The organism is Robiginitomaculum antarcticum DSM 21748, assembly GCF_000365025.1.
GTDB classification, from domain to species: Bacteria; Pseudomonadota; Alphaproteobacteria; order Caulobacterales; family Maricaulaceae; genus Robiginitomaculum; species Robiginitomaculum antarcticum.
Genome location: NZ_KB823011.1, coordinates 1,048,649 through 1,106,319 on the forward strand (window position 1 = coordinate 1,048,649; position 57,671 = coordinate 1,106,319).

Sequence of the window (57,671 nt, forward strand, 5' to 3'; positions counted from 1 at the left end):
GAGCTTGAACACGCACCGTCGCGCACATCAGCCACACTAATCTGCACGGCATATTTGTGCATTTCCGCTTCGACGCCGAGGATTTCCGCGCAAACAACCGTGTCTTGCACAAAGTTCTTAGGCACGCCGCCGCCGACCATTAACAGGCCCGTTGAGCCGGCTTTGATCTTCACATCAGTCAGCTCGCGGAAGTCTGCCACAGAATCGATAGACAGATAATTGCCCGGGTTTTCGACCTGATGTTTAACAAGGCCGAAACCGGCTGAGCAATCAGAGAATGCGGGTACAAAGATCGGCACATTATGGTCATAGCAGGTCTCGACAAGGCTGCCTTTTTTAACGGCATTGGTTTTCAGCCATTTGCCCATTTCCCAGATGAATTCACGCGATGAATAGGGACGGCGCTCCAGGCTGTCTGTGATGTCTTTAATGACATGATCACAGGACTGCAGCTCTTCTTCGTCAATATAGGTGTCGTAAATCCGGTCAATATAAAGACCGCGCAGGACGTTATCATCGACCTCACTATCGGCTTGATAATGCTTGTATCCAAGCGCTTCGAAGAAATCCATATCAACGATCGACGCGCCTGTTGAGACGATCGCGTCAACCATGCCGTATTTTACAAGGTCGCGGTAAACATGCATGCAGCCGCCGGCAGAGGTCGACCCCGCCAATGTCAGAATGACGGAGCACTCTTTATCATCAACGGCTTGTTTAAAAATGTCTGTCGCGCGCGCGAGGTCGCGTGAAGAAAATGACATTTTGCTCATCGCCTCTATAATCGGGCGGGCGTCAATTTTTGTGATATCGACATGCTCGACAGGATTGCTGAGCAGCTGGGCTTTGGTGTTTTTAGTCATGGTCATAAGTCCTGAAAATTAAAGAGTTTCGTCGGTAATGACGACGGTGTGGGTTGAATAAAACCCGTTAAATTGTGTGGCCAAAGTCTGGCCGTATGCGCCCAGGTTTTGAATTTCGATCCAGTCCCCTTCGCAGGCGTCTGACGGCAATGGGAACGGGCCGTTCATCGTGTCCGCACTATCGCATGTCGGGCCGAAAAAGCGAAACCCGGTTAGAAATTGCGACGGCGCAGGCGGGCGGCGGCGATGCAGCGTGACCGGAAACTTCCACGCAAATTGCCCTGCGTCAAACAATGATCCATATGTCCCGTCATTAAGATAGAGATCATGGCCTTTGCGCAGTTCAATGCGCGCGAGTGTAGCGCCGCCTTCGGCGCATAAAGCGCGGCCCGGCTCGCCAATAATCTCAACGGCGCCGAACTCGTTGGCGATGAGTGAGCTGCGGATTGCATCGAAATATTCGTCCATAGGGCGGACGGGCATATCTGGATAAGCGACAGGAAAGCCGCCGCCTATATCGACGCTGTCAATATCGACGCCGGACGCGTCTACGATAGTGCGGCCATAGCTGATCGCGCGGTCATAGGCGCCGGGCGACAAGCACTGCGAGCCGACATGAAAGCAAATGCCGAGGCTTTTTACGCGCGGGCGGGCGGATTTTAACAGCGCCACTGCAGCGTCAAACTCTGCGCCAAATTTCCCTGATAAAGGCATGACGGCTCCGCCGGACGGTAGCGACAAACGCAGGTGCAGGTTTAGGTCGCCCGCCTCGCCTGTGCAGTCATAGATCTTTTGCAGCTCGTCTTCATGGTCAAATGAAAAATCGCGAATGCCCAGACTGTAAGCGCGCGCGATTGTAGCGCGCGATTTGATCGGGTGCATCAGATACATTTTCGCACCCGGGAACAGACCGCTTACCAATTCCATCTCGCGAATAGAGGCAACGTCGAATGTATCAACGCCTTCTTCCCATAATATTTTTAGCATTTCGGGATGCGGGTTTGACTTAACTGCAAACAAAATTCGGCCCGGAAAGCGACCGACAAAACGGCGCGCAGCAGCTTTGATCTTCGATGGATAAAGCGCGTAAATATGGTCATCACCCGAATAGGCAGCAATCGCGTCTGCCGCTGTGGAAAATGCAGGCAGCGCGGGAGCTTCAGTATGGACAGGCGCAAAAGGCTGCAGTGCAGCCGGCATAAGATTTGAATTGAACATTATCGGACTTACAAGAAAAACGCTAATATGCGTAAAGCTCTGGAAAACCGGTTATCTCGGGAGCGCCGCAGCGCTATTAAACCGGAAGGCGAATTTCAGGCGGGACTTAAAGGGCCCGCTTCGCACTACTGAGTTCCGCCACAGCGACCAGATATTCTTGATGTTTAGACGACAGGAACATGTCTCCTACCTGCGCTTGCAGGGAGATAAGAGCGCTTTTGCGGCTATTATGCAGGGCTTTACCCATAGCAATAACTCTCAATTTCCAAACGTCGTCTGACGTAACAAAACCAAGACGTTACCGGCGGCTATTCGATGAAGAGTTAGCTTCATCATGGCTGACAGATTCCCCATGCAAAACCCTCAAATAAGGGCGTGTTCAGGGCTCGCTGTAGCTCGCTTTATCGTCGAAAATGGATATATTCATTGCCTGCAAAATCTGCAAGAGCTTTGTTGAAGAAAAATGCAGGTGAAACATCATATTTAGCATCCTACTGCGCTTTTAACTTCGCTATCTCGTCACGCAGTTTCGCGGCGTCTTCAAACTCCAGATTTTCTGCCGCCTCGAACATGCGTTTTTCCATATCGGCGAGGACAGCTAGCAGGTTCGGACCGGCATAAGCTGCCTGTTCGCTTTCAGCCACTTCACGCATGCCGCGTTTGGATTTTTTCTTTTGCCCCGACGGCGTATATGTATCGCGCTGCCGCTGGATTTCTTTGCCCGACTCGCTATCGCCGACAATATCCGCCACGCCGCGCGCAATGGTGGTTGGAGTGATTCCGTGCTCTAAATTATGAGCAACCTGACGCTCGCGGCGGCGGTCAGTCTCTTCAATGGCGCGCTCCATCGATCCGGTGACTTTATCGGCATAAAGCACGACTTTAGACTCAGAGTTTCGCGCCGCCCGGCCAATGGTTTGGATCAGCGAGGTTTCGCTCCGCAAAAACCCTTCTTTATCCGCGTCTAAAATACCAACAAAGGCGCATTCGGGAATATCCAAGCCTTCGCGCAAGAGGTTGATCCCGATCATGACATCGAACACGCCCATGCGCAGATCGCGGATCAGCTCAATCCGTTCCAGCGTGTCGACATCACTATGCATATAGCGCACCTTGATGCCTTGATCGTGCATATATTCGGTCAGGTCTTCCGACATTTTTTTGGTCAGGGTCGTCACGAGCGAACGGTAACCCGCCGCTGTCGTTTTGCGCACTTCGTCAATCACATCATCGACCTGCGACGCGCCGTCTTTGGCGACGGGGCGGATTTCGACCGGCGGATCAATCAGGCCCGTCGGGCGAATGACCTGCTCAACAAAAACGCCGCCCGTGCGCTCCATTTCCCAGTTCGATGGCGTGGCGGAAACATGCACGCTTTGCGGGCGCATCGCGTCCCATTCGCCGAAAGTCAGCGGGCGGTTATCCATCGCGCTGGGCAGGCGAAAACCATGCTCGGTCAGGGTAAATTTACGGCTGCGGTCGCCTTTGCTCATCGCGCCGATTTGCGGCACAGAGACATGGCTCTCATCGGTAAAGATTATCGCGTTTTCGGGCAAATATTCAAACAGTGTGGGCGGCGGCTCGCCGGGCGCGCGGCCCGTCAGATAGCGGCTGTAGTTTTCAATGCCGCTGCAAAATCCCTGCGCGGCCATCATTTCCAGATCAAATTCCGTGCGCTGGGCAATGCGCTGGGCTTCGAGCAAGCGGCCCTCAGACTCATATTGTTTAAGACGCAAGTCGAGCTCTTTTTTTATACTTTTAATGGCTTGATGAATGGTCGGGCGCGGCGTTACGTAATGGCTGTTGGCATAAATGCGGACAGACTTTAGATCGTCTTGCGTGCGCCCGGTCAGGGGATCAAATTCGACTAATGTGTCGACTTCGTCGCCAAAGAAATCAATACGCCATGCGCGATCATCATAATGTGCTGGAAAGATTTCAATCGTATCGCCACGCACGCGAAATGTGCCACGTGAAAAGGCCAGATCATTACGTTTATACTGAAGCTGGACAAGCTGCGCCATTAATCCACGCTGATCTATGCTTTGGCCACGGGCAATATCCACGGTCATGGCGGTATAGGTTTCAACCGAGCCGATACCGTAAATGCACGAGACCGAGGCGACGATGATCACATCATCGCGTTCCAAAATAGCGCGCGTAGCGGCGTGGCGCATACGGTCAATTTGCTCATTCACGCTGCTGTCTTTTTCGATGAATGTGTCTGTGCGCGGCACATAAGCTTCAGGCTGATAATAATCATAATAGCTGACGAAATATTCGACGGCATTGTCAGGGAAGAAACTTTTAAATTCGCCATAAAGCTGAGCCGCGAGCGTTTTATTGGGCGCAAGGATCAGCGCGGGGCGCTGCGTTTGCTCAATGACTTTGGCCATGGTGAATGTCTTGCCGGAGCCCGTAACGCCAAGCAAAACCTGATCGCGTTCGCCTTCATTGAGGCCCGCGACCAGTTCTTTAATGGCTGCGGGCTGATCGCCTTTGGGCGTAAACGGACTGACGAGGCGAAACGGCTTGCCGCCTTCCACTTTTTTCGGACGTTTGGGGCGGTGCGGCACCCATAGAGCGGGCGCTTCGGCAACAGACATTTCAACAGGTGTAGACATGGGTTGAAAATAGGGAACAAAAGCAGAATTGCAAGCTGTCTATTCGGCATCTATCTGCGAAATATAGGGCTATAATCTCCCAAATCCGAAGACGGCATAATCTAGCAGACGTACCACCACAGCTTTTATCTTCGTCACCACTAGGGTTGAACATCAGACCCAAGGCTCTGAAGGCCTTCACCATTTCGCGAGTCATGCCGCTTCGGCTATTAATCTTCATCATGTCTGCTATACAATATGCCATAAAGAAAGGACGCCGGCTTGCCAAAACCGCCTGAAATAACGACAATGCCTGTCAAGGTCTCAATCAAAGACCGGCGCAGTATGACGGTTTCACCAAAATCAATAAGTGCGGCCAAGCGTGATGCCCTATGGCTGGCGGCAATTGCGACCCACCGTGACGTCAAAGCGCTGACAGAGCTTTTCAAAATATACGGGCCCAAACTTAAGGGCTGGTTGATGGCGCGGGGCGCCGGCTCAGGAACAGCCGAGGATATCGTTCAGGATATTATGATCACATGTTGGACCCGGGCGCATATGTATGATCCGGCCAAAGCCAGCTTCGCAACCTGGGTATATCGCATGACCCGTAATCGCTGGATTGATCATCGCCGCAAGCATGGGCGCATGGATATTCGCGACCCTGAACTGATGAAGATCATCGCCGACGATGTTGTGCCTTCAGCCGAGTATAATTTTATCTTCAAACAGGACAGTACGGATTTGCAAGAGCGCATAGATACCCTGTCAGACGCGCAGTCCAGCGCGCTGCGTATGGCCTTTATGGAATATAAAACCCATCAGGAAATTTCTGATGAAATCGGCGTGCCGCTCGGTACGGTCAAAACACGTATTCGCAGCGCGATTGCCGCATTACGAAAACAGATGGACGCGCAACCGCTTACGTAAAAGCCGTCCTGAGGATGGCTTTTTAGCGCTTAGAATAATGGATTAACTACAGCTATCAGAAATCTGAACACCTGAAATATCCAATTCGACCGGTGCGGCGCTTCCAAACACGTCCGTGGTGCCATCGAAATTTAAATCAAATGATGTTTGGGTATGCTCAACAACAGCGCGGCCTGACAAATCGCCTTCAATGTCCGACATTTTACAAGAGACATCGGTTGCGATGCGGTTTGACGTTTCGGACATATTATCAAAGCTGCAGCTAAAATCATCGCCCATCATCTCTTCTAATTTTGCGTAACTCACCGTGCTCTCCTCTTCGGTCAGACATTCCACACTGACATCATCATTGACGGATTGACCCCCCATTTTGAGAGATGTCGTTATCTGATATTGGCCTGCCTCAAACGTCAGCGAGTCCTTCGCGGCGGCGAGCGACGACAGACCTAGTGCAGTGACCGCGGCGGCCATGATAGCATATTTCATGATTTTTCCTTTTGGTTCTCTAAATCATAGCGTGCCAAGCTGAATGCGAAATGAAAATTACCGCGTATTACCGAAGTCTAATGTTATAAGGTATAAGCACTTGCGGTCCGCATAATATGTATAGGATTTGACCATGTTAGAAACACTCCTGCTGATGCGGCATGCTAAATCGTCTTGGGAAAATAAGGGTTTGGTGGATCATGCGAGGCCGCTAAATTCACGCGGTCGCAAGTCTGCTGATATCGTCGGACGGACATTAACGGCGCGCGGATTCGCGCCCAATGAAATCTGGAGCAGTGATAGTGCTCGGACACTGGAGACGGCAAAGCGTCTCATCCGCATTATTCCCGGCGCGCAATCAATCCGCCATATACCGGATTTATACCACAGCAGCGCCGCAGACATCCGGAAGATTCTGAAGAATTACGGCGAGCCGGACTGCACCTCGCTTATGGTTTTGGCGCACAATCCCGGAATATCTGAATTTTTCGAAGACTTTTCGAGGCGCGCTCACCCTTTTCCAACCGCCTGTTGCGCCGTCTTCAAACGAAAAAATGACGGGGATTGGCTTAATCAAAACAACTGGTTGCTAACTGACATTCTCGTCGCGCGACAGCTCATGGAAGAATAGAGTGGCGCGACCGCCCAAAGATACAGCGCCCACACCCGGCGGTATAATAAAGGCGCTCTGGCGTATGACACTTGTGACCGTGTTTTACCCGCTAAGTCTGGGGCTGTTCTTTTATATCTGGTGGAAGGGCTATCACTGGGGATGGGGCGCGCTTATTGTGGCCGCGATTATTATATTTGACCCCATCTGGATCATTTTCGTGCGAAATCTCTTGGGATGGAAAAGCAAAAAACACTGATTTATCGGGTCACAGTGAGCGGCGCGGATGAGGCAAGCTTTTACACGCGCTTTACTATGGCCACTCGTTTTAAATGAAAATTACATCCAATCGGCGTATTTAAAGAGTGCTGAAGGTGCGCTTCATCTCTGCACTGCCCGTACACTGAACACCCAATGTGTTTAGCAAACTCGCTAGGCAGTTTGCCCTCGGTAAATTCATCCCGACCGGCGGCGACTGCCTAACTTTTTATCTATCGATCGTCAGAAACAAATCTTGCTTCCGTAATATGTAAAGCAGAAACATCGCGGCGGCAGTCGGCAGCGCCGCCATAAACAGGATATTAAATGGGGTGTTCGGAAATATCCCAAATTTATCGAAATAATCAGGCACCAGATAAGGCAAGGCCATCAATGTTCCAACGGCGTGAATCCCAAATATCAACCCATATGAAATTCGCTTTTTAAAGCCGAGTAAAAATGCGAGAAGCAGGAGAAGACCAAGCCCGCCAATAGCATAGGCCAAGGCGTCAGGCAGGTGATCCACATTGTAATATTTAGCGAACAATCCCTTGGTCAAATCAATATTAACAGCCTTACCTATCCACCACGGCGCTAGAAATAGAGCAATGAAAAGACGCGTTAAAAATAGGGGTAGTTTCAAATTCGGCATAATATCTCTCCTCATAAACTCGGCTATGAGGAGGTTTAATCCAAAGACAAAATCAAGATTTTGTGAAACCGGGCATTTAGCCTTTTTCCCCGCGAAGGCGCGCCGCGCTCGCCTTATGTCCCAGCAAGAGCAGTATCTCGTCCATGGCCGGGCCATTCTGACGCCCGGTTAAAGCTTTACGAAGCGGCATAAAAAGCCCGCGGCCTTTGCGCCCTGTTTTAGACTTTAGCTCCGACGTCCATATTCCCCATGTTTCATCGGTAATTTTTTCGGGCAGGCAATCTGCGGCCTCTTTGCAAAATTCCACATCCTCGTCATCAATTTGCCCCTGCATGGGCGCATAGAGCGTCTTCGCCCAACCGGCCACGTCGCGGAACTTTTCAATATTAGCGCGAACAAGTGTCCAGAACGCTTCGCCATGATCTGCGCCCATTTCCGCCAGGCGCGGCTTGGCGGATTTATACGGCAAGTCATGGAGGTAGCGTGCATTGACCAGAGCCAGCTCGGCTTCGTCAAACCGGGCCGGCGCGCGGCCGATTTTATCAAATGAAAACTCGTCAATCAGGATATCCAGCGACGGCTTCGCTTCAACCGGATCGGAGGTTCCGATTTTACCCAGCAGTGACAGCAATGCAGTCGGCTCCAGCCCTTGATCGCGTAATTGATCCATAGACAGGCTGCCCAACCGTTTGGACAGGCTTTTACCGTCCGCGCCGACGAGAAGTGGCGTGTGGGCAAATTGGGGAACAGGGCCGCCCAAAGCTTCAAAAATCTCAATCTGCGCGCCGCTATTGGTGACATGATCTTCGCCGCGAATGACATGGGTAATTTTGGCGTCAATATCGTCGACGACGCTCGGCAAGGTATATAAAAATGAGCCGTCATCACGAATCAAAATAGGATCAGAGATCGATCCGGTATCAATGCTTTGATCGCCGCGCACCAGATCGGTCCAGCTTGCGCTCTCACCGGAGAGTTTAAAACGCCAATGCGGCTTACGGCCCTGGCTTTCCAACGCGGCGCGGTCGTCATCGGACAAGCCTAATGCCGCGCGGTTATAGATGGGCGCCTGCCCCTGCGCGCGGCGTAATTTACGCTGTTTATCCAGCTCTTCCGGCGTCTCGAAACACGCATATAATAGACCCGCTTCGCGTAGCTTACCGGCAGCGGCTTCGTATTGTGAAAAGCGCGCGGATTGGTTGAACGTATCGTCCCAGTCAAGACCCAGCCATTTCAGATCCGTTTTAAGACCGTCTTCAAAGGCTTTTGTTGAGCGCTCCAGATCCGTATCATCAATACGCAGGACGAATTTACCGTCCTGGCCGCGCGCGAACAGAACGTTCATCAGCGCGGTGCGGACATTACCGACGTGAAGCTTGCCCGTGGGCGACGGCGCAAAACGGACGATGGGAGTAGAAGACGTCATAATCTAGCTTTCTAACGGGATATGATCCCGGTATTTATTTGTAATCGGATAACGGCGGTCTCGCCCGAAATTTTTATTGCCGATTTTCACGCCGGGCGGGGCCTGTCTACGCTTATATTCATTAATGTAGAGCAGGTTCTGAATACGCGAAACCAGTTTCGGGTCATGCCCGCGCGCAATGACAGTTTCTACCGCCTCTTCGCGCTCAATCAATCCCATCAGAATATCGTCCAGAACCTCGTAAGGCGGCAGGCTGTCACTGTCTTTTTGATCAGGGCGAAGCTCGGCGCTCGGCGGTTTGGTGATGATCCGCTGCGGGCAGGGTTTGTCTCCTCCCAGTAGGTCCTCGGGGTTAAGGGCATTGCGCCATTTTACCAGCCGGAAGACCTCGGTTTTATAGACGTCTTTGAGCGGATTATAGCCCCCGCACATATCCCCATAAAGGGTAGCGTATCCGACTGCCATTTCGCTTTTATTACCCGTTGTGACCAACATAGGGCCGAATTTATTCGACAAAGCCATAAGGGTCACAGCGCGGCTGCGCGACTGTATATTTTCTTCTGCCGTTCCGGGCTGCGTGCCGTCAAACATCGGGCCAAGCATGTCCATAAACCCGGTTACAGCGGGCGAAATCGGTATAATATCGTAGCGGCAGCCAATACGGCTCGCGCAGGCTTTGGCATCCTCCAAGCTATCCGAGCTGGTATAGTCATAAGGCAGCATCACGCACCAGACCCGGTCAGGGCCAAGGGCGTCGGCGGCAATACTCGCCACGGCCGCGCTATCAATGCCGCCGGACAGACCTAATATGATCTGTTTGAAGCCGTTTTTATTGACATAATCGCCCAGGCCCAGACACATGGCGCGCCAGTCGGCCTCGTCGCCGCTTAATTGTTTTTCCAGCTTGGCCGACGTGCACGTCCAGCCGCCTTTGCCTTTCTCCCAAGTTGCAATGTCATAATCTTCGACAAAGCTTTTCAGCGCTTGAACGACGCGTCCATCCGCTTCCATTGACCAAGATGAGCCGTCAAAGACCAGCTCGTCCTGCCCGCCGATTTGATTGACATAAATGAGCGGCAAACCTTCATTATGCACTTTGGCGCCCAGTGCTTGCGTGCGCTCAACGTGGGCGGTGCGCCTCCACGGCGATCCATTCGGCGATATTAATAATTCCGCGCCTTGGTCTTTCAAATGTGCGGCCACGCCGTCCTGCCAGAGATCTTCGCAGATCGGCAGGCCGATTTTTACACCTTTAAACTCGACAGGTTGCGGCAGCGGGCCGCGCGAAAACAGACGGGCTTCATCAAAGACGCCGTAATTGGGAAGGTGATGCTTAAACCGGGCATCCGTGATGGCGCCATCACGCATAAACAGCGCAGCATTATAAAGCCGCCCGCCGTCCAGCCATGGCAGGTTAAATACTGCCGCCGGGCCGCCATCTGTCAGCTTGGCGAAATCTTCTGCCAAAGCCCGGCAGTCTTCGACGGCAGCAGGCTTTAAAACCAAATCCTCGGCCGGATAGCCGATAATAAATTGCTCAGGCAGCACCAAAATATCTGCGCCGTCTGTTTTTGCGCGCGCATAGACGGCTGCCGCCTTATCGAAATTGGCCTGCAATGCGCCCACGGTGGGGTTGAGTTGCGCAGATGCGATTTTTAGCGTTGTTGTCATAAATTGTATTTAAGACTCTTATAAGGCGGGGCAAGCTTTCGCTGACTTTACTGCGCGTATTATTAGCTGCAATGATGAGTCTATCGGCTGTAATGCTCCGAAATCTGCTGAGAGACCAAAACCCCTTCATGTTTGGGGGACATGCCGCGCGGGCCGGCTTCGGTAAACTCACGGTCGGCGGAGTTTTTGACAATTACGATATTGGCCTTTGGATTGATATATATGGTCTGCCCATAAATGCCGTTGGCATAAAAATCACCATCGGCATTTTCGGGTACCCACCATTGATATCCATAGTCGAAAGGATCTGCGATGTCCGGCGACGGTGCGGATTTAGCCGTGCTGGCCGCGACCCAGTCCGCCGGAACAACCTGCTCTCCGTTCCATTTACCGCCGTCACGAAATAGCGCGCCGAACAGCGCATAATCGCGCGTCGTCATATTCAGCCCGCCAAGCACAAAGGCGACGCCGCCTTCATCCGTGATGTAATAGCCGCTATGGGACGCGCCGAGTTTAGACCATAGCCGCGTTTCAAAAAGCTCGTGAAAGGTTTCTCCCGTCGCGCTGCGCAAAACCATGCCCAGTATATGGGTATCAATAGAAACATAATGACGGGCCGTGCCGGGCGCGCGGTCCTGCACCTTTAAAGAACGCGAAAAGCCGTCCATGCTGTCGCCCCACGCTATGGCGCGGCCCATACGGTTAATATCGCTGTCCTGATCCATATAATCTTCGTTAAACCCGACGCCCGAGCTCATATTCAGAACATTAAGCAATGTCGCATCGCTGTATGCGCTATCAGCCATCTCCGGTATATAATCCGTGACCTTATCGTCCAGACTGCTGATCTCGCCGCGCTCCAGCGCTGTGCCGAATATAGCAGAGACAAAGCTCTTGCTCATGGACCAACTAATGCGGCGGTCATCAGCATGAGTGCCTTTATAATAGTCTTCGAACACAATATCATTGCCGCGAATAACCAAGAAGGCGGTTGTGTCTGTCTCCTCTAACCAGTCCGTCAGACGAACCTGCTCTCCGCCTAAAGTGACGAATTCTGGCAAGTCTTCGGGTGTCTTGCCCCAGACATGGGGATTCTCTGAGGCTGCGTAGCGCTGGACAGGAAAAACCTTATCCATATTGGAGAAATTGGCGACGATACGGTCATAATCAAACAGATGTTTAACGGCTAAAGCCCGCTTGACCTGCGGGCCTTTAATGACAGCCGCAGCAATCCCGATTATTAACAAAACGACTAATAAGCCTATGATAATGCGTTTCATGACACCTCCCCGTCTATCTCCAGCGCAGCCATCATGGCCAGTAGTCCATCCTCGCCTGTTACGGGCGGAGCGCTGTTTGTTTTTATCGCCGTGATAAAGGCGTCTGTTCCCGCGCCAAGACTGTCAGCGGCGCGCGGGTCATCACCGAAGCCGGCGTTAAATCCATATCCCGTTGTGTCTTCGAACGTCTTATTAACGAAATCAATCTTGAGCACGCCCGTGGGATAATGAATTTCCATCATCCGGTCACGGCCGTCTTCAACGCGGCTGGCTTCCAGCTCCGCTTTAGCGCCACCATCAAAGTATAAGCTGGCCTGCGCGGCGTCCGGCGTTTGTGACCGGACGGCGATGGATTGTCCGTCAATACGCTGCGCCGGGCCGCCCATAATCCAAAAGACCATATCCAGATCATGTGTCATCAGATCCAATGTCACGGACACATCCGTCCCGCGCGGAGAAAACGGGCCCATACGCTTAGCTTTAATGAAGACCGGTTTTTCTGTCGCTTTTTCAATTCCAATCGCTTGCATGACAAAACGTTCCTGATGCCCGATTTGCAAAATGACATTATGCGTCTTCGCAGCCTCGACAATGGCGCGGCCATCTTTTGCGTTCGTCGCAATCGGCTTTTCGATCAGAACATGTTTGCCGGATTTGATCGCACTGAGTGCGGCATCGGCATGAAAGCTGGCGGAACAGGCAATGATCAAACCATCAACTTGCGCAATGAGATTGGAGAGGCGCGTGAAAGGTTTACACCCGAATTGACTTGCGGAAGCCTTGCAGCGCGTCTGATCCGAATCGTAAATCCCGACCAATTCAGCGTCTCTGTGCGCCGCAACTTTGCCGGTATGATAGCCGCCAAAGACCCCCGCACCGACGATTCCAAGCCTGATTTTCTTTTCCTGTGTCACATATAGCCTTTCCGTTCCGACTCACCTTATAACGTGGCAGACGGTGATTTGGCGGTTAAATGACAAGTAATTTGTCCTTAATTTCTAAATAATCGTCCAAAAGGCCCATAAAATGGGAGTCGTTAACCTTTTGTTAACCAAATCAACGGCGCTCTAGGGTTAAGGTTTATGCAAATTCGCATAAACGGTTCTCAAGGAGATAACGATGAACAAAAAAGAACTTGTAGGCGCACTCGCCAGCAAATGTGACATGACGCAGGCTGCGGCCACTGAAACGCTAAATGCATTTTGCGATATTGTCGTCAGCGAGCTTAAAGACGGTAATGGCGTTGCCATCCCCGGCTTTGGTCAATTTATTGCCAAGCACCGTCCGTCGCGCGAAATGCGCAATCCGGCCACCGGAAAAATGATGATGAGCAAGGCGAAAACATCTGCCCAGTTCAAGCCGTCTATTGGCCTTAAAGACCTTTAGGGTTTCTAGTATTTTGAAAAGCCGTCCATTTTGGGCGGCTTTTTTTATGTTCGACGACTTAAGTCCCATCGTGCGTTTTATCAAATTAGATTATAACTTTGCACTACAGCTAGCTGGCCAGACGCGCGCTGTTAGCGACGCGGTAACTGCGCAATTGTTCACTGATTAGAAAAGCCAGCTCGAGCGCCTGATCGGCATTCAGCCGCGGATCGCAATGCGTATGATAGCGTGAGGAGAGATCCTCTTCGCGCACGGCAATCGCGCCGCCAATGCATTCGGTGACGTTCTGGCCGGTCATTTCAAAATGAACGCCGCCCGGCCATAGATTCTCGCTATGCAGTACATCCATAAAGCTTTTGACCTCACCCATGATGCGGTCAAACGGGCGGGTTTTATAGCCTGATGCCGTCTTTAGCGTATTGCCGTGCATCGGGTCACAGGACCAAACAACAGTTTTCCCCGCCCGCTCGATTGCGCGGGCCAGATTTGGCAGATGCTGTCCAACTTTATCATGGCCAAATCGGCAAATCAGGGTCAAGCGGCCTGCTTCATTAGCCGGGTTAAGCTTGTCACATAAGCGCAGAAGATCATCCGGCTCCATTGTCGGGCCGCATTTCATGGCGATCGGGTTTTCAATGCCGCTCATAAAATCAACATGGGCGCCGTCAAGCTGGCGCGTGCGATCGCCGATCCAGAGTAAATGAGCAGAGGTATCATACCACCGTCCCGACGTACTATCGATGCGGGTCATAGCCTGCTCATATCCAAGCAATAGGCCCTCGTGAGAAGTATAAAGTTCCGTACTAGACATTTGCGGCGTGGTTTCCGCCGTCACGCCGCAGGCCTGCATAAACTCCATCGCGTCGGAGATTTTATCGCAAACCTCTTGATATTTTCGCGTTTGCTCGGATCCGGCCACAAAGCCGAGTGTCCAGTCATGAATATTGCGCAGATCGGCGTAACCGCCCGTCGAAAACGCGCGCAGCAGGTTCAGCGTCGAGGCGCTTTGCCCGTAAGCTTTCAGTAGGCGCTTGGGATTTGGAATGCGGGATTTTTCGTTAAAATCCATACCGTTAATATTGTCACCGCGATAACTGGGCAATTCTACGCCATCACGCACTTCAACAGCGCTGCTGCGCGGCTTGCCAAATTGTCCGGCAATGCGGCCGACTTTAACAACAGGCTTACCCGCCCCATAAGTCAACACGACAGCCATCTGCATGAGAACGCGGAACATATCGCGTAGATTATCGGGATGGAACTCGCGGAAGCTCTCCGCGCAATCCCCGCCTTGCAGCAGGAAACTTTCCCCGCGCGCGACAGCGCCGAGGCGCTGCTTTAAACGGCGCGCCTCACCGGCAAAAACCAGCGGCGGATAGCCTGACAACGTCGCTTCAATCTCGGCCAATTTATCCAGATCCGGGTAGTCGGTCGGAATATGTTTGGCGGGGAGTTTGCGCCAATTTGAAGGAGTCCATTTTGTCATATTTACAGCTCAGCAATTTTCATATGCATAAATTATCAATTTCTGCCGTCAGTCTTAGCAAATAATTGCGTTAGCGGCTATAAAAAGGCACGTTTGTGGAAAATTTTTCTCAGCTTGGGTCAGCCAAGATCCGTCTAACTCACAATCGTCGTTTTGTTTGGCTCGCGCGGCTTTAGCGTCACGATTTCTTCAGCCAGAGTCGGGTGAACAGCGCAGGTCTCATCAAAATCTGTCTTGGTCAAACCCGCTTTCACACAAATACCGAGCGCCTGAATAATCTCCGGGCTGTCATCGCCGACAATATGGATGCCGATGACTTTCTCATCTTCACCGACTGTGATGAGCTTCATAAAGCAGCGCTGCGATTTATCAGCTAAAACATTTTTCATCGGGCGGAATGAGGTCGTGTAAACCGTCAAGGCTTCTCCATGTTTTTGCCGCGCGTCATGTTCAGTCATACCCACCACACCGATAGGCGGGCGCGTAAAGACCGCACTGGCAATATTATCATGGTCATAAGCGGTTTTATTATTTTTAAAGACCGTCTCAACAAAAGCCGCGCCTTCGCGAATAGCGACAGGGGTTAAGTTCACACGGTCGGTTACATCGCCCACAGCATAGATATTATTCACCGATGTTTTTGAGTATTTATCAACCTTAATCGCGCCGTTATCCGCAAGCTTTACGCCCGCATTTTCCAGGCCCAACCCGGTGGTGTGGGGCTTACGCCCTGTCGCCATGAAAACCAGGTCTGTTCCGATTTTCGTGCCGTTATCAAAAGTGACAATATAGCCGCCTTTGGTTTTTTTAATTTCCGTGGGTGAAGCATTGAAGCGCACGTCAATGCCGTTATTGCGCTGCACGTCCAAAACCGCGTCGCGCACCTCAGCGTCAAAACCATTAAGCAGTCGCCCGCCCCGGTAAACCTGCGTGACTTCGACGTCCATGCCGGCAAAAATTCCGGCAAATTCGCACGCTATATAGCCGCCGCCAATCATCAAGACGCGCTCCGGCAATTGATCCAGAAGAAATGCATCATCTGACATAATGGCGTGTTCGTGACCGGAGATGTCAGGCATCCATGGACGTCCGCCAACCGCGATAAGGATCGTTTTGGCTGTGATGGTTTTACCGCTGTCTTTAAGTTTAACTGTATGCGCATCCTTGATCTCAGCGCGTTCTTTGAACAAATCCGCGCCGTTTTTCTCAAGCATGGTTGCATAAATTCCGGACAGGCGGTTGACCTCTGCTTGTATGGAATCGCGCAAACTTCTCCAATCAAACGACGTTTTACCCACGGTCCAGCCATATTTCTGCGCGTCTTTGATCGCGCCGCCAAACTCCGCGCCATAGACCAGAAATTTCTTAGGAACGCAGCCGCGTACAACGCATGTTCCGCCCGGTTTGCTTTCTTCAGCCACCGCTACGCGTTTTCCCAGTTGAGCGGCCAGCCGCCCGGCGCGCACGCCGCCAGAGCCTGCACCAATAACAAATAAGTCGTAGTCATACTTGGCCATAAGGCCTCCTCTATCTCGTGTCAGGGCGCGGAGTTAGCGCCAAGGGCGGCTCAAGCCGCCTTGATTTCCATGATTTTTGCGTGGTCTGGCGCGCCTACTATGACGTATGCGGCAAGGCCAATAAAAAGTCCGTGTTCCATCACGCCGGGTATCTGGCTCAGCAACTGTGCCGTCTGGGCAGGATCGGGGATGAGCTCGCATTTACAATCGAGAATATAATGCCCGCCATCGGTGATCAGCGGCCCGGTCCCCGCCTTATTCTGGCGCAATGTGGTATCCGTGCCGCGACACTTGCTCTCTTGCAAGGCGAGGAGGATTTTCTCTGCCGTCAGCGCCATACCAAAGGGATCAACCTCCACCGGTAAGGGGAAAGCTCCCAGATTTTTTTTCATCTTAGACGCGTCAACAATAACGGCCATACGGTCAGACGCATGGGCAATGATTTTCTCGCGCAGCAGGCAGGCGCCGCCGCCTTTAATCAGATTAAACTCCGGATCAACCTCATCTGCGCCGTCTACCGTTAAATGGATGCGGTCCACCTTGTCCGGTTCTATCAAAGGCACATTATGCTGGCGCGCACAATCCGCCGTCGCCTCAGAGGTCGGGACGCCGCGCAGGCTCATACCTTGCCGGATTTGTTTGCCGAGCAAAGCTATGAACAACTCTGCTGTCGATCCCGATCCCAGCCCCAAGGTCATGCCGTCTTCGACAAGTTCCAGTGCGGCGTGGGCAGCATTTTGTTTAGCTTGGCTCATCTGTTCTCTCTTAGGATTTAGATTTTTTACGGGCGTCTTGGGCCGTTCGGTAACGCTTCGCCCAGCCCTCTTTGTTCACTTGCACCGCGCGGGCAACAGCCAGCGCATCTACGGGGACATCTTTGGTAATAACCCCGCCGGAGCCGAGGTAAGCTCCTGCGCCCAATGTCACTGGCGCGACAAGTGAGCTGTTGGAGCCGACAAAGACCCCGTCCCCGATAATGGTTTTATGTTTGTTATAGCCGTCATAATTACAGGTGATTGTGCCCGCGCCGATATTCGCGCCTTCGCCGACTTCGGCATCACCGATATAAGACAGATGGTTGATCTTGCTGCCCTTGCCGATGATCGATTTCTTCGTCTCGACAAAGTTGCCGGCCTTTGAGCCCTCGCCCATCACCGTGCCGGGGCGCAAGCGCGCAAAAGGACCAATTTGGGCGTTCTCGCCGATCTGCGTGCCTTCAATATGACAGAAAGGGTGAATTACCGCGCCGGACGCAATTGTGACATTCGGGCCAAACACAACATTGGCGCCGATTTCTGCGTCTGATTCAATCTGTGTATCATAGCAAAAATAGGTCGTCTCGGGATCGCGCAATGTGACGCCATTATCCATAATCGCGGCGCGCTTACGGCGTTGAAATGACGTTTCGGCGATGGCCAAATCGGTGCGGGAATTAACGCCGACAACTTCGTCCGGGTCGGCGGCGGTCACGGCAGCAATTTTATGTCCCGCGCTGCGGCCAATTTCGACCACGTCGGTGAGATAATATTCCCCTTTAACATTGTCGTTTGTGACTTTGGACAAGGCGTCAAACATGATCGCGGCATTGCCTGCCATGATACCGCTATTGCATAGATTAACCGCTAGCTCTTCGTCGCTGGCCTCTTTGGCCTCAACTATCTTGAGCAGATCCCCATCTTGAGTCACCAAGCGGCCATAAGCGCCTGCGTCATCCGGGATGAACCCCAGAACAGCAATATCGGCCCCGTCATCCAATGCGGCAAACACATCAGCCAAGGTTTGCGCGCGGATCAGCGGCGCGTCTGCGCACAGCACAATCATATCACCGTCAAAATCACCCATCGCACCTTTGGCGCAAAGTACGGCATGGCCTGTGCCGTGTTGCGGCTCTTGCACGGCAATATCCAGACCCAACGTTTCAGCCGCGGCGCGGACATCATTATTATGCTCGCCCACGACGCAGACGACTTTATCTGCCCCGGCCTGACGGGCCAGATCAGCCACCCATGCTAGCAATGAACGGCCGCCAACATTATGCAATACCTTAGAGCGCGCGGATTTCATTCGTGTGGATTTACCGGCCGCAAGAATAATCGCTGCGCGTTGCTTGTGTTTACTCATAAGACCCGCTTCATGGTTTTAGTATCAGATCGCGCTATCAACGCATTTCCCCGTGTCTATAAAGGGATTTATTTGCATCGGCCACCGCTTTGCTTCCATATAGTCATTAAACTGCGGAGACATAAGTGTGACATTTTCAAAGGCGATTAAATGAGCCGGGCCTCCCTTGTCTTCGACCTTGACGGAACACTGGTCGACACCGCTCCTGATCTGGTGCGCGTTCTGGATACAGTTGTGGCGCGGCACGGCGTCAAGGCTGTTAATTATAACAGGATTCGAAATCTGATCGGGTTTGGCGCGCGGGCGCTCATCACAAAAGCGCTGAGCGATGCCTGCGTGGTTGTGCCGGACAGTGAAGTTGATGATATGCAGGCCGAGTTTCTAACACTCTACAGTCAGGATATTGCACAATTATCCAGACCCTTCGACGGAGTCGAAGAAACGCTGGCCGTCTTGAAACGGCGCGGGTTTGACTTGTCAGTTGCGACAAATAAGCCGGGCTGGCTGGCGCGTCCGCTTTTAGAGGCGCTTGATATGAGCCTGTATTTTGACACAGTGATTGGCGGAGATGAACCGGACGCCAAAAAGCCGGACGCGGCCCATATATATGCGGCCTGTGGACACCGCGCGACGCGGCCCATTGTCGTTATCGGCGATAGTCCACCTGACGCAGGCGCGGCGCGAAACGCCGGAGCCACATGTATATTGATGAGCTATGGATACAGTGCGGTGGCCATAGAATCACTAAAGGCGGACGTGATCTTGCGAAAATTTCGCGAGATCCCATCCGCCTTACAGTCTTTGCTTAAATAGGGTCTAAAGAGAGAGAGAGGACCCTAAAGAGAGATTAAGCAAAGTTTTCTGAATTACTTGACGGTACACCGTTCACCATATTTGAACGAACATCGGTGCGCGCAGAGCGCATAGATGCCAGAAAGCCGCCGGGTACGAGGTCGACTTTAACATCTTTACCGCGTTCAGCCCAATAAGCTTCGATTTTTTCTTTGATGCGAAGGGCACCGTCTTTTGTACAATAGTCACCAGTCATGTGAACCTCTTTTGGTTATCGGCCCCGCCCCAAGGCGTGACGATTAAATTTCGATGGAAAGCGTTTCCATGTCTTAGAGGTAACATTTGTTATTAGTATTTCAACCTAAATCTATAAAAAAATTTGTTATAAAATTGTAATAGTTTTTATTGAAACCCTTCAGTCTACGTTCATAAATCACTATTCTGTCCACGATTCGATGAATTTACAGGCTAAATTGCTGATTTTATACGGATAAGGCTTTCAATATTATCTGATATTTAATAGGTTTTACTAATAATTTTAGGATAGGATTGATTATGGCACGAAAATTTGGAGATATTCTTCGCGCCGCCCGCCTTGAACATGCCCTGTCACAGGCGCAGCTTGCCGGACTTTGCGACGTGAGCCAGCCCACAATCGCCAGTTGGGAGCGCGGTGCACATGCCCCCCGCCGCGCCGCCGTGATCAAATTAGCCTCCGCATTAGGTCTGACGCCCTCAAGTTTTTTTGAGGATGGACCACCGCCTGCACGGCCCTTGAATACGCTTCCACTCATGCAGGTTCCCGTTCTGGATTGGCCGGAGCGGTTTGCAGCTCTCGCGACCTCACCCATAAGACGCTATTTACCGATAGGCGTCGATGCTGCCCGCCCCATTGCCCTGCCCCTCGCTGATATCCAGATGAATGCGCTCGCCCCGTTAGGCAGCCTGACAGTCATCGACATCGGAAGCGCCACACTTAAAGACGGAGATGTGGCTTTGATCGCGCAGACCGGCGGCGTGCCCATATTGCGACGCATATCCGGCGGCGGCTCTGTTGTAGAGACCGCGCCCCTGCGCGGCCCGTCTATATCATCTCCCATCGGCGCACATACTATTCGCGGGCGCGCCGTGATGATGGTCAGCGAGCTTTAAGGTTCGTAAGTCTTCGTTAGCGCAACATGCTCGCCCGCTCCCGCCGCAACCTGCTTGCGCATTACAAACAGCACTACAAAGGCTAGAATTAGGATAAGCGGGAACAATGCCAGATTCGACATTGCGGTTTGTCCCGCAACAACTTCCGCTGCGTCGCCTGTCACGCCTGCCGCATTGGCTTGCTTTCGCGCAGCGTCAATCCAGCCGCCAATGACGGGATTCCAAAATGTGAGGGCGAACATGCCCGAGGCACCCAGAAGCGACATACCTAACGCGCCTGAGCGCGGAATATATTCGGACACAAAACCGACCATTGTCGGCCAGAAGTAGCAGACCCCAATCGCAAATACGATTGCGGCCAGATAGATCATTCCACCTGTCGCTATGCTCATTAGGAACAATCCTGCGCTCGTCACAACCGCTGACATAAGCAAGACACCGACAGGGTTAAGTGCATGGATTACAGGTCCGGCAAAGAATCGGCCAACAGCCATCAATCCTGTCACCATGGCTAAAACTAACATGGAGCTTGCGCCTGTGCTCCCCAAAATACGCTCAACCCATTGCTGCGTACCTAGCTCTGATGTGGTCGTCAGCGTCATCAAAGCCATCATGACGAAGAGCAAGATGACATCACGCCAGCTGTTGCCGCGCTGCCGCAGCAACACAGCAAGCAAGACGAAAACAATTGCCAGAACAGCAAGTTTACCGCCTACTGTCTTAATGAAGGCCAGCGCTGGAGACAAATTCACCAATGCGAAAAGCGCCAGCAGCGCCATAACGGCAATCAGCATGAGCAATGTAAATACATTAACAGGTGAGCTTTTAATTCTTTCGGGGAACTGAGTTGTAAAAATCATATAACCATAAATTGCGGTAGGAATGAGCATGATTCCGATTTGCGATTGCCAGCTCATATCTAGCTTGGTGCCCATAATATAAGCGATAACAGCGCCAATAACTATTCCGCCCGGAAACCAAACGTGGAAACGGTTCAGCATAGTAGATTTATTGTTCTTATACATATCGGCGATCATCGGATTACATGCCGCTTCAACACTGCCATTTGCAAACCCAATGAAGAAAGTAGAGACCAAGAGTCCTAAAAACCCACTGGCGGCCATCGTTAAAATAAGGCCCAGTAAGTGTCCTGCAAAAGCCAGGATCATGATTAATCTTGGGCCAAGCTGGGTGTAAAGATAACCTAAAAGTACCATGGCTAAAGGAAAGCCTAAAAATGCCATAGCATTTACAAAGCCGAGTTCTGTATCTGTAAGCCCTATGGTCTCATTAAGCTGGCCTAGAATACCGGCACGGATCGCAAATGTCATTGCCGTTACGATCAATGATATACAGCTAAGTAGGAACAAGCGGTCGGGGTTTATCCCGTGCTTCATATCCATTGTATCTGTTGCCATGTTTACTCTCCCCTGTGTTTCTTTTATTTAGTCCAGCCCCAACATTTTGCGGTTGGTGGCTTTATCGGCGGCGCCTCCGGCAAAGTCGTCAAAGGCTTTGTCGGTCACGCGAATAATGTGATCCGCGACGAATTGTGCACCTTCGCGCGCGCCGTCCTGATTGTGTTTGAGCGCGCATTCCCATTCGACAACGGCCCAGCCGTCAAAATCATAGGCGGCGAGCTTTGAAAAAATGGCTTTGAAATCAATCTGTCCGTCGCCCAGAGATCTGAACCGCCCCGGACGGTCGACCCACGGGAGATAGCCGCCATATACGCCGGCCCGCCCGTTTGGACGAAACTCGGCATCTTTGACGTGAAACATCTTGATGCGCTCGTGATAGAGGTCGATATATTGCAAATAATCCAGCTGCTGCAGGATAAAATGAGACGGATCATAAAGAATATTGCAGCGCGGATGATTGTCCACCAGTTCTAAGAAGCGCTCGAATGTCGCCCCGTCATGCAGGTCTTCGCCCGGATGGATTTCATAGCAAATATCAACGCCGCATTCGTCGTAATAATCCAGTATGGGCCGCCAGCGGCGCGCCAATTCCTCAAACCCTTCTTCAACCAGTCCTGCAGGGCGTTGCGGCCATGGATACATAAAGGGCCAGACCAGAGCGCCGGAAAAGGATACGGATTGCGTCAGGCCGAGATGTTGGCTCGCTTTGGCGGCATATTTGACCTGCTGCACCGCCCATTTTTGGCGCTCGTCAGGTTTGCCGTGAAGCTCTTTGGGCGCAAAGGCGTCAAAAGCCGTGTCATAGGCCGGATGGACGGCCACAAGTTGCCCTTGAATATGGGTGGATAATTCTGTGATCTCGACGCCCCACTGCGCGCAACTGCCCTTAAGCTCGTCGCAATAATCCTGGCTTTCAGCGGCCAGCTTCAAATCCATACATAATGGATTATCGGTCGGGATCTGCACGCCCTTATAGCCCGCGCCGGCCATCCAGCGACAGGCATTTTCCATCGTATCGAACGGCGCATCGCCCATAAATTGCGCCAGAAAAATGGCCGGACCCTTCATCGTTTTCATTTGATTTCCACCCATTTTGAATGTTTAGCCGAGGACTTGAGCAGCGCCTCGACAAAAGCCATGCCGCGCACGCCGCCCTCTATCCCTGTGACTACTCCGCCACCGCTGCGTAGCGCGCGCGCAAAGTCCAAATAGACATTGGCAAAAGCTTCCAGATAACCTTCGGGATGGCCCGGCGGTGTGCGAAACCCATCCTGCGCGCCCTCAGACAAATAGCCCTGCGCGGCGCGTAGTATTTCTGTCGGACGATCGGCATATGTGCGGATCAGCGTATTAGGTTCTTCCTGCCGCCATTCCAGCCCGCCGATCTCACCGTAAATCCGGATGGACAGGCTGTTCTCTTTACCGACGCAAATTTGGCTGGCAGATAATGTCCCCTTCACGCCATCTTCCATTCGGAACAGGCATGACCCGTCATCATCAAGACGGCGGCCCTCGACAAATGTCGTTAGATCCGCCGCGACATGCGTCATGCGCTTGCCTGTCATAAATTCGGCCAGATTATGCGCGTGTGTTCCGATATCGCCCATACAGCCTGATCCGCCCGAGCGCTTAGGATCAGTGCGCCAATCGGCCTGTTTCGTCTCAATCGGCGTGGCCAGCCAGCCTTGGATATATTCGACATAAACTTTGCGCACTTCGCCGATACCGCCCGCCTCGATAATACCGCGCGCCTCACCGACCAGCGGATAGCCCAGATAGGTATGGGTCAGACCGTAAGCTTTCCCGGATTTTTCAACGATTTTGCGAAGCGCCCTGGCCTCTTTGACGTCCAGCGTTGCAGGCTTGTCCGACAGCACAGCAAAGCCCGCCTGCAGCGCTGCTTTGGCGACCGGGAAATGCATATGATTAGGCGTCACGATTGAGACAAATTCCATGCGTTGGGATTGGGGCAGCGCCGCCTCACCCGCCATCATGTCGGAATATGATGCATAGCATCGCGCCGGATCAAGGCTCAGCTCTTCCGCCATGGATTTGGATTTTTCAGCTGAAGATGAAAACGCGCCGCAGACCAGTTCGATCTCGCCGTCCAGACGCGCGGCAAATCTGTGGATCGCCCCGATAAAGGCGCCCGGTCCGCCGCCCACCATCCCCATGCGTACGCGATTGCTCACCAATTCTCTCCCCGTTCGCCGCGCCTGTTTCGGCGTCTAGCGTGTAAATGACAGCGCTATCATGCTGGCATTATCCACTAATTGCAAGATAGCGCGAGAGAAAATATGGTCCTTATTTGGCAGTGACTCTCCAGATAATATTTCCGACGTCGTCTGTGACCAGAAGCGCGCCGTCTTTGGCAAAACCAACATCGACAGGACGGCCCATGGCCGTATCACCGGCCACAAAGCCGGATAAAATATCTACCGGCTCACCTGATGGACTGCCTGCGGTGAAAGGAATGAATATCACTTTATAGCCGCTGCGGGGCTTGCGGTTCCATGAGCCGTGCTGGCCGACAAACAGTCCGTTTGAATAATCTGCGCCTAGCGTTTCATCCTCGGCAAAGGCAATTCCTAATGAGGCCGTATGCGATCCCAAGGCGTAATCCGGCGAAATGGCGCGCGCAACCATTTGCGGATTAGCAGGTGTCACCCGCGTGTCGACGGTTTGCCCATAATAGCTCCACGGCCAGCCATAAAATGCGCCGTCTTTCACCGTCGTCACATAGTCCGGCACCAGATTATCGCCGAGTTCGTCACGCTCATTCACTGCCGTCCATAGCTCGCCATTATCAGGATTCCAAGCCAGACCGTTCGGATTGCGCAAACCCGCCGCAAATAGCCGCTTATAGCCTGTGGCAATGTCGACTTCCCAGATTGCGGCGCGGCCCTGCTCAGCTGCAAGGCCGTTTTCAGCAATATTGCTGTTCGAACCGACCGTAGCGTAGAGCTTTTTGCCGTCCGGTGAGGCAATAATATTTTTGGTCCAGTGATGATTAATGTCTCCAGCGGGCAAATCAGTAATAGGCGTGGCGTTTGCCGTAATTTGTTTTGCAGCGGAGTTATAGGGAAAGCTGACAATGCCATCCGTATTGGCAACGAAAAGCGTGTCGTCGACCAATGCCATGCCGAAGGGTGAATGCAGGCCCGTCAGATAAGCTGTCTTTTCATCGGCAATCCCGTCGCCATTTGTATCACGCAGCAGGCTGATGCGGTTCGCGCTGGGCACGCCGGCTCCGGCCTTCTCCATATAACGTTTCATGAAAAAGCCTTTTATCCCGTTTCCGTCATCAGGACGTTTCGGGGCATTACTTTCGGCCACTAGCACATCGCCATTTGGAAGCACATATAGCCATCTGGGATGGTCCAGACCGGACGCAAAAGCATTCACCGTCAAACCGGTTGCGGCTATAGGCGTCTGCCCCGCGGGCCAGCCTTTGGCATCGGCAACGTTAACAGTCGGGATCAATTTACTCTCCGGCTTCGGCAAAACCGGTGTGGCTCCGTATCCGATGGATACCGGCGCGGGTTGCGCCGAAGAGCACGCCACAAGAATGCATATGGAAACGGTAGAGGCGATATATCTGTGAAGTCGTTTGGTCATGCTCGTGCCTTAAAATAAAGGGTGTACTCTATATATAATGCGCGACACGCAGCCGGGTTGCGCAAGACATAACCGATGGTCTTACAGTCTGATCGCTGAGCGCGGCTAATCTTGCCCTTTGGTCCACATCCTAAAAGCGTTTACATATTTATGCCGTCGTAACGGCTATCCAGATCGCTATGGCAATGAGAGATACCGAAAATATAAGCCGCGCCCAAAGCGATTTACGCCATTTCTCAAACGCTCCGCCAAAACTGGACGCTGTCATGACGATTGCAATGTGGATGACAGTCGCAACCAATAAATGGATGCTACCCAAAATAAGGATTTGCCACCACAGGCTTCCGATGGAGGGGGTCGCAAATTGACCGACCACCGCAATGTAAAACACCAGTGCTTTCGGATTTAAAACATTGGCGATGAAACCGCGCAGAAAGCCTTTTGAGGACAGACCTTTGACGGGCGAGGATATACCGGAGTCAGAGAACGCTTCCCATGCCAGATATAGCATGAATACCACGCCTGCCCAGCGTATAAATTGATAGGCGACCGGGAAGCTATTGATCACTGTCGAGAGCCCCGTCGCCGCAGCAACGATTTGCAAAGCCAGCCCCAGCGCTACCCCTAATACGGCGGTCAGACCAATCTTGCGCCCATATTGGGCAGACAATGTCGCAAGCCAGCCCATATTCGGGCCGGGCGTTAGCTCGACAATCAACATGGCGGCAAGAAATGCCGTCCAATTCATCTGCGAAAGGAATTCAGTCATATTAAGCCCTTATGGGCTTTTAACCGTTTAACGCCCTGTGTCTCTATTGATTAAATCAGGCGCGACCCAAGCGCTGGCGCGCCATGTCATCAGCGATTTCATTGGTCGGCCGCTTGGCCCGTTCGGCTTTGGCAAAAACATCACGCGTCGTCGCTTCAAGCTCATCAAGTTTTGAGGCCACCCATGCCGGATCATATGTGCCGGAGATTTCCGAGGCAATATTGATGATCCCGCCGGCATTGATGACGTAATCCGGTGCGAACAAGATATTATTGCGGTGTAACGCAGCGCCCATTTCCGGCGTGCTAAGCTGGTTATTGGCTGCGCCAGCGACAATTTTAACCTTCAGCTGTGGCAGAGTATCGGGATTGATTGCACGGCCCAGCGCGCAAGGCGCAAATATGTCGGCCTGTTGGCGGTAAATGTCATTGGGCGCGACAATAACAGCGCCCAGCTCATCGCGCGCTTTCTGCAAGGCTTCAGTGTTGATGTCTGTAACAATCAGCCGGGCGCCGGCTTTGTGCACATGCTCACACAATGCATAGCCGACATGACCAATGCCCTGTACAGCGACAGTTAAGCCGTTGAGACCGTCGCGACCCAGCCTATGCTGCACCGCCGCGCGCATGCCGCGATAAACGCCTTCCGCCGTAATGGGGGACGGGTCTCCAGAGGCAGCTTCGCCGCTATTTAATCCGGCCACATAAGGGGTTTGGGCGTGGATAATTTCCATATCCGCCGGAGAAACGCCGACATCTTCGGCCGTGATATACCGCCCGCCAAGCTGGTCAATAAATTTGCCGAAGGCCGTAAAAAGTGCCGTACGGTTAAATTCACCTTCGGGTTTAATAATAACAGCCTTGCCCCCGCCCAAATCCAGATTGGCCATGGCATTTTTATAGCTCATCCCTTTGGACAAGCGCAGCACATCGTCAATAGCGGCGTCTTCACTGACGTAGGACCAAAGTCGGCATCCACCGGATGCCGGGCCGCGGGCTGTGCTGTGAATGGCGACAATCGCTTTTAGTCCGCTGGCCGGATCGGCGAAGGCGTGAACGCCTTCATGGTCATCGAAGGAAGGGTGATCAAAAACAAACATGCTGACTCCGCATGAAATCAAAAATTATAATGCGCTATAACGAGAGTGCAGCGCAAAATCACCAGCGATTTTCATTGCTTTACGAGAAGTTTTGCCCATCCGCCATAGTTGTGGCAGCGCGGCAAGCGGATTGCAACATACCCATAGCGAGAATAGCGCCGGAGCCGTCACCAACACCAATCCCCAAATCAAGAAATGGCGGCTTACCGATACGCTCCAAAAGCGCTTTGTGTCCGGGTTCACGCGTGGCGTGGGCCGCATAGCAATTCGCAATGGCGTCGGGATTGATATGGTGCAAAATCGCTGCCGCTGTGCAGCAGACAAAGCCGTCGAGTAAAACCGGAATATGTTGATGTCGCGCCGCCAGCAGCGCGCCGACCATACCGGAAATATCGCGCCCACCCATACGGGCGAGAATCTCCAGTGGGTCAGTCAAATGATCAGAATGCAGTTTCGTTGCTGCCGAGACCGCCGCAATACGTTTGGGCGCAATGTCGGCGCTCCCGCCGGCCCAGTATTCAGTTTGTCCGCCATAGAGTCCGCGCGCGACGGCCGCCGCCGCTGTTGCTGCGCCATATCCGGCATTGCCCAGCACCAGAACATCTGCGCCTTCGGCCACAACTTCCATGCCAAAGGCGATGGCTGCGGCGCAGTCGCGCTCTGACAGAGACGGGCCTTCCGTCATATCGGCGCACGGCACTTCAGTACCCAATTCAAAAATCTTGAACGCGGCCTCGGCCGTTGCGGCAAGGCTGCGCACGCTGGCCGGACCTTCGGTGAGCAGCTTGACCCGCGCCGCAGCGCCCGCCGCCGGATCAGTGTCTAAAACGCGTTGTGCCACGCCGTGACTGCCGACAAAAACAGCAACAAGTGGACGGGTAATGTCCGGACGCAATGTTCCCTGCCATCCCGCAAGCCATGTCACAGGCGCAGATAAATCGCCCAAAAAGCGTAGCGGGTCATGGCCCAAAGCCGTTTCGAGCTGTTCAGCACAATCATTATCGCGCGGCGGAACACTGTTAATCAAAGCGCGAATATCATCAAATGGCGCGCCGTCTTGAATGGGGTCGGTCATACCGCCTTCTAGCGTTTCCACACAGCGCGTAAAGTGCATGTATAGCGCGCGGCGGACTGTTCACCAAAAGTTTACCGCTCTTCACATCCCATAAACGTTCTAGGCCTAAACCAAATTTATGAGCAACCTCGCGCGAGACAGTTTGATAATGATGGCCTGCATAGGCGTGGCCGCCTATACCCTCAACGGCAACGAAAGATTCCAAGACTTTATGGCAAGTTCGCCTGACGGCCCTGCGCCAACTATAGACGAAGCTGCGACGCAAACAGCACCGCCGCAAATCCAGATTCTGACGCAGCCGACAATATATAGCAGCTCCGTTGTTTCAATTCTCAAATCTCCCGACGGTCAGTTTTGGACTGACGCACGCGCCAATTCAGCGACTATAAAATTTCTGATCGATACAGGCGCATCTGTTGTCGCCCTCACGCCCGGTGACGCGCTGCGCGCCGGACATAATGTCCGCAATATGACATTCGACGTTCCGGTCAGCACCGCAAATGGTCAAGTCTTTGCGGCGCGCATACTTCTTAAAAGCGTCAGTGTCGGCGCGGTGACGATCCGCGATGTTGAAGCATTAGTCATTCCCGAGGGATTATCGGTGTCCTTGCTCGGCATGAGCTTTTTAGGGCGGCTACAAAAGGTCGAGGCTACGCAGTCCATGATGATTTTGCGGCTTTAAATTTCACAACGCAATCGACAGGTTTTTAATCCACCCATAAGAAAGCCCCGACAAGCGGGGCTTTTTTGATTTGGAAACCGCTCCACTATTTCACGTCGAAACGGTCCGCCATCATGACTTTGTCCCATGCAGCCACAAAATCTGTGACAAATTTCTCTTTGGCATCATCGCACGCATAGACTTCGGCGACAGCGCGCAAGATAGAGTTGGATCCAAACACCAGATCATTGCGCGTACCGGTCCATTTGACCTTGCCGCTTGCGCGGTCTTTGGACTCAAACAGGTTCTCGCCTTTGCTGGTTGGATACCATACGGTTCTCATATTCAGCAGATTGACAAAAAAGTCATTGCTAAGCGTCCCAACCCGGTTTGTTAAAACGCCATGTTTGGAGTCGCCATGATTTGCGCCCAGCACCCGAAGGCCGCCAACCAGCACGGTCATTTCCGGCGCGGTTAACGTCAGCAGCTGCGCACGGTCAACAAGACTGTCCTCGGCCCGGCGAACCGGATCATCACCCAGATAGTTGCGAAACCCATCAGTTTTAGGCTCTAGACACTCAAAAGCGTCAGTATCTGTCATCTCATCCGTAGCGTCGGTGCGCCCCGGTGTGAAGGGCACCGAAATGTCAAATCCGCCGTCTCTGGCCGCTTTTTCAACAGCTGCGCAGCCGCCTAAAACGATCAGGTCGGCGAGAGACACGTCTGCAGCAAAATCAGTTTTGACCCCCTCAAGAACACTCAGAATACGGGCGAGGTTTTGCGGATCATTGACCTCCCAGTTTTTCTGGGGAGCCAGACGAATGCGCGCACCATTAGCGCCGCCGCGCTTATCGGAGCCACGGAATGTGGACGCAGAGGCCCATGCCGTGGACACAAGGTCAGCCACTGAAAGTCCCGATGATAAAAGCGTGGTTTTCAATGACGCAATATCGGAATCACTCAACACCGCTCCGCCTTTGGGCACAGGATCCTGCCAGATCAATTCTTCGGACGGCACCATAGATCCCAGATAGCGGTCAATCGGGCCCATATCGCGATGGGTCAATTTATACCATGCCCGCGCAAAAGCATCCGCAAGCTGATCCGGGTTTTTATGGAACCGCTCGGAAATTTTGCGATAATCCGGATCCATTTTCATCGCCATATCGGCGGTAGACATCATCAGGTTCTGACGCTTGGTTGGATCGCTTGGGTCTGGCGCGGTCGGAACGGCATCGCCTTTGATTTTCCATTGCTGCGCTCCGGCAGGGCTCTTGGTCAGCTCCCATTCATTGTTCAGCAAGGCGTCATAATAGCCATTATCCCACTGCGTTGGATTGGTCGTCCAGGGACCTTCAAGGCCGCTGGTTGTCATTTCCGAGGCCTTACCGGAGCCAAAACTTTGCGCCCAGCCCAGACCCTGTTCGGCCATCGTTGCGCCTTCAGGTTCTGACCCGACATATTTATCAGGCTCTGCTGCGCCATGCGTTTTACCAAATGTGTGGCCGCCCGCCGTTAAAGCGACAGTCTCTTCGTCATTCATCGCCATACGCGCGAAAGTATCACGAATGTCATAAGCGGATTTTAGCGGATCGGGATTGCCGTTCGGGCCTTCGGGATTCACATAGATCAGGCCCATTTGCACAGCCGCCAGAGGATTTTCCATATCACGCTCTCCGGAATAGCGTTCATCTTTCGTGGCCAGCCATTCTGTTTCGGGACCCCAATAGATGTCTTCTTCCGGCTCCCAAATATCTTCGCGGCCACCGGCGAATCCAAAGGTCTTAAAGCCCATGGTTTCCAGCGCGCGGTTTCCGGCAAAAATCATCAGATCAGCCCATGATAATGCGCGGCCGTATTTTTGTTTGATGGGCCATAATAAGCGGCGGGCTTTGTCCAGATTTCCGTTATCGGGCCAGCTATTGAGCGGGGCAAAACGCTGCGATCCCGAGCCTGCCCCGCCGCGGCCGTCTTGAATGCGGTATGTTCCGGCGCTGTGCCACGCCATACGAATAAAGAAGCCGCCATAATGTCCATAATCAGCTGGCCACCAGTCCTGACTGTCGGTCATCAATGCGTCGACGTCACGGGCCAGCGCATCAAGATCAACGGTTAAAAACGCGCTGGCATAATCAAAATCTTCACCCATGGGATCACCCGCAGGCGCGTTTTGATGTAGCATTTTTACATTGAGACGCTCAGGCCACCAATGCTGATTTGAAATGGTTCCTGACGCACGATGGGCGCGGTCCTGATGCATAACCGGACAGCGGTCTGTCCCTTCGTCATTAATGTCCCAAACTTTATCTGACATGTGATCTCCTCTTATGATGCAAACGGTTTGCTGCAATATACGTATAGGACACTATCGCGCATATTTAATTATTTGTATAATTGATTGTTTATATAATTGTGATAAGCATAGCTTATGAATGTAAGAGACCTTATCTATATTAAAGCCCTCGCAAAGTTCAGGCATTTCGGTCACGCCGCACAGGCCTGTCATGTCAGCCAGCCGGCTTTGTCCACACAAGTCAAAAAGCTAGAAGACGAGCTTGGTATCGTCCTGTTCGAACGCGATAACCGCTCAGTTCGCGTAACGGATGCGGGACGAGACATTGTTGCGCTCGCCGAAGACGCGCTGGCCGTGATTGAGAATATCAAATCGGCAGCAGAAACAGCGCGCGATCCGCTATCGGGGCATCTGCGCATTGGGTCTATTCCCACCATTGCGCCTTATGTACTTCCCGAATTTGTGGCCCACGCCCGTGGCGCCATGCCGGACTTGAAGCTTCAATTTCGCGAAGATATTACGGAGCGTTTGAACGAAGCTTTACTAAGCGGGGACATTGATGCCGCCGTTTTGGCAACAGCACCTGAGGATCCTAAGCTTGATGTTATCGAACTTTATGATGAGCCGTTTTGGGTGATCTTTCCGCAGCATCACAAGCTACAGGATGTGCGCCTGATCCGGACTCAGGATTTGCCCGTCGATGAGCTGCTCCTGCTCGCCGAAGGGCACTGTTTCAGAGATCAGGCGATGGATGTATGCCGGCTCGACAGCGCAAATGAAAATTATGCGGTGCGCGCCACCAGTTTAGAAACGCTCATCAATATGGTCGCGGCGCGGCAGGGGGTCACCCTTGTTCCGGCCATGGCGCTTAACCCACGATGGACAGGGATGGCAGATGTACAGGCCGAAAAGCTCAATGATAAATCAGCTTATCGCCGCATTTATCTGACTTACCGCAAGACATTTCCGCGCAAGGCCCTTTTGGATAAAGTCGCGGATATATTCTGCGCGGATTTGCCGAGCAGTGTGAGGGTGATTAAACGCTAGCTGAGATATGGATGAACCTTGGCCCGCAAAATCTCAATGAGGTTTTCGTCCATAAACGGATAATCATCGGGAATATCGAGCACATCAATATGGGTGTGGCGTGCGGCATCTCTAAAACCAAATGTGATGCGCGCCTTATGCTTATCCTCCATCACCAGTATAATATCGGCCCACTCAATATCACTTGCAGAAATTTTCCGTCGGGCGCTTGAGGATGTGCCTGCGGAACGAACATGAATACCGGGCTGTTTAGCGAAAATGCGTTCTGCGGTCGGGCTGCGCCATTGGTTTTTACTGCATACGAAAAGGATATTAATCATCTTAGCCCATAACCGCTTTGCGGGCCATATTGGCGGCAACCAGCAAGAGGCAGACCCCAAATATTCGTTTCAAACGTGCTTGCGGCAGACTATGCGCCAGCTTCGCGCCCAGCGGTATCGTCAAAATAGCGACGCTGGCGATAATGATAAAACCGAGAAGGTTAACATAGCCCAGCGAACCGAAGAGCCGTCCGGCGACGCCCCATCCTGATATAATAAAGCCTAGGGTCGCGGGCACTGCGATGGCAAAGCCAAAGCCCGATGCCGTTCCGATGGCGCGGTGTATCGGCACGCCGCACAGACTCATCAGCGGCACCGTCAATGACCCGCCGCCTATACCCATCAAAGCAGACAAGGCGCCAACCGCGCTGCCGACCAAGGGTGGGGCGACGCCGCGCGGCACGTCATGGCGCAGCACGTAATCCGGACGGCCTAAAATAAATTGCAACGCGACCAATGCGGCGACAATGGAAAAAAGACCTGTCAGCGCTGCGCCTGAAAACAGCGGCGCAAGCCAAAGCGCCGCGACGAAGCTGCCGGCGCTAATCCACAATGCATAGCTTTGCCAGATTTTGTCCGGCCAGAGCAGCTCCCACGCCACAGATTTGCGCTTGTGGTGCGCCGCCGTACTCCGGATCGAATTGACGATAATAATCGCTCCCGATGTCGCCACGGCGCAATGCATAACGACCGCCTCCGGCACGCCCAAAGCCGTAAAGGTGTAATAAAGTGCCGGCACCATAACTGCGCCGCCGCCAATGCCGAATAATCCCGCGCTCAGACCTGATAGCGCGCCGACAGCGGTAAGCGCGAGCCCAAGATAGAGAAGCTGCGCCTCCATTAGACCGCGTCGCGCGAATGCGTCATCGCATCCAGCGCAGCAGCTATGCACTGCGAGGGCGCGAGCCCGGCGCTGGCCGATTCAGATAATGTCCGCCGCCAGAGCCGCGCGCCGGGCTGTCCTGCAAAAAGCCCCATAATATGGCGGGTCAGCGCTTTGACGCTGCGGTCATCGCCTTCGCGCATGGCGGCATAGCCAATCATGTGATGGGCAATGTCTTCGCGGCCTGGAGTGAATTGCGGCGCGCCGTAAACTTCGGAATCAATTCGGGTCAACTCCCACGGCGTGTGATAGGCGGCGCGGCCTAACATAAAGCCGTCCAGCGGAACGGATTCAAGCAGGCTCTGAGCGACGGTTTCAAGTCCGCCATTAAGCACAACTTCAAGCGCGGGATAGGCGGCTTTCATCTTCCGTACCAATTCATAATCCAGCGGCGGAACCGTGCGGTTATCTTTAGGAGACAAGCCCTGCAGCCACGCCTTTCGGGCATGAATAATAAAATGCGTGCAGCCTGCGACCGCAACAGTTTCGATAAAGCGCGGCAGGGTTTTCTCCACCTCTTGATTATCTATACCGAGGCGGCACTTAACTGTGACAGGTACATCGCTCGCGGCTGCCATAGCGCTATAGCACTGCGCGACAAGCTCGGGCTCAGCCATAAGACACGCGCCAAACCGTCCCGATTGAACGCGGTCGGACGGACAGCCAATATTGATATTGATCTCGTCATATCCATAATCTGCGCCAATGCGGGCCGCCTTAGCCAGTTTATCGGGATCACTACCGCCGATCTGCAGCGCGACAGGATGCTCAGTGGCGTCAAATCCAATCAGATAATCGCGATCACCATGTATGACGGCATCGGCCACAACCATTTCCGTATAGAGGCGAACATGGCGCGATAATTGGCGGTGAAAATACCGGCAATGGCGATCTGTCCAGTCCATCATCGGCGCGACGCTGACTATAAAGTTATGTTTTTCATGCATTTGGCTATACTTAGGGTGGTTGGACAGGACGCGGTAACATCGTGAATAAAATTGCCAGGTTCAACACATTTATACAACATTTCGCTCTGCGCATGACGGAAGGCTAAATACATGTATTACTATACGCCAGCAGTACTGGCGAGATCCGGATCATAGACAGGGATTTAGTGCGGCAAAGAATAGAATATTAATCCGGCCTCAAAACTGGATCGCAACTGAGATATTGTGGATTGTCATGTTTGAGAGGGTCGATTTTTCAAACTGCCTTATCTAAACACTCATTTCGAAGCTGGTCTATAAGAGTCAGTCAACATATCATTTTACGCCACGATCTCATATCGCGGTTGTAATTTTCAATTCAACGGACATTATTGAGTCATGAAATTTATACCAACCGAACTCGCTGACGTGTGGCTAATCTCGCCGAAACGGTTCTCTGACGATAGAGGGTATTTCAGTGAGACCTTTAAACATAATTTATTTGAGCAGGCGATCGGAAGATCCGTATCTTTTGTGCAGGATAATTTTTCACATTCTCTATACACAGGCACTGTTCGAGGGCTGCATTTTCAAAAGCCGCCATTCGCACAGGGCAAGTTAATCAAATGCTTACGAGGGCGGATACAAGATGTTGCTATCGATATCCGGAAAAACTCACCGTCATATGGACGTTCCGTATCAGCTGAGCTGTCAGAAGAGAACGGGAACCAGCTCTGGATTCCAGAGGGTTTCTTGCATGGATTTTGCACATTGCAGGAAAATTGCGATGTCGCATATAAATGCACAAATTACTATTCTTCGGAATGTGACGCTAATATTCGCTGGGATGACGCTGATTTAAATGTGGAATGGAAGGTAGATTCTAATAATGTGATTTTGTCGAAGAAAGACAAGACTGCGCCCGGTTTTGCCGACTTTGACTCACCATTTTAGAATTTAAACAAACCGCTAAGACACAATATTTTCGGACGTTAACGAAGCCGCAAAGTAGGGAGTCTATCCTTATGAATTTCTGATAGCATCAGCAATTGTACAGTTATCTTAATTTAATTTACTCTCATGGGTAACAAAACGTTTTCCTATACTGGCAATCATTGTAGTCAAAAATCGCATCTGCTCAGTAAGCATCTCTTCTTTGGAATAATATGCGTAACGAGAATGATCAAGCGGAGAGAAGAGTAGTTCTTTTTCGGGAAAATAATGTGACCTGACCCACTCATTACCCTCCGCAAAACTGCTTAAGAGGCGCTCCCGTTCACCTTGAGAGATTAAAGAGACACGTTTGCCGGAGATAAATTGGTCTCCTGTCAATTCACGTACTAACTCGTAAAATCCATTATCATGCACATTCTTGAAAATATTTTCATTTCCTGAGACTAACGGCACAATTAAATCAGAGAATGACGGATTCACTTCTCCGACCGAAAAATCAAACTCTACCGGATCTGCATCCCCTAAGAAGAAATCAAAAGCATCATGCGTAATATTTTGATTTTTCATCTCTCGGCGTTCGAAAAGTTTTACATTAATTTGATCAGAAGCTATGTATTCCTCCCAAGAGCGGATAAGCGAATCCCATCGGCCAATTTTTACCTTTGCGCGCTCCAGCCAATCATCCACATTGGTTTCACGTTTAGAAGACCATTGCTGCCAGGTTGAGAGCAACAAATCATCTTGGCGGCGAATATAGAGTAAGACTTCGGTATCGTATTCAGCGAAAATCGGGCCAAAGTAATCCGCCCTATACTCATTTGACAGACTTTCCGCCGATATGGCGATTGTGTCATACCCCCGCTTCGCCAACATTTGCAGTTTTTCTCTAAGCTGGACCCCTGGATAATCATCTTCAAGAAAACTCTCAAACAGAAAAGAATGTTCCCCCGTCACGACACCCGTGTCATTTAGGCGGACATCAGGAACCGTCACACCAAATTTTTGAAAATTAGCGGCGTTCATGCGAATGAAACGCTGAATGGCTGAACTACCCGTCTTATTTGCACCGATATGGAGTTTAATTTTCATAGTGAAACCGCTATAGAGTTGAGCTTGATAGATTAAGAATTTATTGTTTTAACGAACCTGTACATGTGACAATACAAATATTCCTATTCCTTCCCACATGTTTTGCGGGTTGCAAAGTCATTCAAACAGTTGGCTATCTTTCAATATATTCATTTGGCATTGTGTTTGCCTAGCGTGTATGTAGGCTATACCCAATGCACACAAGAGACAGAGAAATCGCATTAAAATGAACAACAAAGATTCCGACGAAACGCCTGCAATGATCAATGCTATTGATGAAGCGTCGGCGTTGATGAATAAGGGCGAATGGTCCAAAGCGTCCGAACTTTGGCGGGATATTGTGTATGCAAAATACACGTCAATGCCCAGAGGTGTATATGCCCGTTTAGCAGCCTCTTATGGAAAACAAGATCTCTACGAAGACGTGCAAACAGTTTTTGATGACGCCCTGAAGAAAAATGCAATCTCTCCCGATCTTATCCGCGAAGTGGTCAAATCCTATCAGGCTCAGGACAATTCTCCGCGAGCACGTGAAATAATTATGCAAGCGGCGCGTAAGACAAAAAAACCTGATGAAAAACGTCAATATTTATCAATGGTTGCAGCGATTGATGGAGACAACTCTCATGAAAGCGCCGCCGTCCAAATTCTTAACGGATTGATCAAATCGTTCGGAAGTGAACCCGTATCAAATGATGTCAAAGCGACAGCAGCATTTGTCACCAAAAGAATCGACAAGCTTACGACTGCGGACGACTGGGATAATTATTGGCGCCTTCGGAAAAAATTTGTTTATCTGCACGTTTGCAGACGTCTTGTAGAGGTCATTGCGGCTTCGGCCAACGCCGTGGCGGATATAGGGTCAAATGGAAGTCCTATACTTGATTTTTACGGAGATATCGAAAGTAAGTTCTCTGTCGACATTGATAACCCTTATCAAGCCGACGGCGTAATATCTGTCGTTGAAGATTTCTATGTTTGGGAGCCCCCCGTTCCTATTCAGGTCGCGACATGCCTTCAAGTGATAGAACATGTACCTGATCCTGCAAAATTTTGCCGCAGAATGTTAGAATTGTTCGAGTTGAGTATTGTGTCCGTGCCCTTTATGGAACCCGCAGGGCTCAACCTGGAGCATATCAACAATGACATTAATTTGGAGACCCTCATTTCCTGGTTTGGCAGAGCGCCAAACTTTCATTATATCGCTCAGGAACTGTCGGGCGAAGAACGGATAATATGTGTATATGACCGTGAAACCGAGGACTCGTTTCCAAATCTACATGAGCAAGGCCTAATGGCGCAAAAATTCATGTATCGATGGTCTATTGAGGATTTTGGCGGCTAATGATTGACGCATTATACTGATGATCGCAAAAGTTGCCCGTCATTTAATTATGACTAAGATATTTCTTATAACGACGTAGTTTCTGCCTTTAGAAAATACCGATCAAGCCGGTGTATGAGGGCGTAGAAAATGCGCGTTATTTATTCATTTTTGAAGGCTGAATACTAAACACTTTATAATGATATTGAAACGCTGCAATCAATTTTCCTATGGTAGTTTAGTCTTGTGAGAATCTGTATATGATGCGGCAATTACGTGATCGCTATCAGCTTACGGGTCCCCGGCTCTATCGTCGATAGCCTCTTTAAGGTGACGGCCATGAGTTTTTTAAAACTAGGGAGACGACGAGTGACAGGTCCCATATTTATTGTCGGGAGCGGCCGCTCGGGGACGAGCGTATTGCTCAACACACTTCACAAAACTTTAAATCTACCCTGTCACGGAGAAGGGCATTTTTACCCTCTTGCGCTGCCTTTGATCACCGCAACGAATGATTTTTTTGAAAAACATGCCTCTAAATCCGAAAGCAGCAGTCATATGTTGCACGATGTGAAAGTAGAAGAGGTTCGCGGTAAAATTGGAGATATGATTGCTGAAATTTATAAGAAACAATACGGCGCGAATGTTTTCATTGATAAGACCCCTGGGCCAACAGGAATAGAGGCCATCCCTTTCATACAAGAAGCGTTTCCCGACATAAGAATTATTTATACCAAGCGCAGAGGGATTGAAGTCGTCAGATCTGCGGTCCGAAAATTTCCCCACGTCGCTTTTGAGGGGCATTGCGAGATATGGAGAGACTCCATGACAACTTGGCGGGACGCACGGCCAAAGTTGCACGTACCTTATCTTGAAATAGACCAACATGATATCGCACTTAATCCTGCTTTAATTGCTGAGCAGATTGGCGAATTATTGGAGTTAAACCCTCATCAGGTTAATACGGTCAAATCTTATTTGCTAACGGACCGCCCGCAATCAAGCGGTAAATTGAATTCCGGAACAGTAAATATTGAATCAAGTGGTTGGGATGAAAAAGAAATTAAAATCTTTCGAAAAATTTGTGGCCCTATCATGACAGTATTTGGGTATACTGAAGACGGTAATTATAGAATTGACACAGAATAAAATTCATAAATGTTCTTAGAGAATACCTCATTAAACAAGTCCCTATCTATCAATTAATATTTTCAAGCTTAGTGATAAAGTCTGCGATTGGGTCTTCCGGAAGAAAATTAAGGATATCTTGCCTCGCGCGGTTCCCGATAGTCTCCCATTCGTCGCGGCGATCTATCGCGCGCTTCAAAGCATCTTCAACAGCTTTTGCGTCAGGATCTGATGCGATAAAGCCCGAATTATTGTCATCAACAACCTCAGCATGACCTCCAATATCGGTTAATATAGGCACGCGACCTGATAACATGGCGCTAACAAGCATGATTGGCAGCCCTTCCATTCTAGACGGCATTAACAACGCATGATTGGCCTTCCAGATATCGGAAATATTGTCCACACGTCCATGAAATCTAAAATTTTCGATTCCGTTTCTCTTAGCGAGATCTTTAAGATTTTGCTCGTCCGGTCCAATTCCGAAAAAATTGAAGGTTATATTTTGAGCTTTCCAGAATTTTTTACCCAGAAATTCGGCCAAAATGTCTTGCCCCTTATGAATAAATAAGAGTTTCGAGGGTATAGCGATTTGTGTATCGGTCTCACCCGGCCATGTGGGAACGATGGATCGCTCAATATGGTATGGGTTAAAATGAAGACTGCTATTGCCTAACTTCGTACCAAGTCGGGATTCCATAACGCGCTGGTTGTTCCAACAGGTGAAGAAGGTTTGCTTGGCATCAAGATACCCTTTGGACACCGCCTCAGTTTTATTCTCGCGGATATGCCAAAATCTCGCCTCTTTGGTCAGTTGATTGACAATAGCATATGGAATATTCGCATCCACCAAAGACGGATAATATTCAATGCCTTCATCCTGATCACCCAGCGAAACAACAACCAAATCCGGCTGATATTTAATCAGCTTTTCGAAGCCATCTTCGTCTTTAAACAATAATTTAATGCCCGCGCGTTCCATTTCGTTAAAAAATTCCGGCCGCGGTTCCCATTTTTTTATGACAGCAAATACGTCATGCCCTTTTTTGCGCAAGGATAGGGCGGTTTCTCGCCATAGCATTTCACTGCCGCCATAATAAGATCCATTATTTGTTGTTACAAATCCAAATCTTTTACGTCCTAAAGTATATTGTCTCGACGTTTCTAAAATAGGCGCAACGGCCTCCATCGTGGAGTTTTTTGCGATCCCGTCAATCCGGTAATCTCTATCTAAAAACCAATCCATACGCTTAAATTCTTTTTCCCGGATCGGGAAGTGACGACACATGAATTCTCGAATATTGGCGAGTTCCAATAAGTAATCTAGAGATTTGCCGCGGATACGTGTCACGCTCTTTTGGTGACGTCTAAAATGGTTAAGCGACTCTGCGCAGTAGGCAATATTTCCAGAGCGCAGAAGGTGGGTATAGAGCTTCCAGTCTCCCGTATATTGAAGTCCTGACAATACCGATTCCGCATCGTGTAGGCTGGATCTGCGCAATAGGGCCGCGCTGGCGTTTGGAATAGTGTTACGGAAGCATAAAGCGTCGAGAACTTCTCTTACGCCGAGCGCTTTGTAGTCTTCTTGCCACCGTATGGGATTCACATCTTTCGAGTGCGCACGATTATTAGACGCGGTCACCTCGCCGTCACCGCCGATACGTTTAGACTCTGCATAGACAATGTTCGTTTCATCATCTGTCAAAGCGAGAAGTTTTTCTATGAAGTCAACTTCGCACCGGTCATCAGCCTCAGCGATCCATATCCAATCCTCTGTAGCGGCCTCAAAACCCCGAATCCATTGCTTGTAGACGCCTGCATTCTCATCATTCGCAATAATCTGAAAAGGGATATCTTGATGAGATAATAATTCGGTTGCAACAGCAACGCTATTATCCGGTGAGGCATCGTCCAAAAATATGATTTGCGCCGGTTTTACGGTTTGATGGAAAATAGATCCCAAGCGTTCTTCAAGATATTCCGCATAATTATAATTCGGAACAATAACACTCACAGAGGCTATGTCGCGCTTTACGCGAGAAAATGACCTGTCTTTATTCATCGTTCTAAATTTTATCGTCTTTCCAAATTGATTGCGCTCACGCTCATTTGGAATAAATTTTGGATTATCTTTCAATATTGAATCAAACATCTGATTCACGTTTTGTTTCATCATCGCGTGTGAAAACAGATCATTAGCGCGCTGTTTTGCAGCCTTCCCTAATGTTTTCATTAATTCCGGAGACCGTCTCATCTCCTCAATATGCTTTAGAGCCGCCTCAGGCCGGCGGTAAGGGATAACAAATCCCGTGACTCCGTGATCAACGACCTCAGGCAGTGCCCCATGATCATATACAATCGACGGCAATTCAGCAGCACCGGCTTCGGCAATCGTTCGTCCAAACGATTCTGCAAAATGAGAGAAATTCAAAACGGCGTCAATGGAGCCAATCGCTTCCTCGACATTGTCAATATAACCCCGAAAAACAACATTGTTCAATCGCTTCCGCTTGACGACGTTTTTTAAGCGGTCAGTTTCTTCAGTCTCAGGACCAATTAAGTGGAACTCAACATCAAGCTTTCGTTTGGAAGTAAGCTGCGCAAGTTTTACAATATCGGCAATGCCTTTTTTCGGTAAGTTACTGCTTAATGCGCCAAACCTAAGTGTATCATCATTCCGGGCAATACGGGGTTTGTCGAAATCTTCCATTTTTATTGAGTTATAGATGAGGAAACTATTGCTAGGATCTCCAAAAATATTAAGCGTCGCATTCGAGTTACCAACGACAAAGTCGCTCCGCGCAAGAACATCAGAGATGATCTCGTTAGCCGGCTTGCCAATATACTCTATCAAATCCGGATCATGGGTGATCGCCTCTCTGATATGGCAGATCCCAGGAACATTTGATCGCTGTGCTGCTTCTAAGGGTTCCCGAAGCATAATTGTGTTTACGTAAACGGCATCGATTTTTTCGGCTTCGATAAGATTCTGGTATTCTGAAATTAAGGACTCCGTCATACCTGTGCCAGCTTCCCACCACCTTCTCTTAGTGAAGTGAACCGCATCGACATGACTTGAGATCAGTTTAACGTAATCCGGGTCAGGAACAGGCAAGGCAACAATTACACCGTATTTAGATCTGTCGATTGAAGATATAACGTCCAGAAAGCTGCGCTCACTCCCAAATATTCGTCCGGAAGCGGAATGTGCCACAGCAAGTAATTTAGGCCTGTCTATATCAGAAAAAACTGAAGCTTGAGGATTGGTTGGCAAATTAACTAACCGCCCATGCTCTAAATAATGTCCAAGTGAACTTATTGCTGATGCGCCATCTAAGTATTTCTTCTTATACCAAGACGGGTTAAAACTGGGATGCGGATGTAACCCCATATGTTCCCCGACCTGCATATAATGCACGAGAGGACAAACACCGTCGCGTTCAACGGAAGGATTGGTTTGCATATACCACTGAGAATAAAACCACTCCGACGGGTTCCGGCTTTCTTTCCAGCCGGACTGATAATAATGAACATGGGGCAAGATATCGTGAGCCACCACATCAGGATTACGCTCCCTGTAATAGGTGGTATCGAAAAGCGGGCACGGAAACCGACCCTCTTCTGCGCCACAGTCTAAAAAATGTAAATATGAAGAATTCTCTAAATGACTTAAATCATCATAGCGCTGCTTGTACCAAGTCGGCGAGAATAGAGGATGCGGCGACAAGTCAAGTGAGGCCCCGACAGCCAAGTAATGTTCGAGTAAATCCGTGTCTTTAGGAAGGCCCATATCTTTACATTGGGATCGATAGTAAGATTGGTCAAAACCGGTCGAAAGGAGCGCCTTTTGGCGTTCATTCACGTCCAGGGCTTTAATGTCCCCTTTTGGAATCCAAACCGGCTCTGTTTCTATCGTCAGAGCCTGGGTTTCCAGCGGCAAAGATTTCACCGTATAAGAATTATCACTTTCGAAGACACCTAATGGTTCTGGTAATGGTTCTGGCGAAAGATATTCTGCCGCACCATTCTCTTGAGCTCTGCCTTCAGATCTTTTTCTGACTTTTCGGCCAAGCCTGCGATTGGCTTCACTAAATTCGGCATTTAGCGCAGACAGCCTTTCGACCTCTTTACTCAAATAAAGGTTTTCAGCTTTGAACGATTGAGCAGATGAAGAATTCTCCTGATTGTCAGGTCTTTCTTTAAGCTGCTTTTCAACATCAATTAATTGATCACGCAAAGTTTGAATGAAGACAGCATTATCCAAATTTACCGCCTTATACTTAGCTTCGGATAAAATGAGGTTTTTGAGATTTGCTTCTGTCTTTATTGCTTGCATCTGGCGTGAAGAAATTTCGCCTTGAAGGTCTATTAGCTGACTTTTAAGACGCTTGTTTTTCTCAGAAAGGGTCGCTGTATTATTAGTCAATGAATCGATCTCAGATTGAAGAGCCTTGATCGCCAATTCGTGATTATGATGACGCGTCTGCGCACTTTCCAAATCACTCTTCAGAGTTGATATCTGTTCACGGCTATCTTCATTAGCGATTATTATGCCTTCGTTCGCCTTTTTCAGTTTAGCGATTTGGTTTTTAAGCTGCTCATTCTTCTTAAAATAATCTTTCAAATCACCCTTCAGAGTATCTATTTTTTGATTTTGAAGATCATTGACCCTGTGTAGCTCAGAATAATCGCGCTCGACTGCAGACTTTTCCTCCCCAAAAGTCGTGACTTTCAGATTTAAGCTGGATATTGTTTCATTTGCCTCTACCAGGCGACTTTGTAAGCTTATCTTTGCATCCTTAAATATCCTTAATTCCTCAGCAATTTGTAAATTAGACTCCTCAAGGTTCTTTATTAAAAGCTTTGAAGGCTGGTCTTCTAATGCGGATTGAAGAGTTTGCCCAAGCCTTGCCCGATCACGGTTGGCATCTACAATCTGTTTATCCAAATACGCAATTCTATGCGTAGATGACTTAAGAAGTTCCTCGCCTTTAGCGACGGCCTTTCGCAGCTGATTTGTGTGATTTTCGCTAATTTCACGCAGCTCAGCCTCTGAGGATAGCTTTTGTGACAACATGATCTTTTCGGTGGTTAATGCGTTAATGTGTTCCAGATCTGCCGGCGAGGATTCTATAGGGTTCGACTGGATCGCCTTGAGTTCTTTACTCAGAGCCCGAGCGTAGTATTCGGTTTTTGCAAGCAATGAGCCATAGACACGTCCGGCAAAATTCAATTCTTGTCTTATCTTATTCAGTCTGCGCGTATGTTTCTCACTAATTTTGTTGGACGACGCTGCGGAGGAAAGAATTTCATAAACCTCTTCGCTGAGTGAAACCAATTCAGTAGCAGATGCGGATCTTTCAATATCAGATTCATGATTCTTCAAATCTTTGCTGAGAAATGAGTCCACCCTCTCTCGGGTTTTTTTCGTTACGTTAAAATCGCGAAGCTCAACTTGTTTCTTAATACGTGAAAACTCTTGCTCCCAATCTGTCAAAAGGCTTTCATAGCGCACAAAACATCGAACTTCGCGACGCGTCTGGAATTCTGCATCAAGATTATAACGCAGCCACAGGGCGAGCCCCCGTTCCAAATTCATATTATCGCGGTGATTTAGCGATTTCGCAACCTCATTCGGATGACGAAGAGATATAAGGTATTTGGGAGCAAAGGCCTCATTCTGCTTGAGCGCATCACTCCAAAAATTTGCTATCCGAGAAATTCGAGGGTCTTTAAGAGCTATAATTTTGTCGGCAGCATATTCGTCTTTTATAACATTAAGAATTTCTTCAGCGAAATTCTCAGATTTGAGGATACGCTCCTCTTCTTTCGTAACTTCGGCAAGGTCTGTCCAGCCCGCCCCGACGCTCTGAAGCATACGGTCATTTAGTTGCGTAACGCCGCGAGACTCGCCATATCCCCGACTATTAAATTCATTTGCGGGCAAGGGGTTATTCGGCTCGGACGCCCCGAGTCTGGTTAAAACACCTGTAAGCGCAGACGTGCCGCTCCTATGCATACCGATGATGACGATAATAGGACTGGGGAGGCTTGATACATCAACAGATTTTTTTGCTGATTTCTCTTTGGATTTAGGCATATTCACACTTATTTTCTATTCTAGAATATCATTTGCGATACGAGAAGGCTTATAAGCCCACTCTACAAAATGTAAGTTCGCCGCGCGAACCATGGGCCCTTTATTGGGAATATTATCTTAATGTTATAGCCAAAAAAAAGCGCTCTTGAAGCCTCTTTCTAACCAGAAACCAATGGGTATAGATCTATCTATCGCCCCAATCTTCCTGAGATTCAAGCCTTATATGCCAAAAATTATCAGGATATATCGGCTATTGTGAATATCAAAACTCACTTTTTGATCTACCCGACTTCGTCAAATTTGAGTTCTCATATGCACGGCTTGACCTAAGTTAAATATACAGAGTTTTGAGCCATTTTAGTTGCGTTTGAACACTAACTATAAGGAAAACTGCGATTGAATACTTTAACCTGATGAATCGCAGACTGGTCATTGCATGTTGTTTGTACAGGACATACGACATGCTAGACAAACCAACGAGTCGTAAGTGCGTTCATATAGTTTTCTGCGGTGTTAGCGGTATGGGATCATTTTACATTAATAAATATTAGCTTATAGAAGCAGATGGATTGCGATATATTAGACGTATCAATTACTGAGGGCGTGCAGCCATATAAACTCTACCCTGAGACTTTCCACAAATATTCTGAACTGCTAAATTGTATGCTATATTTCGACTTATTTGATTACTCCTCACTTATTGCGAGAAAGACGCGTAAATGCTAACGAATACCCGACAAAAGCTATCCCGGTTTCGGCAAAACGGCTCTCCGCTCGCATCGATTGTAGATTTCGTCCTTTGGGCGTTGCGCTCAGTCCTGACACCAGGGCAACGTAGTTTTTGGGTTATATTGCTTGTTATTTCTGCATTTGTCGCAACTCTTGTTTTCACGCAGTATCAAATTTTAGCCGCGGCGGGTCTTACGGCTTTTCTCTTTATTGTCCTGCTGTCATTGGTTTTAAGTTATCTCCGATCCATCAGCCGGACCCACACCCATGCCTTAGGGATCGCGAGATTGGAAATTGGCACTTCCCTATCAGATATACGCGAAGAGCAGATCAACTCAGCGTTATCTTTAGAGACGATTACAGATAACCGGCACGCTGAATTAGAAGATCGCTTGAATTGCGCCATTACTAAAATCTCTCAGAGCTCCGAAGACAACGCCAAGAGTCTTGAAGATGAACTTGACCTTGTTGGCGACCGGTTAATCGATTTGGCCGGAGAGCTTCAATCCCTAAGAGTGCATTCATCTGAAAGTGTGTCCACTTTGGCCAATAAGCAAGACACCATGGATAAGCAGCTAAAGTCTTTAAGTGCTGATGTTTCGGTGAGCACTGGAAAAGCATCGCGGTCAAAAGAGAGATTCGAAAAAGTATCTACAGATCTGTTATCTGATCTTGCATCAATTAAAAGCCGGCTGGACTACTCCGGTGGAAATGAAGCGGGCACAATTGAGTATTTATGCGATTCAATAGACGAGCTTCGACGCCAGTTGCTTGAAATCAAAATAACCAGCTCTGACAATGCGTGACACTATCTCAAATTTAGAGCTTGTCACCGCGGCATCTGTAGAACTTTAAGTCATTAGGTGGAGGAAATAATCCATATTGATGGCGACATAGCCGCAACTGGGTCTCATAGCGAGTGTGATTTTTTCCGACACCTTCTAAAATCCGACATATGCAAATGTATAGATTCTATTGAGACAAGTAATGGAATGGTGGAGCGAATCTGATGATTAAACGATTATACGCATTTCAGGATTTAGGTAGGGCTTTAAGAGATATCAAAGCCTTGTCAGCCATCGCCGCCAAGCAAATTCAAATTGAAAATAGAAGAAATTTTCTTGGCCTTGCGTGGTTGGTAATTAGTTTCGCCGTTCCCACGACAGGCATTGGTTGGCTTTTAGCCGAACTTCAAGGTTTGCCTCTCAATCAGCATATTCCTCACGTTGCTTTTGGTTTTGTCGCTTGGAATTTCGTCTCAGCCTGCATTACGGAAGGATGCCATATCTTTTACCGTAATCGGTCCATGCTGCTTCAAGCTCCCCTCCCCCGGTCCGGATTCGTTATATCTTTGGTTTTCAAAAAATTATTTCTGCTCGCTTTTCAACTTGCAACAGCCTGCATGATTGCCGCTACATTCGGCTGGCGTCCAAATATTTTTATGCTTTTTGTACCTGTATCAATATTGATATATTTTTTTACGGCAGTCGGCGCGGTTTTAGTGGTTTCGATTATAAGCGCCAGAATTCGTGATTTCTCAGAAATCGCAGCCTCCGTCATTCGGTTGTCTTTTTTCTTTACTCCAATCATATGGTCCACAAGCAGCCGTTCTATGGCTCAGTCATCAGCTCTTGACATTGTAGCACGCTTAAATCCCCTTACCTACTACGTCAATTTACTGCGTGATCCGGCGCAAGGGCATTTCCCGGACGCCCTGACATTTGGCATAACAATCGGTATAGCTACATTTTTAATATGCTCGGGGCTTCTGCTCTTACAAAAGAACGGTAAAAAAATTGTCTTTTACATATAATAAGAAAAAAATCCGCTCCAAAGATAAGGCGCCGATGGTAAAAAAATCAATAGTACTCGACGACTCTGATAACTATCCTAGAATCATCGCTAAAAATCTTGAAGTCACATATCCATTGGGATCTTTTAGTGCTGTGAAGCGGAACAGGACTGGTTTTAAGGCCTTGGATGGTATCAATTTCGAATTGAAAGCTGGGCGTCGGCTCGGGCTTTTAGGGCGTAACGGATCGGGCAAATCAACGCTATTAAGAACGCTGGCTGGTGTGTTTCCACCAAGCGGTGGAACACTTGATATCAAAGGGGAAATTGCGTCGATTTTCAATGCGACATCAGGATTCCTCCCCAACGCCACAGGCCGTGAAAATATTGTTTTACGGGGCTATATGCTGGGTCTTGATTATGATGAAATCAAGGAACTCATTCCGGGCATCGTTGAGTTTTCTGAGCTTGGGGACTGGATTGATCAGCCAATTTATCAATATTCGAGCGGTATGACACTTCGGCTCGCCTTTTCAATCACTACCGCTTTAAGAAGCGATATTCTCTTAATGGATGAATGGCTTGGTGCCGGCGACGCAGAATTTCTCGCCAAAGCTCAAAAACGTATGGACGAAATGGTGGAAAATGCCCAAATTATCGTTTTAGCATCGCATAATATGCCCCTGCTCTCCCGTGTCTGCGACACATGCCTTGTCCTTTCTGACAGCAAGGTCATATTTTCCGGAAATACGAAAGAAGCGATAAAACTCTATCGGGGTGTCAGGGATGGAGCTTAAGCAATTCCTATGCTCTGACATGAGTAGGCCGGCTTTTTATTTTAGTCTATACGTTATGCTATTCACACATGTTTCAAATATGTCACCGCTAAGGCTCAGCTTTAATCTGCGAACCTAAGGTTCTGACGTTATATCTAAAGTCAGAACCTCATAGGGCTAAAATTCAATCAAGCTAATCAATTTTGTTTCCAATGCCGGAGCAAGAGTCCGCGCATAGGTTGCCGTAAGGTGATGTTGATCACGATATACGAGAACATTTCCGATAATCACCGGACAGACCTCTGACATACACAAATTTTCAGTCATATCAACAAACGCCGAGGTCGGCGTCAATTTTGTCGCTCTTAAAACTGAGCCGCCGCGACCAAATGCGGCCTCACGCTTGACATTACAGACCGACCAATTTGGCAGGTTCGCCGCAATACAATCCGGAACGAGATCATCAAAACGAGGTGTTTCAGCCAGTGCGGCCACAGGAATTGAGTTCTGGCCAAGCTCATTCCAATAGGCTGCCGCTCCCGCAGCAAGTTGAAAGTGACTCTCTTCTTTTGACTTTGCTCCAAATGCATTATGATTAAAAATTTGCGCTGCCACAACCAGGTCCGGGTTAAGGGCAATGATTTGACCCTGAACCTTTGAGCCCCAGACTTGACATTCATCATAGCGGTCTCTGCCCCGCATCAAAACAACCTTGTTGAAGGCACAAGAGGACTTGGTATAGCTTACCAGTGTCCAATTTCGTTTTTTAGCAATTTCTTTTAATGTCGGCAGCCATTGCGCAGCGTGCGAATCCCCGACAATGACAACGGTCTTTGTAGTCTCATCGGATACCCGGTCGCGTTTTTCCATTCGAACCTGCCCGTATGCGCCTGCAATCGGTATATATATACACGGTGTAGGTTCAACGTCTTGAAATTGTGTATGGCATTTATCGGTATAAACAGTTGCAATATCTTTACGGGCATCCTCCAGCGATGGAATGAAAGCAGGATAAGTGACCGGCAGCTGATCTACAGGCATGCCTATAGCCGCCGCTCCGGGGTAATCGCTCTGAATTTGAGGGGGGTTATCCACTTGAATATTATCACTATTTCCTCGCGATACCAAGATGAGCAAAAGACCCGCAATAATGCTAAGGGCCATAAAAAAGGTACCGAGGAGGTATGAACTAACTTTAGATTTAAGGCGATGTGAATTGCGCAGGGGGTTTTCTAGAAGATGGGTTGAAGCCGCGGCCGCCAAAACGGACATTCCGATGACCGCTAAGCCAATAATTGCCGTCATTTCAGAGCCAAATAATACAATAGCAAAAATAACAAGCGGCCAGTGCCACAAATATAATGAGTAGGAGATATCGCCAATATAAGTCAGCGGTTTCAAGGACAGCACTTTTTGTACAGGCCCGTCGTATTCGTCGGTTGTCGACATGCCTGCCCATAGTAAAACGGCAACGCCGAGAGTCGGTATCAAGGCCATATATCCCGGAAAAGGGGTCGATACACTGTATAAATATCCCGTTATCAAAATCATTAGCAAGCCCATGATCGATAACGGTGTACGTAAGGCGGCGGGAACACCAAAATATGGAGCCAGACAGGCCAGCGCCCCCCCAAGAGCCAATTCCCAAATCCGTGTGTGAGTAACGAAATACGCTGCGGCCGGGTCGGCATCTGTAATATATATCGAGGACGCGAGCGAGGCGGCAAATATTAAAATGAGCAATATAGATAATAATGCCCGTAAACTTATACGGACATATTTAGAAATAAATACCATGACAAGCATTATGATCGGCCAAAATATATAGAACTGCTCTTCAACAGATAGCGACCAAAAATGCTGTAACGGGCTTGCCGGTTTGTCCGCTGTCAGATAATTTGTGGATTGGAAATGCAGATACAAATTTTCAACATAGAGCGTACTTGCAATTATCTCCCGACCGGTGTCGGCCCAGCGCGTTTGTGGAAGTACAAAATATGCGATCACTGCCGATAGAATCAGGACAAGGGTCGCCGCAGGCAATAGCCTTCGAATGCGTTTCCCATAAAATGCTATTGCGTCAAACTTTCCGTCCCGTTCAGTACCTTTTAGGATCAATCCACAAATAAGAAATCCTGAAATAACGAAGAAGATATCCACCCCGATATAACCGCCCGGCATTAGTGCGGGAAAGACATGAAATACCAGTACAAGTATAACGGCAATCGCTCGCATACCTTGAATATCAGTTCTAAATTTATGCATCTAAACCATTCAATATAAAGATTTTCTACTAGCGATTAAGCTGGCGACTCTATACGATTAGCTTAAACAAAAATCTACAGGTGAATTTATGTTGGTTCTCTTCGGAGGTACCGGATTTATCGGGCGTCATCTCTGTGAAAGAGCCCATGCAAAGTCCTTCAAAGCCGTTGCTGTTTACAGGCAAACTGCTTCTGATTTTCTAAACGTGTATGCGCCCAGCGTCGAGGGCTGCCGAGCGGACAATTCGGATCTTGATAGCTATTTGAAACAGGCCAAAACGGTCGTCTATCTCGCCAACACGTCCAAACCTTCCACGGTCGATCAAAGTGTTTCGGATATCGTGTCAGGTGACTTAAATAATATTATGAATTTTACCCATAATTTGTTTGATATTAACCCAGATTGCCAGATGATTTATCTTTCAAGCGGGGGGCAGATTTATGGCTCTACAGAACCGCACCCCATACCCGAAAGCACATCAACGCAGCCGGTCACACCATATGGACTGGGGAAACTATTAAACGAGACAAGTTTAGATTTTTTCAGAAATTTTGGCGGTGCCAACATTCTGTCTCTCAGATTGGCCAATCCCATTGGTCACTGGCAAGTCGGGACATCTCACGGCTTTGTTTCAGCCGCTGTGAATGCCTGCCTCCTTAAGCAGGAGCTGACTGTTTTTGGACAAGGCGGCAACGCACGCGATTATTTTGATGTCGACGATTTTGCTAAATTCATTGGCAAATTGCATCATACAAGCAAAACATATTCAGGCACATATAATATAGGAAGCGGGACAGCCCACACAGAATGTGATATCATTAATATCATTAAAGAGCAGTTGGGACGAGATATACGCGTTAAATTTGCTCCCGCACGGGGGTTTGATCTCCCTTACGCAGTTTTGGATGTGACGCGCGCAAGGACAGATTTGGGTTGGTCGCCAAAAACGCCACTCACCCAAAGTATACAAAAGATTGCGCGCGCTGTTGAGCATTCTGCGCAATTGGTTTGAAAGGCTAGAATGCCAAGCCCTAACACACACCACAGCAGTCTGAAGAAATGACTAAACCCAATGAGAAATGGGCGAGAATTGTTATTGTTTCTTATAACAGTGGATCTGACCTTCAGACCTGTATTGACAGCTTGGCCGCGCAAACCTGTCAGGACTTTGAAGTCACTGTTGTTGACAATGCTTCACCTGACACAGCCATTCGTGACCTGAAACTTCCAAATGATCGTTATGAAATTTACTACTCAACGGATAATATGGGCTTTGCCAAAGGCAGCAATTTAGGTGCCAAATTTGCCCGGACAGAGTGGATAATTACCTTAAATCCGGATGCATGGCCGGAGCCGGAGTGGTTGGATACTCTCAAGACGGCCAGCACCGCACATCCTGCTTTCAGCATGTTAAGCACGACCCTCTTACAAACGAACGAGCCCACCAAACTGGATGGTATAGGGGATTATCTGACAATTTTTGGCGTAGCAAAATCGTCCGGATGGGGTCACCCTAAATCGTCTGCCCCGGCACACCCAGTTGAAGTGTTCGGACCTTGCGGGGCTGCTGCAGGCTATCGCCGCGATATTTTTGAAAAATGTGGAGGTTTTGACGATAGCTTCTTTTGTTATCTAGAAGATGTCGACCTAAGTTACAGATTGCGGTTATACGGAGAAAAATGCCTTTTATGTCCCGATGCCCGCGCCACACATGTGGGTTCCAGCTCGACTGAAAAACATTCCGGATTTAAATTCTATCACTCTCATAAAAATAATTTTTCACTCATTATCAAAAACACTCCACTTGTGCTCCTTCTGGTTATGTTGCCTTTATTCTTGGCCAGCCAAATATGGATTATCTATAGGAATCGGAACCACCCTAATTCGGACGCTAGAGTAGCCGGATTCAAAGATGGAATGAAATCAATTCCCGGCATTATAAAAAAGCGACGACGCGCAATATCCGGACGCCAAATCGGATCATGGAATCTTGCTAAGAGGCTAAGTTGGACCATTGGGTCTGCTCGCGAATCCGCTATCGTATTTTGGCCGATAGAAGCGACTAAGAAGTCTGAAATATATCTGGACACTCCTGAATAATGATGCACAGAGATACTAGTCTTTAATTCTCAGTATTTCTTAGACATCAAAACTTTATCGCTGTGATAAAGTTGAGATAACAATCGCACTTCCTAATCACATGGAAAAGACTCAGGGATAGATCGGCTGGCCATAGGTATTCCTAAAGCCGCATAAAAGGGAGTCTGAGCGTTTAATCTTTCAAACATTTAAGAAGGTATTTTCCATACCCGCTCTTTAGTAGACTTCGGGCTAGTTTTTCAACTTGTTCGGCGTCAATCCATTTATTCTCATAAGCGGCAACTTCAGGGCAGCAAATGCGCTTGCCTTGTCGTTCTTCAATCACACTCACAAACTGAGAGGCCGCGAGAAGGGATTTATGGGTACCCGTGTCAAGCCAAGTTGTCCCCTCATCGAGCAGTTCAACTTTCAATGCGTCGTTATCAAGATAGAGTTGATTGAGTGCAGTGATTTCGAGTTCGCCTCGCGCCGATGGTTTAACAGTTTTCGCCAGTCGGGTCGCATCGGAATCGTAAAAATAAAGTCCTGTTACGGCGTAATTCGACGCGGGATTATCAGGCTTCTCTTCCAAAGAAACGACTTTATTATTATTATCGAAGCCAACAACACCGTAACGGGATGGATCTTTGACCTCATATCCAAATACCGTAGCACCACTAGATGATTTTGCAACGCGTCGGGTAATCTTAGTAAAATGTTGTCCAAAAAACAGATTGTCTCCCAAAATCAATGTGCAATCAGATCCGTCTAAAAAGTCTTCCCCAATAATAAGAGCCTGTGCAAGTCCGTCCGGAGACGGTTGAACGGCATATTGGATCGACATTCCCCAGCGTTTTCCATCACTCAAAAGACTTTTAAACGCAGGCATATCCCCGGGCGTGGTGATGATGAGAATTTCCCGGATGCCCGCTTCCATCAGGACGGTCAGCGGATAATAAATCATCGGCTTATCAAACACAGGAATAAGCTGCTTAGAAACAGAAATTGTACTTGGGTGGAGGCGTGTGCCACTTCCGCCAGCCAAGATTATGCCTTTTCGAGTCATACGAAACCTCTTAATTGGTTTTTTGCCACTCATCTATGGCAATTTGTAGGCTGGAACGCCAGTCCTGCATCTGTGAATCAAACATCATTTCATAATTCGATATGTTAAGCGCTGAGTAAGATGGTCTTTTTGCCGGAGTAGGATATTCCGACGATGGAATATTATGCACAGTCATATTTTTCTTGAGGTAAGGTTTAGCGATTTCGAATATTGCGCGAGCAAATTCAGCCCATGAGATAATTGGTCCTGAGCCGCTAACATGATAGGTTCCTGTATATTTCACGCTATCAACGCTTATATTTTGGGCTGCTGATAGACATGCAGCAGCCAAATCTGCGGCATATGTCGGTCTCCCGAATTGGTCACAAACGACGCTTAATTCATCCCGGGTTTCTGCCAGACGAAGCATAGTCGTGAAGAAATTTTGACCCTGCGCATCATAAACCCAAGAGGTTCTCAAAATTACATAGCCGCAGCCCGAGGCTTTGATGGCTTTTTCACCAAGAAGCTTCGAGGCCCCATAAACATTCAGAGGATCCGCGTCTTGTTCAGGCATGTAAGGCAAGCGGCTTTGACCGTTAAAAACATAGTCTGTAGAAATATGCACAAGTGGTATGTCTCTTTTATTACAATAATCGGCTATAATACCGGGCGCAGTTCCGTTAACAGCGAATGCCTTTGCTTGATCTTCCTCCGCGCGGTCAACCGCGGTGTAGGCTGCTGCGTTGATAATCACATCCACATGATCAAATTTGGATAACGCATCGCGCAAATCCTCAGGGTCAGCGGAAAGATCAAGTGACTGTCGATTGAAAAACGTAGTGAGACCGCTTCGCGCAGCCTGAGACTGCGAGATTGCTCTGGCCAGTTGTCCTGTCTCGCCAACAATGCCGATTTTTAAGCGCTGATTAATGCTGTATGACCTTATTTTTGGCCAAGTCTCTGTCCAAACATGCCATCCTTGAGGAGAGGACGCCACCAGTCTGGGTTCTCTAAGTACCAGTCAACTGTTTGGGCGAAGCCCTCATCCCATTTAACGGAGGGCGTCCATCCCAACTCATCTTTGATTTTTTCAGCGTTGATTGCATACCGACGGTCATGACCCGGGCGATCCTTTACAAAGGTAATAAGTGAACTTGAGTTTTTGACTGCGCCTACTCCTTTTTCGTCAATTAATCGGCAAATTGTTTTCACGAGCTCTAAATTCGTGCGTTCATTATCACCGCCAATATTATAGGTTTCCCCAGTCTTTCCTTTTTCCAAAACTGTCAACAGTCCGTCAGCATGATCATCAACATAAAGCCAGTCGCGAACATTGTCGCCCGCTCCATAAACCGGGATTGGCTCGCCATGAAGGGCTTTGAGAATGACAACAGGAATGAGTTTTTCAGGGAATTGATAAGGCCCGTAATTATTGGAGCAATTGGTGATCACTGTTGGCAACCCGTAAGTGCGTGCCCAAGCCCTTACGAGATGATCTGACGCTGCTTTAGACGCTGAATAAGGAGAGCTTGGATCGTAAGAATGTTCTTCTGTAAACGCAGGGTCTTCCATAGATAAATCGCCATAAACTTCGTCAGTAGAGACATGGTGAAAACGGAAAGATGATTTCGAGTCACCTTCCAGACCTTCCCAATATCGCCGGCTTTCATGTAATAAATTAAACGTGCCCACAATATTTGTCTGAATGAAGGCGCCCGGCCCATCAATTGATCGGTCGACATGTGACTCGGCTGCCAGATGCATAATGGCGTCGGGTTTATGCCTGCTCAGACAAGACCGAACAGCATCTGCATCGCAGATATCAATTTTCTCGAACTGATACCCTGTTGTGTTTTCTATAGATGTGAGGTTCTTCAGGTTCGCTGCATAAGTCAGGCAATCCACGTTAATAACTTCAAAGCCTTTTTTAACGGCCTGCCTTATGACAGCAGACCCAATAAAACCCGCTCCACCTGTTACAACAATTTTCATGTAAAACTCTTTCGTGAATTTTAGCTTAGTATTCTGCTCTGCGGTCGATTGCAATTACGTAGCAGCGCAAAGTAAATACCTCATATTTTACAATGCGCCAGCCCGCAGGTGTGTAAATATCTGCTTCGGCGTGAACTGAAATTCATGTCTGGCCTTATTCATTACCGTGATTTTACGAGAGCGATAGAATTCTTTTGGTCCCACGAATGTTTAGGGATATGGGTCAAGAGCGCGCGATAAAAACACGGTTAAACAACAACAAACCTACCTGCGATAAACTTGAGTGATAAACTTACTCAGACGAACTTTCGGTGGGGCATGGCGCGCCGGTATTCATCCAGGCAGTGAAAAAGCCCGCCGTTTGCGCGATTGAATACGGCGCAGGATCACGGCCTTTGGACGGTTTCCAGCCGGAATGCACCAACTCATCTTCGCGGATATGGGTGGAAATATCGGCCAGCGTGCGGTTGCCATTACGCTCGGGATCCTTGATCTGCGCGCAAATCTGGGCGGAACTGCGACCGAACCACACCATCTCTTTGGGCGCCAAAAGCCAGACATCCGCGCCGGGCGGGCCACCCTCGGTTTGAGAGCTTTTCGGCCCGTGGCAACTCGTGCAAAGCGCGCCGGGCTGTCCGGTTTGATTATCGGGATCGCCGCCGACAAACATAGGGTGTTTGATCGGTTTCATATCGCCATTACCCATCCACATGGGACGCCCGTCAGCGACATGACAGCTGGCGCAGCGCGGATGCGAGAAGACCTCGTGCACTTTAGCCCAGTTTTTGAGGCCTTCAGCTTTAGTTTTAGCGTCTATCGGCGCGGGCGTGGCTGTGTCTTGAGCGCTAATCGGCGCAGTGACACATAGCATTGAAACACCAAGCGCGAGGGTAACGAATATCCGGCGTGTCATAGGCATACCCTAAATAAATTTAACATGATTGCGCAGCGGCAGGTCGCGAATGCGTTTGCCGGTCAGGGCAAAGACAGCATTAGCCAGAGCGGGCGCTGCGGGCGGCGTTCCGGGCTCGCCAATCCCTCGGACCTTTTCGCCATTTTCTAAAATGGCGACTTTAACGCTTGGCGCTTGATACATACGCAGGGAGTCATAATCATGGAAATTACTCTGTTCCACATAACCGTTCGAGATTGTAATTTCCCCAGTCATAGCGGCAGCAAGGCCGAAATTCATGGCCCCAAAAACTTGCGCCTCAATATTGCGTGGGTCCAGCGCTGTGCCGACATCAACGGCGGCAAATGCCTTATCGATCTTGATACCGTCATCGGTTTGCAAAACCTCGATGACTTCAGCAGTCGGCACGCCGAACGACAGGCAAAACGCCACGCCCCGCGCGCGATCCGGCAAGAGCTCGCCGCCCCAGCCTGACATCTCTGCGACTTTTTCCAAAACCTTGCGGCTGGGCTCGTGAGTGATTTGCGAGAGCCTGAACTCGAGCGGATCGACGCCCGCCTCATGCGCCATCTCGTCAATCATGCTCTCGAGGAAGAACGCATTTTGCGACGCCCCGACTGATCGCCATGATCCGATCGGCATCATCACAGGCGGGCGGTGGCCCCGCACCCGGAAATTGGCGAAGTCATAAGGCTGATCCCATGTGCTTTGAACAATTGTGGCATCAGGCCCCGGCATAGACAGGCCTATACGTCCAAATTGAGAGGACAAAATTGACGGTGCCGCGAATTGCGAGTCCAGTGCCACCAGTTTATCGCCGTCAAGTTTCGCTCTAAAGCGCGCCATAGCAAGCGGGCGATAGGCGTCATATTGCGTATCGTTTTCGCGCGAATAGGTCAGTTTAACAGGCGTACCTTCAA

49 protein-coding genes (2 of these 49 running past the window's edge) are annotated in these 57,671 nt (G+C 49.6%); 16 read left to right on the forward strand and 33 right to left on the reverse strand.

Annotated features, from left to right (window positions below; genetic code table 11):
• The 3 genes from H142_RS0105000 to uvrB all read right to left on the reverse strand — a co-directional run.
• On the reverse strand, positions 1 to 869 hold the 5' portion of the coding sequence (locus H142_RS0105000; protein ID WP_017931007.1) for a 1,9-bis(guanidino)-5-aza-nonane synthase. Its footprint begins 166 nt before the window's first position; 869 of the gene's 1,035 nt are visible here — the first part of the coding sequence; the start codon lies at positions 867 to 869; the stop codon falls past the left edge of the window.
• A 12-nt stretch (positions 870 to 881) separates the two neighbouring features.
• Positions 882 to 2,081 (reverse strand): type III PLP-dependent enzyme, encoded by a 1,200-nt coding sequence (locus tag H142_RS14390; protein WP_017931008.1) that lies wholly within the window; start codon positions 2,079 to 2,081, stop codon positions 882 to 884.
• A 491-nt stretch (positions 2,082 to 2,572) separates the two neighbouring features.
• Positions 2,573 to 4,705 (reverse strand): excinuclease ABC subunit UvrB, encoded by a 2,133-nt coding sequence (uvrB, locus tag H142_RS0105020; protein ID WP_017931011.1) that lies wholly within the window; start codon positions 4,703 to 4,705, stop codon positions 2,573 to 2,575.
• 261 nt (positions 4,706 to 4,966) lie between these two features.
• Between uvrB and H142_RS0105025 the strand changes: the two genes are divergently transcribed.
• Positions 4,967 to 5,614 carry an RNA polymerase sigma factor gene (locus tag H142_RS0105025; RefSeq protein WP_156811891.1) on the forward strand — a complete coding sequence of 216 codons (648 nt, stop codon included), beginning with the start codon at positions 4,967 to 4,969 and terminating at the stop codon, positions 5,612 to 5,614.
• Positions 5,615 to 5,656: 42 nt separating this feature from the next.
• Here H142_RS0105025 and H142_RS0105030 read toward each other — a convergent pair whose 3' ends face one another.
• The gene (locus H142_RS0105030) at positions 5,657 to 6,100 is read right to left on the reverse strand and encodes a DUF3617 domain-containing protein (RefSeq protein ID WP_017931013.1); all 444 of its coding nucleotides are present in this window, start codon (positions 6,098 to 6,100) and stop codon (positions 5,657 to 5,659) included.
• Between the two features lie 133 nt (positions 6,101 to 6,233).
• On the opposite strand from H142_RS0105030, the gene H142_RS14395 reads away from it, so the two are divergent.
• Complete coding sequence (locus H142_RS14395; RefSeq protein ID WP_017931014.1) at positions 6,234 to 6,731, forward strand: SixA phosphatase family protein; 498 nt, start codon at positions 6,234 to 6,236, stop codon at positions 6,729 to 6,731.
• A gap of 64 nt (positions 6,732 to 6,795) precedes the next feature.
• Positions 6,796 to 6,969 (forward strand): hypothetical protein, encoded by a 174-nt coding sequence (locus tag H142_RS0105040; protein WP_233341575.1) that lies wholly within the window; start codon positions 6,796 to 6,798, stop codon positions 6,967 to 6,969.
• Positions 6,970 to 7,197: 228 nt separating this feature from the next.
• Here the strand turns inward: H142_RS0105040 and H142_RS14400 are convergent, their stop codons facing one another.
• From H142_RS14400 to H142_RS14405, 5 genes are all read right to left on the reverse strand, one after another.
• Positions 7,198 to 7,620, reverse strand: coding sequence for a hypothetical protein (locus tag H142_RS14400; protein ID WP_017931016.1), 423 nt, complete (start codon positions 7,618 to 7,620; stop codon positions 7,198 to 7,200).
• 76 nt (positions 7,621 to 7,696) lie between these two features.
• A complete protein-coding gene (gene gltX, locus H142_RS0105050) occupies positions 7,697 to 9,046 on the reverse strand; it encodes a glutamate--tRNA ligase (RefSeq protein ID WP_017931017.1) in 1,350 nt (449 codons plus the stop codon).
• Positions 9,047 to 9,049: 3 nt separating this feature from the next.
• Positions 9,050 to 10,717, reverse strand: a complete 1,668-nt coding sequence (locus tag H142_RS0105055) for an NAD+ synthase (RefSeq protein ID WP_017931018.1) — start codon at positions 10,715 to 10,717, stop codon at positions 9,050 to 9,052.
• Positions 10,718 to 10,797: 80 nt separating this feature from the next.
• A complete protein-coding gene (locus tag H142_RS0105060; protein WP_017931019.1) occupies positions 10,798 to 11,997 on the reverse strand; it encodes a serine hydrolase domain-containing protein in 1,200 nt (399 codons plus the stop codon).
• Positions 11,994 to 12,911: a Gfo/Idh/MocA family protein gene (locus H142_RS14405; RefSeq protein WP_017931020.1), complete on the reverse strand. Its 918-nt coding sequence runs from the start codon at positions 12,909 to 12,911 to the stop codon at positions 11,994 to 11,996. The genes H142_RS0105060 and H142_RS14405 overlap by 4 nt, the downstream gene beginning before the upstream one ends.
• Before the next feature lie 205 nt (positions 12,912 to 13,116).
• Between H142_RS14405 and H142_RS0105070 the strand changes: the two genes are divergently transcribed.
• Positions 13,117 to 13,383 carry an HU family DNA-binding protein gene (locus H142_RS0105070; protein ID WP_017931021.1) on the forward strand — a complete coding sequence of 89 codons (267 nt, stop codon included), beginning with the start codon at positions 13,117 to 13,119 and terminating at the stop codon, positions 13,381 to 13,383.
• A 109-nt stretch (positions 13,384 to 13,492) separates the two neighbouring features.
• On the opposite strand, the gene H142_RS0105075 is transcribed toward H142_RS0105070, so the two are convergent.
• The 4 genes from H142_RS0105075 to glmU all read right to left on the reverse strand — a co-directional run bounded on the left by H142_RS0105075 (position 13,493) and on the right by glmU (position 18,507).
• Positions 13,493 to 14,869, reverse strand: coding sequence for a class II 3-deoxy-7-phosphoheptulonate synthase (locus H142_RS0105075; protein ID WP_017931022.1), 1,377 nt, complete (start codon positions 14,867 to 14,869; stop codon positions 13,493 to 13,495).
• 134 nt (positions 14,870 to 15,003) lie between these two features.
• A complete protein-coding gene (gor, locus tag H142_RS0105080; RefSeq protein WP_017931023.1) occupies positions 15,004 to 16,386 on the reverse strand; it encodes a glutathione-disulfide reductase in 1,383 nt (460 codons plus the stop codon).
• A gap of 50 nt (positions 16,387 to 16,436) precedes the next feature.
• Positions 16,437 to 17,141 carry a ribose-5-phosphate isomerase RpiA gene (gene rpiA, locus H142_RS0105085; RefSeq protein WP_017931024.1) on the reverse strand — a complete coding sequence of 235 codons (705 nt, stop codon included), beginning with the start codon at positions 17,139 to 17,141 and terminating at the stop codon, positions 16,437 to 16,439.
• Positions 17,142 to 17,151: 10 nt separating this feature from the next.
• A complete protein-coding gene (glmU, locus tag H142_RS0105090; protein ID WP_017931025.1) occupies positions 17,152 to 18,507 on the reverse strand; it encodes a bifunctional UDP-N-acetylglucosamine diphosphorylase/glucosamine-1-phosphate N-acetyltransferase GlmU in 1,356 nt (451 codons plus the stop codon).
• A 150-nt stretch (positions 18,508 to 18,657) separates the two neighbouring features.
• Here glmU and H142_RS0105095 point away from each other — a divergent pair, with 150 nt between their 5' ends.
• Positions 18,658 to 19,320, forward strand: coding sequence for an HAD-IA family hydrolase (locus H142_RS0105095; RefSeq protein ID WP_017931026.1), 663 nt, complete (start codon positions 18,658 to 18,660; stop codon positions 19,318 to 19,320).
• A gap of 34 nt (positions 19,321 to 19,354) precedes the next feature.
• Here the strand turns inward: H142_RS0105095 and H142_RS0105100 are convergent, their stop codons facing one another.
• Positions 19,355 to 19,555, reverse strand: a complete 201-nt coding sequence (locus tag H142_RS0105100; RefSeq protein WP_017931027.1) for a hypothetical protein — start codon at positions 19,553 to 19,555, stop codon at positions 19,355 to 19,357.
• Between the two features lie 299 nt (positions 19,556 to 19,854).
• Between H142_RS0105100 and H142_RS14410 the strand changes: the two genes are divergently transcribed.
• A complete protein-coding gene (locus tag H142_RS14410; protein ID WP_017931028.1) occupies positions 19,855 to 20,451 on the forward strand; it encodes a helix-turn-helix transcriptional regulator in 597 nt (198 codons plus the stop codon).
• On the opposite strand, the gene H142_RS0105110 is transcribed toward H142_RS14410, so the two are convergent.
• From H142_RS0105110 to H142_RS14415, 7 genes are all read right to left on the reverse strand, one after another.
• The gene (locus H142_RS0105110) at positions 20,448 to 21,869 is read right to left on the reverse strand and encodes an MFS transporter (protein WP_017931029.1); all 1,422 of its coding nucleotides are present in this window, start codon (positions 21,867 to 21,869) and stop codon (positions 20,448 to 20,450) included. The genes H142_RS14410 and H142_RS0105110 overlap by 4 nt on opposite strands.
• 27 nt (positions 21,870 to 21,896) lie before the next feature.
• Entirely contained in the window at positions 21,897 to 22,949 is a 1,053-nt protein-coding gene (locus H142_RS0105115) for a sugar phosphate isomerase/epimerase family protein (protein WP_017931030.1), read from the reverse strand.
• A complete protein-coding gene (locus tag H142_RS0105120) occupies positions 22,946 to 24,040 on the reverse strand; it encodes a Gfo/Idh/MocA family protein (RefSeq protein WP_017931031.1) in 1,095 nt (364 codons plus the stop codon). The genes H142_RS0105115 and H142_RS0105120 overlap by 4 nt, the downstream gene beginning before the upstream one ends.
• A gap of 136 nt (positions 24,041 to 24,176) precedes the next feature.
• Entirely contained in the window at positions 24,177 to 25,490 is a 1,314-nt protein-coding gene (locus H142_RS0105125) for a PQQ-dependent sugar dehydrogenase (protein ID WP_017931032.1), read from the reverse strand.
• Between the two features lie 148 nt (positions 25,491 to 25,638).
• Positions 25,639 to 26,259, reverse strand: a complete 621-nt coding sequence (locus tag H142_RS0105130) for a LysE family translocator (protein ID WP_017931033.1) — start codon at positions 26,257 to 26,259, stop codon at positions 25,639 to 25,641.
• A 55-nt stretch (positions 26,260 to 26,314) separates the two neighbouring features.
• Positions 26,315 to 27,358: a Leu/Phe/Val dehydrogenase gene (locus H142_RS0105135; protein WP_017931034.1), complete on the reverse strand. Its 1,044-nt coding sequence runs from the start codon at positions 27,356 to 27,358 to the stop codon at positions 26,315 to 26,317.
• A 79-nt stretch (positions 27,359 to 27,437) separates the two neighbouring features.
• Positions 27,438 to 28,433, reverse strand: a complete 996-nt coding sequence (locus H142_RS14415; RefSeq protein WP_033315005.1) for a nicotinate-nucleotide--dimethylbenzimidazole phosphoribosyltransferase — start codon at positions 28,431 to 28,433, stop codon at positions 27,438 to 27,440.
• A gap of 118 nt (positions 28,434 to 28,551) precedes the next feature.
• Here H142_RS14415 and H142_RS16165 point away from each other — a divergent pair, with 118 nt between their 5' ends.
• A complete protein-coding gene (locus tag H142_RS16165) occupies positions 28,552 to 29,115 on the forward strand; it encodes a TIGR02281 family clan AA aspartic protease (RefSeq protein WP_026147809.1) in 564 nt (187 codons plus the stop codon).
• Between the two features lie 85 nt (positions 29,116 to 29,200).
• Here H142_RS16165 and katG read toward each other — a convergent pair whose 3' ends face one another.
• Positions 29,201 to 31,408 carry a catalase/peroxidase HPI gene (katG, locus tag H142_RS0105150; protein WP_017931037.1) on the reverse strand — a complete coding sequence of 736 codons (2,208 nt, stop codon included), beginning with the start codon at positions 31,406 to 31,408 and terminating at the stop codon, positions 29,201 to 29,203.
• Between the two features lie 114 nt (positions 31,409 to 31,522).
• Between katG and H142_RS0105155 the strand changes: the two genes are divergently transcribed.
• Positions 31,523 to 32,434: a LysR substrate-binding domain-containing protein gene (locus tag H142_RS0105155; protein ID WP_017931038.1), complete on the forward strand. Its 912-nt coding sequence runs from the start codon at positions 31,523 to 31,525 to the stop codon at positions 32,432 to 32,434.
• Here H142_RS0105155 and H142_RS0105160 read toward each other — a convergent pair.
• From H142_RS0105160 to dusA, 3 genes are read right to left on the reverse strand one after another with little or no spacing between them, the layout of a single operon-like run.
• On the reverse strand, positions 32,431 to 32,754 hold the full coding sequence (locus H142_RS0105160; protein ID WP_017931039.1) for a low molecular weight protein tyrosine phosphatase family protein: 324 nt from the start codon (positions 32,752 to 32,754) through the stop codon (positions 32,431 to 32,433). The two genes, H142_RS0105155 and H142_RS0105160, sit on opposite strands and share 4 nt — an antisense overlap.
• Position 32,755: 1 nt before the next feature.
• A complete protein-coding gene (locus H142_RS0105165) occupies positions 32,756 to 33,595 on the reverse strand; it encodes a sulfite exporter TauE/SafE family protein (protein ID WP_017931040.1) in 840 nt (279 codons plus the stop codon).
• Complete coding sequence (gene dusA / locus H142_RS0105170) at positions 33,595 to 34,584, reverse strand: tRNA dihydrouridine(20/20a) synthase DusA (protein ID WP_017931041.1); 990 nt, start codon at positions 34,582 to 34,584, stop codon at positions 33,595 to 33,597. Before dusA ends, H142_RS0105165 begins: the two co-directional genes overlap by 1 nt.
• Before the next feature lie 378 nt (positions 34,585 to 34,962).
• On the opposite strand from dusA, the gene rfbC reads away from it, so the two are divergent.
• Positions 34,963 to 35,517, forward strand: a complete 555-nt coding sequence (gene rfbC / locus H142_RS0105175; protein ID WP_017931042.1) for a dTDP-4-dehydrorhamnose 3,5-epimerase — start codon at positions 34,963 to 34,965, stop codon at positions 35,515 to 35,517.
• A 108-nt stretch (positions 35,518 to 35,625) separates the two neighbouring features.
• Here rfbC and H142_RS0105180 read toward each other — a convergent pair whose 3' ends face one another.
• A complete protein-coding gene (locus tag H142_RS0105180) occupies positions 35,626 to 36,606 on the reverse strand; it encodes a hypothetical protein (RefSeq protein ID WP_017931043.1) in 981 nt (326 codons plus the stop codon).
• A gap of 226 nt (positions 36,607 to 36,832) precedes the next feature.
• Between H142_RS0105180 and H142_RS16170 the strand changes: the two genes are divergently transcribed.
• Positions 36,833 to 37,951: a tetratricopeptide repeat protein gene (locus H142_RS16170; protein ID WP_017931044.1), complete on the forward strand. Its 1,119-nt coding sequence runs from the start codon at positions 36,833 to 36,835 to the stop codon at positions 37,949 to 37,951.
• Between the two features lie 318 nt (positions 37,952 to 38,269).
• On the forward strand, positions 38,270 to 39,079 hold the full coding sequence (locus tag H142_RS0105190; RefSeq protein WP_156811892.1) for a sulfotransferase family protein: 810 nt from the start codon (positions 38,270 to 38,272) through the stop codon (positions 39,077 to 39,079).
• Between the two features lie 49 nt (positions 39,080 to 39,128).
• Here the strand turns inward: H142_RS0105190 and H142_RS0105195 are convergent, their stop codons facing one another.
• On the reverse strand, positions 39,129 to 45,158 hold the full coding sequence (locus H142_RS0105195) for a glycosyltransferase (protein ID WP_017931046.1): 6,030 nt from the start codon (positions 45,156 to 45,158) through the stop codon (positions 39,129 to 39,131).
• A 719-nt stretch (positions 45,159 to 45,877) separates the two neighbouring features.
• On the opposite strand from H142_RS0105195, the gene H142_RS0105200 reads away from it, so the two are divergent.
• The 3 genes from H142_RS0105200 to H142_RS0105210 all read left to right on the forward strand — a co-directional run bounded on the left by H142_RS0105200 (position 45,878) and on the right by H142_RS0105210 (position 48,475).
• A complete protein-coding gene (locus H142_RS0105200) occupies positions 45,878 to 46,693 on the forward strand; it encodes a hypothetical protein (protein WP_033314803.1) in 816 nt (271 codons plus the stop codon).
• A gap of 203 nt (positions 46,694 to 46,896) precedes the next feature.
• Positions 46,897 to 47,700, forward strand: coding sequence for an ABC transporter permease (locus H142_RS0105205; protein WP_017931048.1), 804 nt, complete (start codon positions 46,897 to 46,899; stop codon positions 47,698 to 47,700).
• Positions 47,701 to 47,734: 34 nt separating this feature from the next.
• Positions 47,735 to 48,475 (forward strand): ABC transporter ATP-binding protein, encoded by a 741-nt coding sequence (locus H142_RS0105210; RefSeq protein WP_156811893.1) that lies wholly within the window; start codon positions 47,735 to 47,737, stop codon positions 48,473 to 48,475.
• A 156-nt stretch (positions 48,476 to 48,631) separates the two neighbouring features.
• Here the strand turns inward: H142_RS0105210 and H142_RS14430 are convergent, their stop codons facing one another.
• Positions 48,632 to 50,719, reverse strand: a complete 2,088-nt coding sequence (locus H142_RS14430) for an acyltransferase family protein (RefSeq protein WP_051048545.1) — start codon at positions 50,717 to 50,719, stop codon at positions 48,632 to 48,634.
• A gap of 88 nt (positions 50,720 to 50,807) precedes the next feature.
• Between H142_RS14430 and H142_RS0105220 the strand changes: the two genes are divergently transcribed.
• Positions 50,808 to 51,731, forward strand: a complete 924-nt coding sequence (locus H142_RS0105220; protein ID WP_083898937.1) for an NAD-dependent epimerase/dehydratase family protein — start codon at positions 50,808 to 50,810, stop codon at positions 51,729 to 51,731.
• A 47-nt stretch (positions 51,732 to 51,778) separates the two neighbouring features.
• Complete coding sequence (locus H142_RS14435; protein WP_017931052.1) at positions 51,779 to 52,819, forward strand: glycosyltransferase family 2 protein; 1,041 nt, start codon at positions 51,779 to 51,781, stop codon at positions 52,817 to 52,819.
• A 172-nt stretch (positions 52,820 to 52,991) separates the two neighbouring features.
• Here H142_RS14435 and rfbA read toward each other — a convergent pair whose 3' ends face one another.
• From rfbA to H142_RS0105250, 5 genes are all read right to left on the reverse strand, one after another.
• On the reverse strand, positions 52,992 to 53,864 hold the full coding sequence (gene rfbA, locus H142_RS0105230) for a glucose-1-phosphate thymidylyltransferase RfbA (protein WP_026147811.1): 873 nt from the start codon (positions 53,862 to 53,864) through the stop codon (positions 52,992 to 52,994).
• A 10-nt stretch (positions 53,865 to 53,874) separates the two neighbouring features.
• A complete protein-coding gene (gene rfbD / locus H142_RS0105235) occupies positions 53,875 to 54,843 on the reverse strand; it encodes a dTDP-4-dehydrorhamnose reductase (RefSeq protein WP_169331808.1) in 969 nt (322 codons plus the stop codon).
• Complete coding sequence (gene rfbB / locus H142_RS0105240) at positions 54,789 to 55,838, reverse strand: dTDP-glucose 4,6-dehydratase (protein WP_017931055.1); 1,050 nt, start codon at positions 55,836 to 55,838, stop codon at positions 54,789 to 54,791. The genes rfbD and rfbB overlap by 55 nt, the downstream gene beginning before the upstream one ends.
• Before the next feature lie 292 nt (positions 55,839 to 56,130).
• Positions 56,131 to 56,751 (reverse strand): hypothetical protein, encoded by a 621-nt coding sequence (locus tag H142_RS0105245; RefSeq protein ID WP_233341579.1) that lies wholly within the window; start codon positions 56,749 to 56,751, stop codon positions 56,131 to 56,133.
• A gap of 9 nt (positions 56,752 to 56,760) precedes the next feature.
• Positions 56,761 to 57,671, reverse strand: partial view of a xanthine dehydrogenase family protein molybdopterin-binding subunit gene (locus H142_RS0105250; protein ID WP_017931057.1) — the 3' end only. Its footprint extends 1,351 nt past the window's final position; the window shows 911 of its 2,262 coding nt (coding positions 1,352-2,262); its start codon lies beyond the right edge, outside the window; it ends in the stop codon at positions 56,761 to 56,763.

Excerpts from the sequence above, each read along its gene's own strand:
- H142_RS0105125 (WP_017931032.1), bottom strand. The coding sequence starts at position 25,490 with ATGACCAAACGACTTCACAGATATATCGCCTCTACCGTTTCCATATGC.
- H142_RS0105070 (WP_017931021.1), top strand. The coding sequence starts at position 13,117 with ATGAACAAAAAAGAACTTGTAGGCGCACTCGCCAGCAAATGTGACATG.
- H142_RS0105075 (WP_017931022.1), bottom strand. The coding sequence starts at position 14,869 with ATGACAAAATGGACTCCTTCAAATTGGCGCAAACTCCCCGCCAAACAT.
- H142_RS0105055 (WP_017931018.1), bottom strand. The coding sequence starts at position 10,717 with ATGACAACAACGCTAAAAATCGCATCTGCGCAACTCAACCCCACCGTG.
- H142_RS14430 (WP_051048545.1), bottom strand. The coding sequence starts at position 50,719 with ATGCATAAATTTAGAACTGATATTCAAGGTATGCGAGCGATTGCCGTT.
- H142_RS14395 (WP_017931014.1), top strand. The coding sequence starts at position 6,234 with ATGTTAGAAACACTCCTGCTGATGCGGCATGCTAAATCGTCTTGGGAA.
- H142_RS14435 (WP_017931052.1), top strand. The coding sequence starts at position 51,779 with ATGACTAAACCCAATGAGAAATGGGCGAGAATTGTTATTGTTTCTTAT.
- H142_RS14410 (WP_017931028.1), top strand. The coding sequence starts at position 19,855 with ATGGCACGAAAATTTGGAGATATTCTTCGCGCCGCCCGCCTTGAACAT.
- H142_RS0105190 (WP_156811892.1), top strand. The coding sequence starts at position 38,270 with ATGAGTTTTTTAAAACTAGGGAGACGACGAGTGACAGGTCCCATATTT.
- rfbB (WP_017931055.1), bottom strand. The coding sequence starts at position 55,838 with ATGAAAATTGTTGTAACAGGTGGAGCGGGTTTTATTGGGTCTGCTGTC.
- H142_RS0105220 (WP_083898937.1), top strand. The coding sequence starts at position 50,808 with ATGTTGGTTCTCTTCGGAGGTACCGGATTTATCGGGCGTCATCTCTGT.
- H142_RS0105180 (WP_017931043.1), bottom strand. The coding sequence starts at position 36,606 with ATGAAAATTAAACTCCATATCGGTGCAAATAAGACGGGTAGTTCAGCC.
- H142_RS0105115 (WP_017931030.1), bottom strand. The coding sequence starts at position 22,949 with ATGAAAACGATGAAGGGTCCGGCCATTTTTCTGGCGCAATTTATGGGC.
- H142_RS14400 (WP_017931016.1), bottom strand. The coding sequence starts at position 7,620 with ATGCCGAATTTGAAACTACCCCTATTTTTAACGCGTCTTTTCATTGCT.
- H142_RS0105155 (WP_017931038.1), top strand. The coding sequence starts at position 31,523 with ATGAATGTAAGAGACCTTATCTATATTAAAGCCCTCGCAAAGTTCAGG.
- rpiA (WP_017931024.1), bottom strand. The coding sequence starts at position 17,141 with ATGAGCCAAGCTAAACAAAATGCTGCCCACGCCGCACTGGAACTTGTC.
- H142_RS0105135 (WP_017931034.1), bottom strand. The coding sequence starts at position 27,358 with ATGTTTGTTTTTGATCACCCTTCCTTCGATGACCATGAAGGCGTTCAC.
- H142_RS0105030 (WP_017931013.1), bottom strand. The coding sequence starts at position 6,100 with ATGAAATATGCTATCATGGCCGCCGCGGTCACTGCACTAGGTCTGTCG.
- glmU (WP_017931025.1), bottom strand. The coding sequence starts at position 18,507 with ATGAGTAAACACAAGCAACGCGCAGCGATTATTCTTGCGGCCGGTAAA.
- H142_RS16165 (WP_026147809.1), top strand. The coding sequence starts at position 28,552 with ATGAGCAACCTCGCGCGAGACAGTTTGATAATGATGGCCTGCATAGGC.
- H142_RS0105130 (WP_017931033.1), bottom strand. The coding sequence starts at position 26,259 with ATGACTGAATTCCTTTCGCAGATGAATTGGACGGCATTTCTTGCCGCC.
- H142_RS0105205 (WP_017931048.1), top strand. The coding sequence starts at position 46,897 with ATGATTAAACGATTATACGCATTTCAGGATTTAGGTAGGGCTTTAAGA.
- katG (WP_017931037.1), bottom strand. The coding sequence starts at position 31,408 with ATGTCAGATAAAGTTTGGGACATTAATGACGAAGGGACAGACCGCTGT.
- dusA (WP_017931041.1), bottom strand. The coding sequence starts at position 34,584 with ATGCATGAAAAACATAACTTTATAGTCAGCGTCGCGCCGATGATGGAC.
- H142_RS0105160 (WP_017931039.1), bottom strand. The coding sequence starts at position 32,754 with ATGATTAATATCCTTTTCGTATGCAGTAAAAACCAATGGCGCAGCCCG.
- H142_RS16170 (WP_017931044.1), top strand. The coding sequence starts at position 36,833 with ATGAACAACAAAGATTCCGACGAAACGCCTGCAATGATCAATGCTATT.
- H142_RS0105095 (WP_017931026.1), top strand. The coding sequence starts at position 18,658 with ATGAGCCGGGCCTCCCTTGTCTTCGACCTTGACGGAACACTGGTCGAC.
- H142_RS14390 (WP_017931008.1), bottom strand. The coding sequence starts at position 2,081 with ATGTTCAATTCAAATCTTATGCCGGCTGCACTGCAGCCTTTTGCGCCT.
- H142_RS0105110 (WP_017931029.1), bottom strand. The coding sequence starts at position 21,869 with ATGGCAACAGATACAATGGATATGAAGCACGGGATAAACCCCGACCGC.
- gor (WP_017931023.1), bottom strand. The coding sequence starts at position 16,386 with ATGGCCAAGTATGACTACGACTTATTTGTTATTGGTGCAGGCTCTGGC.
- H142_RS0105195 (WP_017931046.1), bottom strand. The coding sequence starts at position 45,158 with ATGCCTAAATCCAAAGAGAAATCAGCAAAAAAATCTGTTGATGTATCA.
- rfbC (WP_017931042.1), top strand. The coding sequence starts at position 34,963 with ATGAAATTTATACCAACCGAACTCGCTGACGTGTGGCTAATCTCGCCG.
- H142_RS0105060 (WP_017931019.1), bottom strand. The coding sequence starts at position 11,997 with ATGAAACGCATTATCATAGGCTTATTAGTCGTTTTGTTAATAATCGGG.
- H142_RS0105165 (WP_017931040.1), bottom strand. The coding sequence starts at position 33,595 with ATGGAGGCGCAGCTTCTCTATCTTGGGCTCGCGCTTACCGCTGTCGGC.
- uvrB (WP_017931011.1), bottom strand. The coding sequence starts at position 4,705 with ATGTCTACACCTGTTGAAATGTCTGTTGCCGAAGCGCCCGCTCTATGG.
- gltX (WP_017931017.1), bottom strand. The coding sequence starts at position 9,046 with ATGACGTCTTCTACTCCCATCGTCCGTTTTGCGCCGTCGCCCACGGGC.
- H142_RS0105100 (WP_017931027.1), bottom strand. The coding sequence starts at position 19,555 with ATGACTGGTGACTATTGTACAAAAGACGGTGCCCTTCGCATCAAAGAA.
- H142_RS0105120 (WP_017931031.1), bottom strand. The coding sequence starts at position 24,040 with ATGGTGGGCGGCGGACCGGGCGCCTTTATCGGGGCGATCCACAGATTT.
- H142_RS0105210 (WP_156811893.1), top strand. The coding sequence starts at position 47,735 with ATGGTAAAAAAATCAATAGTACTCGACGACTCTGATAACTATCCTAGA.
- H142_RS14415 (WP_033315005.1), bottom strand. The coding sequence starts at position 28,433 with ATGACCGACCCCATTCAAGACGGCGCGCCATTTGATGATATTCGCGCT.
- H142_RS0105245 (WP_233341579.1), bottom strand. The coding sequence starts at position 56,751 with ATGACACGCCGGATATTCGTTACCCTCGCGCTTGGTGTTTCAATGCTA.
- rfbA (WP_026147811.1), bottom strand. The coding sequence starts at position 53,864 with ATGACTCGAAAAGGCATAATCTTGGCTGGCGGAAGTGGCACACGCCTC.
- H142_RS0105040 (WP_233341575.1), top strand. The coding sequence starts at position 6,796 with ATGACACTTGTGACCGTGTTTTACCCGCTAAGTCTGGGGCTGTTCTTT.
- H142_RS0105200 (WP_033314803.1), top strand. The coding sequence starts at position 45,878 with ATGCTAACGAATACCCGACAAAAGCTATCCCGGTTTCGGCAAAACGGC.